51 protein-coding genes, 1 tRNA gene and 3 pseudogenes (1 of these 55 only partly in view) are annotated in these 49,002 nt (G+C 63.8%); 26 read left to right on the top strand and 29 right to left on the bottom strand.

What is annotated here, in order from left to right:
- The 3 genes and pseudogenes from FJ548_RS20995 to FJ548_RS30770 form a co-directional block, all read left to right on the top strand.
- A pseudogene (locus tag FJ548_RS20995) lies at nt 1-501 on the top strand (hypothetical protein); the annotation flags it as partial.
- Nucleotides 502-528: 27 nt separating this feature from the next.
- Nucleotides 529-822 carry a DUF1062 domain-containing protein gene (locus tag FJ548_RS30525; RefSeq protein ID WP_348640946.1) on the top strand — a complete coding sequence of 98 codons (294 nt, stop codon included), beginning with the start codon at nt 529-531 and terminating at the stop codon, nt 820-822.
- 3 nt (nt 823-825) lie between these two features.
- The gene (locus FJ548_RS30770; RefSeq protein ID WP_281407089.1) at nt 826-951 is read left to right on the top strand and encodes a hypothetical protein; all 126 of its coding nucleotides are present in this window, start codon (nt 826-828) and stop codon (nt 949-951) included.
- Between the two features lie 60 nt (nt 952-1,011).
- On the opposite strand, the gene typA is transcribed toward FJ548_RS30770, so the two are convergent.
- On the bottom strand, nt 1,012-2,841 hold the full coding sequence (typA, locus tag FJ548_RS20985; RefSeq protein ID WP_140745028.1) for a translational GTPase TypA: 1,830 nt from the start codon (nt 2,839-2,841) through the stop codon (nt 1,012-1,014).
- Between the two features lie 196 nt (nt 2,842-3,037).
- On the opposite strand from typA, the gene FJ548_RS20980 reads away from it, so the two are divergent.
- Nucleotides 3,038-3,316 (top strand): hypothetical protein, encoded by a 279-nt coding sequence (locus FJ548_RS20980; RefSeq protein ID WP_246678723.1) that lies wholly within the window; start codon nt 3,038-3,040, stop codon nt 3,314-3,316.
- Between the two features lie 30 nt (nt 3,317-3,346).
- Here FJ548_RS20980 and FJ548_RS20975 read toward each other — a convergent pair whose 3' ends face one another.
- Complete coding sequence (locus FJ548_RS20975; protein WP_140613282.1) at nt 3,347-4,921, bottom strand: alkaline phosphatase; 1,575 nt, start codon at nt 4,919-4,921, stop codon at nt 3,347-3,349.
- Nucleotides 4,922-5,182: 261 nt separating this feature from the next.
- Complete coding sequence (locus FJ548_RS20970; protein ID WP_181168862.1) at nt 5,183-6,466, bottom strand: MFS transporter; 1,284 nt, start codon at nt 6,464-6,466, stop codon at nt 5,183-5,185.
- A 74-nt stretch (nt 6,467-6,540) separates the two neighbouring features.
- Here FJ548_RS20970 and FJ548_RS20965 point away from each other — a divergent pair, with 74 nt between their 5' ends.
- Nucleotides 6,541-7,158: a TetR/AcrR family transcriptional regulator gene (locus FJ548_RS20965; protein WP_140778849.1), complete on the top strand. Its 618-nt coding sequence runs from the start codon at nt 6,541-6,543 to the stop codon at nt 7,156-7,158.
- Nucleotides 7,159-7,437: 279 nt separating this feature from the next.
- Here the strand turns inward: FJ548_RS20965 and ppa are convergent, their stop codons facing one another.
- The 5 genes from ppa to FJ548_RS20935 all read right to left on the bottom strand — a co-directional run bounded on the left by ppa (nt 7,438) and on the right by FJ548_RS20935 (nt 11,163).
- Nucleotides 7,438-7,971: an inorganic diphosphatase gene (gene ppa, locus FJ548_RS20955; RefSeq protein ID WP_140778848.1), complete on the bottom strand. Its 534-nt coding sequence runs from the start codon at nt 7,969-7,971 to the stop codon at nt 7,438-7,440.
- 199 nt (nt 7,972-8,170) lie between these two features.
- Entirely contained in the window at nt 8,171-8,677 is a 507-nt protein-coding gene (locus FJ548_RS20950) for a GNAT family N-acetyltransferase (protein ID WP_140613279.1), read from the bottom strand.
- Nucleotides 8,678-8,851: 174 nt separating this feature from the next.
- Nucleotides 8,852-9,490: a TPM domain-containing protein gene (locus tag FJ548_RS20945; protein ID WP_140613278.1), complete on the bottom strand. Its 639-nt coding sequence runs from the start codon at nt 9,488-9,490 to the stop codon at nt 8,852-8,854.
- 9 nt (nt 9,491-9,499) lie between these two features.
- The gene (locus FJ548_RS20940) at nt 9,500-10,351 is read right to left on the bottom strand and encodes a YgcG family protein (RefSeq protein ID WP_140613277.1); all 852 of its coding nucleotides are present in this window, start codon (nt 10,349-10,351) and stop codon (nt 9,500-9,502) included.
- 167 nt (nt 10,352-10,518) lie between these two features.
- Nucleotides 10,519-11,163 carry a LemA family protein gene (locus FJ548_RS20935; protein WP_140613276.1) on the bottom strand — a complete coding sequence of 215 codons (645 nt, stop codon included), beginning with the start codon at nt 11,161-11,163 and terminating at the stop codon, nt 10,519-10,521.
- A gap of 160 nt (nt 11,164-11,323) precedes the next feature.
- Here FJ548_RS20935 and FJ548_RS20930 point away from each other — a divergent pair, with 160 nt between their 5' ends.
- From FJ548_RS20930 to FJ548_RS20905, 6 genes are all read left to right on the top strand, one after another.
- Nucleotides 11,324-11,575 (top strand): hypothetical protein, encoded by a 252-nt coding sequence (locus FJ548_RS20930; RefSeq protein WP_140778847.1) that lies wholly within the window; start codon nt 11,324-11,326, stop codon nt 11,573-11,575.
- Nucleotides 11,576-11,589: 14 nt separating this feature from the next.
- Nucleotides 11,590-12,474, top strand: a complete 885-nt coding sequence (gene pdxY / locus FJ548_RS20925) for a pyridoxal kinase PdxY (protein WP_140613274.1) — start codon at nt 11,590-11,592, stop codon at nt 12,472-12,474.
- Nucleotides 12,471-13,241 (top strand): DUF429 domain-containing protein, encoded by a 771-nt coding sequence (locus FJ548_RS20920; protein WP_140778846.1) that lies wholly within the window; start codon nt 12,471-12,473, stop codon nt 13,239-13,241. The genes pdxY and FJ548_RS20920 overlap by 4 nt, the downstream gene beginning before the upstream one ends.
- 197 nt (nt 13,242-13,438) lie before the next feature.
- Nucleotides 13,439-14,083 (top strand): carbonic anhydrase, encoded by a 645-nt coding sequence (locus FJ548_RS20915; protein WP_140613272.1) that lies wholly within the window; start codon nt 13,439-13,441, stop codon nt 14,081-14,083.
- Nucleotides 14,080-14,514: a nuclear transport factor 2 family protein gene (locus tag FJ548_RS20910; RefSeq protein WP_140778845.1), complete on the top strand. Its 435-nt coding sequence runs from the start codon at nt 14,080-14,082 to the stop codon at nt 14,512-14,514. Before FJ548_RS20915 ends, FJ548_RS20910 begins: the two co-directional genes overlap by 4 nt.
- 89 nt (nt 14,515-14,603) lie before the next feature.
- Nucleotides 14,604-16,658 (top strand): M3 family metallopeptidase, encoded by a 2,055-nt coding sequence (locus tag FJ548_RS20905; RefSeq protein WP_140778844.1) that lies wholly within the window; start codon nt 14,604-14,606, stop codon nt 16,656-16,658.
- Between the two features lie 163 nt (nt 16,659-16,821).
- Here FJ548_RS20905 and FJ548_RS20900 read toward each other — a convergent pair whose 3' ends face one another.
- From FJ548_RS20900 to FJ548_RS20880, 4 genes are all read right to left on the bottom strand, one after another.
- Nucleotides 16,822-18,297 (bottom strand): M81 family metallopeptidase, encoded by a 1,476-nt coding sequence (locus FJ548_RS20900; RefSeq protein ID WP_140778843.1) that lies wholly within the window; start codon nt 18,295-18,297, stop codon nt 16,822-16,824.
- Between the two features lie 26 nt (nt 18,298-18,323).
- Nucleotides 18,324-19,148, bottom strand: coding sequence for a carbohydrate ABC transporter permease (locus FJ548_RS20895; protein WP_140745094.1), 825 nt, complete (start codon nt 19,146-19,148; stop codon nt 18,324-18,326).
- An 11-nt stretch (nt 19,149-19,159) separates the two neighbouring features.
- Entirely contained in the window at nt 19,160-20,029 is an 870-nt protein-coding gene (locus FJ548_RS20890; RefSeq protein ID WP_140778842.1) for a sugar ABC transporter permease, read from the bottom strand.
- 432 nt (nt 20,030-20,461) lie between these two features.
- A complete protein-coding gene (locus FJ548_RS20880) occupies nt 20,462-21,697 on the bottom strand; it encodes a sugar ABC transporter substrate-binding protein (RefSeq protein ID WP_140778841.1) in 1,236 nt (411 codons plus the stop codon).
- Nucleotides 21,698-21,880: 183 nt separating this feature from the next.
- Here FJ548_RS20880 and FJ548_RS20875 point away from each other — a divergent pair, with 183 nt between their 5' ends.
- From FJ548_RS20875 to FJ548_RS20865, 3 genes are read left to right on the top strand one after another with little or no spacing between them, the layout of a single operon-like run.
- Nucleotides 21,881-22,651, top strand: coding sequence for an SDR family oxidoreductase (locus FJ548_RS20875; RefSeq protein ID WP_140778840.1), 771 nt, complete (start codon nt 21,881-21,883; stop codon nt 22,649-22,651).
- A 2-nt stretch (nt 22,652-22,653) separates the two neighbouring features.
- On the top strand, nt 22,654-23,721 hold the full coding sequence (locus FJ548_RS20870) for an ABC transporter ATP-binding protein (protein WP_140778839.1): 1,068 nt from the start codon (nt 22,654-22,656) through the stop codon (nt 23,719-23,721).
- Between the two features lie 30 nt (nt 23,722-23,751).
- Entirely contained in the window at nt 23,752-24,633 is an 882-nt protein-coding gene (locus FJ548_RS20865) for a MurR/RpiR family transcriptional regulator (protein WP_140613443.1), read from the top strand.
- Between the two features lie 26 nt (nt 24,634-24,659).
- Here the strand turns inward: FJ548_RS20865 and FJ548_RS20860 are convergent, their stop codons facing one another.
- Nucleotides 24,660-24,971, bottom strand: a complete 312-nt coding sequence (locus FJ548_RS20860) for a DUF167 family protein (RefSeq protein WP_140778838.1) — start codon at nt 24,969-24,971, stop codon at nt 24,660-24,662.
- Between the two features lie 13 nt (nt 24,972-24,984).
- Nucleotides 24,985-25,275, bottom strand: a complete 291-nt coding sequence (locus FJ548_RS20855) for a YggT family protein (protein ID WP_140766589.1) — start codon at nt 25,273-25,275, stop codon at nt 24,985-24,987.
- Between the two features lie 146 nt (nt 25,276-25,421).
- Between FJ548_RS20855 and FJ548_RS20850 the strand changes: the two genes are divergently transcribed.
- The 6 genes from FJ548_RS20850 to FJ548_RS20815 all read left to right on the top strand — a co-directional run bounded on the left by FJ548_RS20850 (nt 25,422) and on the right by FJ548_RS20815 (nt 29,804).
- Nucleotides 25,422-25,497 (top strand) — tRNA-Ala (locus FJ548_RS20850).
- Nucleotides 25,498-25,808: 311 nt separating this feature from the next.
- A complete protein-coding gene (locus FJ548_RS20845) occupies nt 25,809-26,558 on the top strand; it encodes a helix-turn-helix transcriptional regulator (protein ID WP_140778837.1) in 750 nt (249 codons plus the stop codon).
- A gap of 421 nt (nt 26,559-26,979) precedes the next feature.
- Nucleotides 26,980-28,038, top strand: a complete 1,059-nt coding sequence (locus tag FJ548_RS20835) for a SagB/ThcOx family dehydrogenase (RefSeq protein WP_246678722.1) — start codon at nt 26,980-26,982, stop codon at nt 28,036-28,038.
- Nucleotides 28,039-28,104: 66 nt separating this feature from the next.
- Nucleotides 28,105-28,353, top strand: coding sequence for a hypothetical protein (locus tag FJ548_RS20830; protein WP_140778834.1), 249 nt, complete (start codon nt 28,105-28,107; stop codon nt 28,351-28,353).
- A gap of 261 nt (nt 28,354-28,614) precedes the next feature.
- Nucleotides 28,615-28,932: a hypothetical protein gene (locus tag FJ548_RS20820; RefSeq protein ID WP_140778833.1), complete on the top strand. Its 318-nt coding sequence runs from the start codon at nt 28,615-28,617 to the stop codon at nt 28,930-28,932.
- A 185-nt stretch (nt 28,933-29,117) separates the two neighbouring features.
- Nucleotides 29,118-29,804 (top strand): isochorismatase family cysteine hydrolase, encoded by a 687-nt coding sequence (locus tag FJ548_RS20815; protein WP_140778832.1) that lies wholly within the window; start codon nt 29,118-29,120, stop codon nt 29,802-29,804.
- A 142-nt stretch (nt 29,805-29,946) separates the two neighbouring features.
- On the opposite strand, the gene FJ548_RS20810 is transcribed toward FJ548_RS20815, so the two are convergent.
- A complete protein-coding gene (locus FJ548_RS20810; protein ID WP_140778831.1) occupies nt 29,947-30,102 on the bottom strand; it encodes a hypothetical protein in 156 nt (51 codons plus the stop codon).
- A gap of 284 nt (nt 30,103-30,386) precedes the next feature.
- Between FJ548_RS20810 and FJ548_RS20805 the strand changes: the two genes are divergently transcribed.
- Entirely contained in the window at nt 30,387-31,154 is a 768-nt protein-coding gene (locus tag FJ548_RS20805) for an SDR family oxidoreductase (protein ID WP_140778830.1), read from the top strand.
- 215 nt (nt 31,155-31,369) lie between these two features.
- Here FJ548_RS20805 and FJ548_RS20800 read toward each other — a convergent pair whose 3' ends face one another.
- From FJ548_RS20800 to FJ548_RS20765, 7 genes are all read right to left on the bottom strand, one after another.
- Nucleotides 31,370-32,314: an ABC transporter permease gene (locus FJ548_RS20800; RefSeq protein WP_140613452.1), complete on the bottom strand. Its 945-nt coding sequence runs from the start codon at nt 32,312-32,314 to the stop codon at nt 31,370-31,372.
- Entirely contained in the window at nt 32,314-33,366 is a 1,053-nt protein-coding gene (locus FJ548_RS20795; protein WP_140778829.1) for an ABC transporter permease, read from the bottom strand. The genes FJ548_RS20800 and FJ548_RS20795 overlap by 1 nt, the downstream gene beginning before the upstream one ends.
- Before the next feature lie 290 nt (nt 33,367-33,656).
- Nucleotides 33,657-35,168, bottom strand: coding sequence for an ABC transporter ATP-binding protein (locus FJ548_RS20785; RefSeq protein ID WP_140778828.1), 1,512 nt, complete (start codon nt 35,166-35,168; stop codon nt 33,657-33,659).
- Nucleotides 35,169-35,344: 176 nt separating this feature from the next.
- A complete protein-coding gene (locus tag FJ548_RS20780) occupies nt 35,345-36,376 on the bottom strand; it encodes a BMP family protein (RefSeq protein ID WP_140778827.1) in 1,032 nt (343 codons plus the stop codon).
- 154 nt (nt 36,377-36,530) lie between these two features.
- Entirely contained in the window at nt 36,531-37,736 is a 1,206-nt protein-coding gene (gene pcaF / locus FJ548_RS20775) for a 3-oxoadipyl-CoA thiolase (RefSeq protein WP_140778853.1), read from the bottom strand.
- A gap of 1 nt (nt 37,737) precedes the next feature.
- The gene (locus FJ548_RS20770) at nt 37,738-38,532 is read right to left on the bottom strand and encodes a CoA-transferase subunit beta (RefSeq protein ID WP_140778826.1); all 795 of its coding nucleotides are present in this window, start codon (nt 38,530-38,532) and stop codon (nt 37,738-37,740) included.
- Entirely contained in the window at nt 38,529-39,386 is an 858-nt protein-coding gene (locus FJ548_RS20765; protein ID WP_140767382.1) for a CoA transferase subunit A, read from the bottom strand. The genes FJ548_RS20770 and FJ548_RS20765 overlap by 4 nt, the downstream gene beginning before the upstream one ends.
- 121 nt (nt 39,387-39,507) lie before the next feature.
- Between FJ548_RS20765 and FJ548_RS20760 the strand changes: the two genes are divergently transcribed.
- Nucleotides 39,508-40,278, top strand: coding sequence for an IclR family transcriptional regulator C-terminal domain-containing protein (locus tag FJ548_RS20760; RefSeq protein WP_140697193.1), 771 nt, complete (start codon nt 39,508-39,510; stop codon nt 40,276-40,278).
- Between the two features lie 237 nt (nt 40,279-40,515).
- Here the strand turns inward: FJ548_RS20760 and FJ548_RS20750 are convergent, their stop codons facing one another.
- From FJ548_RS20750 to FJ548_RS30855, 3 genes and pseudogenes are all read right to left on the bottom strand, one after another.
- Complete coding sequence (locus tag FJ548_RS20750; RefSeq protein WP_181168861.1) at nt 40,516-41,814, bottom strand: FAD-binding oxidoreductase; 1,299 nt, start codon at nt 41,812-41,814, stop codon at nt 40,516-40,518.
- A 2-nt stretch (nt 41,815-41,816) separates the two neighbouring features.
- A complete protein-coding gene (locus tag FJ548_RS20745; protein ID WP_140612533.1) occupies nt 41,817-43,196 on the bottom strand; it encodes a glutamine synthetase family protein in 1,380 nt (459 codons plus the stop codon).
- 5 nt (nt 43,197-43,201) lie between these two features.
- Nucleotides 43,202-43,468: pseudogene (locus FJ548_RS30855) on the bottom strand (glycosyl transferase family 1); the annotation flags it as partial.
- On the opposite strand from FJ548_RS30855, the gene FJ548_RS29950 reads away from it, so the two are divergent.
- Nucleotides 43,428-43,604, top strand: a complete 177-nt coding sequence (locus FJ548_RS29950; protein ID WP_181168860.1) for a hypothetical protein — start codon at nt 43,428-43,430, stop codon at nt 43,602-43,604. The pseudogene FJ548_RS30855 and the gene FJ548_RS29950 sit on opposite strands and share 41 nt — an antisense overlap.
- Here the strand turns inward: FJ548_RS29950 and FJ548_RS20735 are convergent.
- On the bottom strand, nt 43,588-43,959 hold the full coding sequence (locus FJ548_RS20735) for a hypothetical protein (protein ID WP_246673451.1): 372 nt from the start codon (nt 43,957-43,959) through the stop codon (nt 43,588-43,590). The genes FJ548_RS29950 and FJ548_RS20735 overlap by 17 nt on opposite strands.
- An 83-nt stretch (nt 43,960-44,042) precedes the next feature.
- On the opposite strand from FJ548_RS20735, the pseudogene FJ548_RS30520 reads away from it, so the two are divergent.
- Both FJ548_RS30520 and FJ548_RS20725 read left to right on the top strand, forming a co-directional pair.
- Nucleotides 44,043-44,236, top strand: a pseudogene (locus FJ548_RS30520) (aldehyde dehydrogenase); the annotation flags it as partial.
- 109 nt (nt 44,237-44,345) lie between these two features.
- A complete protein-coding gene (locus tag FJ548_RS20725) occupies nt 44,346-44,789 on the top strand; it encodes a GFA family protein (protein WP_140697196.1) in 444 nt (147 codons plus the stop codon).
- A 101-nt stretch (nt 44,790-44,890) separates the two neighbouring features.
- Here FJ548_RS20725 and FJ548_RS20720 read toward each other — a convergent pair whose 3' ends face one another.
- Together FJ548_RS20720 and FJ548_RS30160 are read right to left on the bottom strand one after the other, a co-directional pair.
- Nucleotides 44,891-46,963 (bottom strand): 3-hydroxyacyl-CoA dehydrogenase NAD-binding domain-containing protein, encoded by a 2,073-nt coding sequence (locus tag FJ548_RS20720; RefSeq protein WP_140778825.1) that lies wholly within the window; start codon nt 46,961-46,963, stop codon nt 44,891-44,893.
- Nucleotides 46,964-47,063: 100 nt separating this feature from the next.
- A complete protein-coding gene (locus FJ548_RS30160) occupies nt 47,064-47,498 on the bottom strand; it encodes a hypothetical protein (protein ID WP_210242684.1) in 435 nt (144 codons plus the stop codon).
- 182 nt (nt 47,499-47,680) lie between these two features.
- Between FJ548_RS30160 and FJ548_RS20705 the strand changes: the two genes are divergently transcribed.
- Nucleotides 47,681-48,307 carry a TetR/AcrR family transcriptional regulator gene (locus FJ548_RS20705; RefSeq protein ID WP_140778824.1) on the top strand — a complete coding sequence of 209 codons (627 nt, stop codon included), beginning with the start codon at nt 47,681-47,683 and terminating at the stop codon, nt 48,305-48,307.
- Nucleotides 48,308-48,528: 221 nt separating this feature from the next.
- Here FJ548_RS20705 and FJ548_RS20695 read toward each other — a convergent pair whose 3' ends face one another.
- A protein-coding gene (locus FJ548_RS20695; protein ID WP_140697207.1) for an ABC transporter permease crosses the window boundary here: on the bottom strand, nt 48,529-49,002 show its end. 474 nt of this gene lie beyond the right edge of the window; the window shows 474 of its 948 coding nt (coding positions 475-948); its start codon lies off the right edge, out of view; it ends in the stop codon at nt 48,529-48,531.

Here is a 49,002-nt window from a genome sequence, read left to right as displayed (position 1 = left end):
TTCCATCTGACCATGCTGCCGATGGCCAACGCACCGGAGGCCGACAGACAGGCACAAGCCCAGGCCTTCGAGGCCTTCCGGCGCAGCTATAATGAGGAACGCCCGCACGAAGCATTGGCCATGGACACCCCGGCACAGCATTACCGCCCCTCGACCCGTCCCATGCCGAAGACGACCCCCGAGCCCAACTATCCGGCCGAGGCGGCGGTGCGCGGTGTGCGCCAGAATGGCGCCGTCAAATGGCGGGGCGCCGAAATCTATGTCTCGGCCACATTGGCCGGCGAACCGATCGCCATCGAGGAGACTGAGATGGGCGATGCGCTTCTACGCCCATCCGCTCGGGTTCATCGACGAGAAGGCCATGAAACTGGTTCGCCGCAGCGCAGCGCCAACCCGACCGCTTGGCGCTGCGGCGAACCCATCATGAGGGAGAAAACTGTTACCTATCTATCCGGTTCAAAGTGTTACCCATCTATCGGCTGGACACCGGCAGGCGGATGAGGGGCAGCGCCGGCGGTCGAAGAATGGATTGAGCCGAGCGCGCCCTCCCATCGAGCGCTCTTACGGGCGCTCGAAAGCAACGATCCGGGGCTGGCGCGGCGCCACGCCTTCGACATCGTCGCCCTGCGCGACAAGGTGGGACGTGTCGAGGAGTTTCCCGATGTCGCCGTGCCCAAGCAGGCGGTTGGAGAGACGACGGAAACCGCGACAGCGTTGGAACTCTGGCTTGGGTTCGAAATGCCGACATCGCTCCGGCTCGATCGTCTGCTCGCCAACGGACTCGGTATCTCGCGATCAAGGCTTCAGGCGCTGGAAGAGTGACGATTGCTGCTCGTCGATCCAGGCGGCGCAAAAGCCCTGCGCAAGCCGGCCCGCGAGGGAACGACATTGCGTACCGACCTGACCGGCGAACCTGATCGGCAGGTCATTATCGCGGCAGCCCTCGGATGAAAATGAAAAAGGGGCGGCGCACTGGTGTGCCCCACCCCTTTTCAAATGGAGGAACGGAAATTACGCCGCGCCGACTGCCTTGGCCGACTTCTCGAAGCGCTTGCGCTCGTTGGGGTCGAGATAGAGCTTGCGGAGGCGGATGGTCTTCGGCGTCACCTCGACCAGTTCGTCGTCCTGGATCCAGGCCAGCGCGCGTTCCAGCGTCATGCGGATCGGCGGCGTCAGCTTGACCGCCTCGTCCTTGCCGGCGGCGCGGATGTTGGTGAGCTTCTTGCCCTTCAGCACGTTTACTTCGAGGTCGTTGTCGCGGGAATGGATGCCGATGATCATGCCCTGATAGACCTTCACGCCCGGATCGATGACCATGGGGCCGCGGTCTTCCAGGTTCCACATGGCGTAGGCGACCGATTCGCCCTGCTCGTTGGAGATCAGCACGCCATTGGTACGGCCGGGCAACTCGCCCTTGTAGGGCTCATAGGCGTGGAACAGCCGGTTCATGACGGCGGTGCCGCGCGTGTCGGTCAAAAGTTCCGACTGGTAGCCGATCAGGCCACGCGTCGGCGCGTGGAAGACGATGCGCTGGCGGTTGCCGCCGGACGGGCGCAGCTCGACCATCTCGGCCTTGCGTTCCGACATCTTCTGCACGACGACGCCGGCATGCTCCTCGTCGACGTCGATGACGACTTCCTCGACCGGCTCAAGCAGTTCGCCGTTCTCGCCCTTCTGCATGACGACGCGCGGACGCGACACGGCGATCTCGAAGCCTTCGCGGCGCATCGTCTCGATCAGCACGGCGAGCTGCAGTTCGCCGCGGCCGGAGACGAAGAACGAATCCTTGTCGGGCGATTCCTCGATCTTGAGCGCGACATTGCCTTCGGCCTCGCGCAGCAGGCGGTCGCGGATGACGCGGCTGGTCACCTTGTCGCCTTCGGTGCCCGCCAATGGGCTGTCGTTGACGAGGAAGGACATGGTCACCGTCGGCGGATCGATCGGCTGCGCATGCAGCGCCTCGGTCACGCTCGGGTCGCAGAACGTGTCGGCGACGGTGCCCTTGGACAGACCGGCAATGGCGACGATGTCGCCCGCCTGGGCTTCCTCGATCGGCTGGCGCTCGAGGCCGCGGAAGGCGAGGATCTTGGAAATGCGGCCGGTTTCGATCTGGGTGCCGTCATGGTGCAGCACCTTGACCGGTTGGTTGGCCTTCAGCGTGCCGCTCTCAATGCGCCCGGTGATGATGCGGCCAAGGAAGGGATTGGCCTCCAGGATGGTACCGATCATCCGGAACGGGCCGGGATGAACGGTCGGCGCCGGCACATGCTTGATGACGAGGTCGAACAGCGGCGCGAGCTGCTGGTCCTTGGGGCCTTCCGGATTTTCCGACACCCAGCCGTCGCGGCCCGAACCGTAGAGGATCGGGAAGTCGAGCTGCTCGTCGGTGGCGTCGAGCGCGGCGAACAGGTCGAACACCTCGTTGACCACTTCGACATGGCGGGCGTCCGGCCGGTCGATCTTGTTGATGACGACGATCGGCTTCAGGCCGACCTTGAGCGCCTTGCCGACGACGAACTTGGTCTGCGGCATCGGGCCTTCGGCGGCATCGACCAGCACGATGGCTGAATCCACCATCGACAGGATGCGCTCGACCTCGCCGCCGAAATCGGCGTGTCCCGGGGTGTCGACGATGTTGATGCGGGTGTCCTTCCAGTCGACCGAGGTCGCCTTGGCGAGGATGGTGATGCCGCGTTCCTTTTCCAGGTCGTTGGAATCCATGGCGCGCTCGGCGACGCGCTGGTTGTCGCGGAAAGAGCCGGACTGCTTCAGAAGCTGGTCGACAAGGGTAGTCTTTCCATGGTCGACGTGCGCGATGATCGCGATATTACGGAGTTTCATGTTCTGGTCTCGGGAGCGTTGCAGGCAGCAGGCCAAAGGCGCTGCCTCTTTCGGTTGCGCGGCTCATACAAGGTTTTTCGCATTTGCGAAAGAGGACGCATGACACCAAATCCTCATCAAATCTTAAGCATCCTCGTGTGAAATGATTTTGTTAACCAAGGCGGGAACCTTTCATGGCCTGGGCAGTTCGAACGTGATGACCGAACTCAACCGTTTTTGGCCGCTCGTCGCATCTGCGGCTTTCGCCACGCTGCTGGCGGCCAACGCCGCGCAGTCGGCCGCGGCGCTGAAGGAAGCACGGCCTGTTCTTCCGACAGATCCTTCTTCGGCCCAACAGGTCTTCGCCGACGCGCCCGATGGCGTTGACCCCGTGGTGACCGGCCCGGTCAGCGCCGCTTTCAAGCAGCGCCAGGACGCCGCCAATTGCGACGGCGCCGTCTGGCCGAACATTCCGATGGTCTGCTACCCGGATTGACGGCTGCTTCAACGGCCGTCCCGGGTCGCCTCACGCAGAGCGCACAGGGTCGAGCGTGACCTTGTAAAGCTCGTTGTCGTCACGATCCATCAACCGCACCGTCAGCTGCTCGGTGGCGCCGGATATATCGACCAGGCCGAAGAACTGCAGCCCGGCTGACGGCGGCAGGTTCTGGCCCTGCTCCGCGCTCGGCGCCTTGATGAATTTCAGCTCGGGGCCGAAGGTCATGTCGAAATCGTTAGGACCGAAGGTGCCGGCATGGATCGGGCCGGAGACGAACTCCCAGAACGGGTTGAAATCCTGGAACTGTGCCTTGTCGGGATTGTAGTAGTGGGCTGCCGTGTAGTGGACGTCTGCAGTGAGCCAGACGGTGTTGGTGATGCCGGCGTTCTTGATGTAGCGCAACAGGTCGGCGAATTCGAGTTCGCGGCCTTTCGGCGCGCCATTGTCGCCATTGCTGACCGCTTCGGCGCCAACCTTTTTGGTGCCGTCGTCCCAGACCACGAGGCCGAGCGGCATGTCGGCGGCGATGATCTTCCAGGTCGCCTTCGAGTTCGTCAACTCGCGCTTCAGCCACTTCGTCTGCTGTTCGCCGAGCATGCGCGACTGCGGCGTCATGGTGTCCTCCATGTCGGGGCCGTTGGGGCCGCGATAGGAGCGCATATCGAGGAAGAACACGTCGAGCAGCGGTCCGTGAGCGATCTTGCGATAGACACGACCCGGCTCCGATGGCTCGTAGCGGATGGTTGTCATCTCGTGGAAGGCGCGCGCGGCGCGGGCCGCCAGCACGTGGATGGATTTCTCCTTGTAGCGATCGTCGGCGCTAAGGTTCTTCGAATCCGACCAGTTGTTCAGCACTTCATGGTCGTCCCACTGGTAGAAAGTCGGGCAGATGGCGCTGAGTTCCAGCACGTTCTTGTCCGTCATGTTGTACTTCCACTGGTCGCGATATTCGTCCAGCGTCTCGGCCACCTTGCGCTTGCCGTCGATGAGAACGACGTTCTTCCACTTGCCGCCGCCGGGCAGGTCGACTTCGTCCTTCATCGCGCCATCGGCATAAATGGTGTCGCCCGAATGCAGGAAGAAGTCCGGCGTATGCTTGGCGATGGTGGAGTAGGTCTTCATGCCGGTCTCGTCGATGCCCCAGCCCTGGCCGGCGGTATCGCCCGACCAGGCAAAGCGCACGTCGCGCTTCGAGGACGGCGCGGTGCGGAAACGACCGACGATCGGCTCGGAGATGGCATTGATGTCGGAAAGATCGGCCGCCGACATGCGGTAGAAGATGTCCTGGTCGGAGGCGAGGTCGGTGAGCAGCCGCTTGACCGTATAGTCGCTGGCCGGCGACGTATCGAGCGGCGCCAGCTTCGTCGCATTGGCGAAGCTTTCCGTGGTCGATACTTCGAACATGACGCGCGCGGGGCGGTCGGTACGGGTCCAGACCATGCCGCTGACGGCGTCGACATCGCCGGACTGGACGCCATGGGTGAAGGCCGGACGCTGGCTGGCGCGGGAATAATAGGGCAATGCGAGCCCCGAGGCGCCGAGCAGACCGGCCGCGCTGGCCGAAGTGACGAAGGCGCGGCGGGTCATCGATAACTTCTTCATGGCTGTCTCCTGGATGGCTTTGAACGATGCCACCAAGCTCTGGCCTGAATGTTTCAGGCACATTTCGGAACCATGAAGTTTTGACAACAGCTGCCAATCTCCCCCCTCGAGGGGGAGATGTCGCCAAGGGCGACAGAGGGGTCGCCTCGCGTGAAGTGCTAACCTTCATCTGCCGCGGAACGTCGGCGTCCAGTCGAACCGACCCCCTCTGGCCGCTTTTGCGGCCATCTCCCCCTCGAGGGGGGAGATGGGCGTCCCGCCTCAAGCCGCTTGCGGCTCGGGATCGAATGCCGGCCTGTCGGTGTTGATCAGCAGTGAGATACAGGCCGCCGCGATCGCCGTCATGCCGGCGATCAGGAAGGCCAGCTCGTAATTGCCCTGCAGCTCGCGCATCGTGCCGCCGAAGGCAGCGGCGGTGGCAGCCCCGACCTGATGGCCGGCGACGATCCAGCCGAACACGATCGGCCCACTGCGATCGCCGAAAGCCTCGTTGGCGAGCCGTAGCGTCGGCGGCACGGTGGCGATCCAGTCGAGGCCGTAGAGCACCGCGAAAATGATCAGGCTGGTCGCCGAGAAGCCGGAATAGGGCAGGTAGATCAACGACAGGCCACGGATGGCATAATAGACGCCGAGCAGCTTGCGCGGGTCGTAACGGTCGGTGAGCCATCCTGACAGCGTCGTGCCGATCAGGTCGAAAATGCCCATCATCGACAACAAGCCGGCGGCCTGCACCTCACCGATGCCCATATCGCCGCAGAAGGCGATCAGATGCGTGCCGACCAGCCCGTTGGTGGTGAAGCCGCAGACGAAGAAAGTGGCGAACAGATACCAGAACACCCTTGTGCCGGCGGCGCGGCGCAACGTGTTGAGCGTGTGCGCCAGGAAATTGCCCTGCGAAGCGGGCGAAACCGGTGGCACGTCGTCGGCTCCGGCACCATAGCGAACCATACCGATCGAGGCCGGACGCTCGGGCACCAGCAGCCAGACCAGGGGCAACAGGCAGGCGGTGGCGACCGCGACCGCGATTGCGACCGGCTTCCAGCCGCCCGATTGTGCCAGGGAAGCGATCAGCGGCAGGAAAATCAGCATGCCGGTGGCGCTGGAGGCCGACATTAGCCCCATGACCAGGCCGCGATTGGTCTTGAACCAGCGGTTGACGATGGTGGCGCCGAGCACGCTGGCGACGGCGCCGGAGCCGATGCCGGAGAAGACACCCCAGGTGATGAACAGGTGCCACGGCTTGGTCATCAGCAGACTGAGCGCGGTCGAGGCCGACATCACCATCAGGGCGGCAAGCAGCGTGCGGCGCAGCCCGATCCGCTCCATCAGCGCGGCCGCGAACGGACCGGTGAGGCCATAGAGCAGGATGCCGACGCCAGCCGCCAGCGAAATGACATCGCGCCGCCAGCCAAAACTGTTTTCGAGCGGCAGCATCATGACGGCGGGCGCGGAACGCAAGCCGGCCGCGATCAGCAGGCAGAGGAAGATGACGCCGACCACGACGAAAGCGTAGCGCTGGCCAAATGGACGGGATTGGGCTACCATGTTACTGACCGGTACGTTGCAAGATGGGAGCATGTATACGTACCGATCGGTAACATTGTCAATCGAGTCCCATGATGCCAACTGACAAAAATATTGAACTGACCATCAGCGACGGTCATGCACCGGCGCCGCCGAAGGCCGCCAAGAAGATCCTCGACGTGGCCTATGAGCTGTTCTACCGGCGTGGCATAAGAGCGATCGGTGTCGACGAGATCGTCAAGCGCGCCGGCGTCACAAAACCGAGTCTCTATCGCAGCTTCCCCTCCAAGGACGAACTGGCCGCGTCCTATCTCAGGCAATACGACCTTGAGTTCTGGGAGCGCTTCGACGAGGCCGTCGACGCCCATCCGGGCGATCCGCGCGCGCAGATCATTGCCTTCCTGACCCGCGTCGGCAAGCGCACGCAGAAACCGGACTATCGCGGCTGCGGCATGACCAATGCGGCCGTCGAATATCCCGAGCGTGGCCATCCAGCACGCGTGGTGAGCGAGGAGAACAAGCAGGAACTGCGTCGCAGGCTGCGTACCATGGCTGCGGCGATGGGCGCGCCAGACGCCGATATGCTGGGCGACGGGCTGCTGCTGCTCATCGAGGGCGCCTATATCAGCGGCCAGCTGTTCGGGCTCGGCGGGCCCGCGCAATCGGTCGCCCGCAACGCCGACCTGCTGATCGAAGCAAGCTTGAAGAAATAAGACTTTCAGGCGCTGGCGCAGCCCCTCACCTGCCTGCCGGCATCCTCTCCCCGTACAGACGGGGAGAGGGGGCGCTCTCATCATCGATTTCGCCAATCGACGGCGTTGCAAAGAGAGCGCCGAGGTAGCGAACGTCCCCTTCTCCCCGTCACTATACGGGGAGAAGGTGCCGGCAGGCGGATGAGGGGCAGCGCAGACGAGACGCGGAGCTTCGCCTAGGGCAAGGACAGACACACCGTCATCGGCGATGTGCCGCCCTTCGGCCGGTCGATAATTAGCCTACTTGCTCGCCTTGGCGCGGTCGACCGCGTCCATAATCATCTTCTTGGCATATTTGGAATCATGCCAGCCTTCGATCTTGACCCATTTGCCGGGCTCGAGATCCTTGTAGTGCTCGAAGAAGTGCTGCACCTGCTGGCGGGTGATGTCGGGCAGATGCGTGTATTCGGTGACATTCTCGTAGCGCAGCGTCAGCTTCGGCGACGGCACGGCGATGACCTTCTCGTCCTGGCCGGCATTGTCTTCCATGATCAACACGCCGATCGGCCGCACATTGATGACGCAGCCCGGCACCAGCGCGCGCGTGTTGCAGACCAGCACGTCGATCGGATCGCCGTCGCCCGACAGCGTGTGCGGCACGAAGCCGTAATTGCCGGGATAGCGCATCGAGGTGTGCAGGAAGCGGTCGACGAACAGCGTGCCGGCCTCCTTGTCCATTTCGTACTTGATCGGCTCGCCGCCGATCGGCACCTCGATGATGACGTTGACGTCTTCAGGCGGATTCTTTCCGGTGGCTATGGCTTCGATGCGCATGGTTTTGTCCCTCTCTCGGTTGGGAGACCGATAGCGGGCGGCGCAAAATGGCGCAATGCGGCGAATGGTGTTCACGCATGTCAGGCGAGACGCGATCGCGTTCGACGCGTTCAACAATCAGCACAAGATGTTTCAGCGTCGTGATTTTTGCGCGGGATACCTTCTGTAGTCTTCGCCTTCCGCGATTATCCCTCGGCAGTCACTCCCAGATGAAAGCGACCTTCTTCAGCGCTTTCTGCTCGAAGATCTCGACGCCTTCGGCAATGTCGCGGCCGCCGGCGCCGGCATAGAAAGCCAGCGCGTTCTGATTGTCTTCCAGCGCCCACACCACCATGCCTTTCAGGCCATGGTCGGCGAGACGTGCCCTGGCTGCCGAAAACAGCCGCCGGCCTAGACCGATGCCCTGATATTCCGGGCGCAGGTACAATTCGTAGATCTCGCCCTGCTGCTTGAGTTCCCGGGCGCGGTTCTTGCCGATCGTCGCATAGCCGGCGATCGTGCCGCCGATCTCGACCACCAGGACGGTCGCGGCGCGGCGAATCGCATTCGCCCACCAGTCGGCGCCGCGGCGGTTGATCATCGATGTCAGCGTGCGATGCGGAATGATGCCGCTGTAGGCGCCGCGCCAGGCCTCGAGATGCACTTCGGCGATGGCGCCGGCGTCGCGCGGTTCGGCTTTGCGGATGTCGATCGTCAGCGTATTCATGATTTGTTAACCATAAACCCGCATCGCCCGATTGCAAAGAGTCAGGGCGGCCCGCCGACCGCTTTCTCGCAATCGGTCCCGACACTGCTGACATTGGACAAAGCCATCTGAGAACGCGTTCAGCCGAGACGCATGACGTGGTTTTCGAGAACCGAAGCGCGGCGGGCGGGCTTTTCAGATTTCGACCAGATGGTCGTCGAGCTCGTTGGTATCGTCCGGCGTGACCGGGAAGTGCTCGGCCAGCACTGCCCCCACCTGCTCGATCGCCTTGACGAAACCGTCGGCAAGCCGGTCGTCGCCGGCATGCGCGGTGAGATCCCGCACGACGCCATCCCAGACCTGCTGGCCGACCTTGTCGTCGATACCCGAATCGGCGACCACCTCTGCATAGCGTTCGGCGATCGACACGAAGATCAGCACGCCGGTGCGCGCCGTGGTGCGATGGACGTTGCGGGCAAGGAACTGCTTGATCGCGTTGGCGTGTGCCGCCTGATAGCGCAGCCGCCGTGGCACCATATGGATGCGCAGGCCGGGCAGCGCCCACAACAGCGCCAGCACGCTGGCCAACGCCAGAAGCTCGGCGATGACGAAATGCGGCAGGCGAATGGCGAGCCACCATGCCTCCAGCCCATAGGCGACGGCGAGGCTGACGATCAGCATGCCGAGTGTCGCCATCAAGGCGGCGGGGGAGAAATAGCCGTCGCTGGCACGCGCCACGACGCAGTAGATCTCGCCATCGGTCCTGGCCTCCGCGGCGCGGATCGCGTCGGCGATGCGTTCATGATCCCGCGGGCTGATCGGTCGTGTCGCCATGCCGTTGCCTCACCAGCCTCCTGACGAACCGCCGCCGCCGGACGAACCGCCGCCGCCCGAAAAACCGCCGCCACCGCCACCCGAAGACCAGCCACCGCCGGAACTTCCGGAAGACCAGCCACCACCGGATGAGGAGCGCCGGCCAGGCTCGAAGGTCATGCCGAGCCAGCGATAACGGCCCGGCCCGAGTTTCTGGCCGAAGATCGGCGGCAGGACGGAAGCCGCGATGCCGCCGAAGAAAATGATCGCCCAGATGCCAATGAAGATGGCGAAGAACAGGTTGTCGGGATTCAACGGCGCCTGCTGGTTGCGCTTGCCTCGCGCTTCGAGTTCCTCCGGATTGCCTTCCAGCACCATGACCATGTCGTCGACGGCCTTGCTGATGCCACCGGAGAAGTCGCCGGCGCGGAAGGCCGGCACCATGTCGTTCTCGATGATCAGCTTGGTGTGCAGGTCGGTCAGCGTGCCTTCCAGCCCGTAGCCGACCTCGATGCGCATCTTGCGGTCATTCGGCGCGACCAGCAGCAGGACGCCGTTGTTCTCCTTGGCCTGGCCAAGCTTCCAGAAGCGGAACAGCCGGTTGGCGTAGGGCTCGATCTCCTCGCCGCCGAGGCTCGGGATGGTGGCGACGACGATCTGGTCGGAACCCTTTTTCTCGAAATCGGCGAGCTTCTGCGTCAACGCTGCTTTGGTGCCGGCATCGATGATGCCGGCGTAGTCGACGACACGCCCGGTGAGGGCGGGAAGATCGGCGGCGAAGACGGTGAGGGGCAGAAGGAGGAGGCAGAGAAGAAGGCCAAGAGTGTTTAGGCAAGCGTTCCTTCGCGCCCCCCTCTGTCCTGCCGGACATCTCCCCCTCAAGGGGGGAGATCGGCCGTAACCACGACCTTCGCCAATCGCCGACATTGCAAGCAGAGCGCCGCCTGCGAAATTGCCAATCTCGCCCCTTGAGGGGGAGATGTCCGGCAGGACAGAGGGGGGTATCAACACGCCAGCGGTCCGTCTTCGCAGAATCAGATGGTAGTCGTTCACCCGCCCTGCTTCGTGCTCGTGCCGAAATCGACCTTCGGCGGCTGCATCTTGTCTTCGGCGACGGTGAAATTGGCGAAGGGCTCGTTGCCGCGGAACCAGAGTGTCGCCCACAGCACCGACGGGAACGTCCTCAGGGTCAGGTTGTAGTCCCTGACCGCCTGGATGTAGTCGCGCCGCGCCACCGCGATGCGGTTCTCCGTGCCTTCGAGCTGTGCCTGCAGCGCCAGGAAGTTCTGGTTGGCCTTGAGGTCGGGATAGGCCTCGGACACGGCGATCAGCCGCGACAGCGCGCTGGTCAGCCCTGCCTGGGCATCCTGGAACTTCTTGAAGGCCTCCGGATCCTTCAGCGTTTCCGGCGTCACGGTGATCTGCGTTGCCTTGGCGCGCGCCTCGACAACCGCGTCGAGCGTGTCTTTTTCGTGCGCGGCGTAGCCTTTGACCGTCTCCACCAAATTGGGGATGAGATCGGCGCGCCGCTGGTACTGATTCAGCACCTCGCTCCAGGCCGCCTTGGCGTTTTCTTCCGCCGTCGGGATCGTGTTGTAGCCGCAGCCGGCGAGCAGCGGCAACACGATTGCCATCATCAGGAAGGCGGGCAGCGTACGGAATATCGATGGTCGGGCAAGGCGCTGGGCAGACATGATGGGTCCCTCGGTAGAAGTTGCATGCGAAGCATTATCACAATCGGCGCGCAAGAAAACGGCTTCGACGGGATGGCTGTCGGCACGGGTACCCTCGGCTGCAAGCCCCTGTGATTGCCCGCGCGAACACGATAAGGTTCGGTCGAAACGGGACATCATCATGGCGGAACGCCAAGACAGCGACACGGAATCGCGCCGTATTCTCGAGCGCGTCGCGCGCGAGACCGATCCGGCCGGCAACTCCTTCGTGGCGAGGACGACGAAAGGCATGCGCGACCATGTCGCGGCGGCCGACGCCGACCGCTCGGACCCAATCGAGGTCTGGGGCACCCGCCTTGGCAGGATACTCGGACTGCTTCTGGCGCTGGGCCTGATGGTCTGGCTCGTGCTTTTCCTCACCCGGGGCAGCTAGGAATCAAAAAGAGAATGAGCGCCGAAAAACCCGACGCACCGCGTGCGGTCATCGTCATTTCCAGCCATGTCGCCCGCGGGTCAGTCGGAAACCGCGCCGCAGTGTTCGCCCTGGAGACACTGGGCTTTCCGGTCTGGGCCGTTCCCACGATCATCCTGCCCTGGCACCCCGGCCATGGGCGGGCGACACGCATCGTGCCGCCGCTCGACCAGTTCAAGGCGCTGATGGCCGACCTCGAGCGGGCGCCATGGCTGGGCGAGGTCGGCGCGGTGCTGTCGGGCTATCTCGGTGAGGCCGGTCAAGCCGAAGCCGTCGCGTCACTGGTCGCCGCGGTGAAGGCAAGGACACCCGGCGCCGTCTATATCTGCGATCCGGTGATGGGCGATTCGGGCGGCCTCTATGTGCCCGAGCCCACCGCCGCCGCCATGCGCGACCGGCTGATGCCGATCGCCGATATCGCCACGCCCAACCGCTACGAACTGGAATGGATGGCCGGCGCGCCGCTGCCCGACCTGAAATCCGTGATCTCGGCCGCGCTCCATGCCGGCCCATCGACGATGCTGGTCACTTCGGCACAGTCGATGATGACTGGCGGAACCGGCAATCTGCTGCTCGACGGCAACCAGGCGCTGCTCGCCGAGCATCGCCTCATCGACAAGCCGCCGAACGGCCTTGGCGACCTCACGGCGGCCGTCTATCTGGCGCGCATCCTCTCCGGTCAGCCGCCGATCAAGGCGCTGCAGTCGACCACGGCGGCGGTCTACGAGATCCTGGCGCGCACCGCCAAGCGCGGCGGCGACGAATTGCAGCTCGAAACCGATTCGCAGAGTCTGTCGCACCCGATGGCGATGGTGCAGCTTCGCCACCTCACGCATCCCGGGCGGGACCGCCGGGCTTGACCACGGCCACCGTCGTGCTTGTCGGCGCCGACGGCTGCAAGGCCGGCTGGATCGCGGTGCGGCGCGATCCGGATGCGGCGCCTTCGGTGAAGGTCTTTGCCAGCTTCGCGGCGCTGCTTGCGGCAGTTCCCGACGACGCTATTGTCGCCGTCGACATGCCGATCGGCCTGCCCGAGTTTTCGAGCAAGGGCGGGCGCGGACCGGAGGCTCAGGTCAGGCCGTTGCTGGGGGCACGTCAGTCCAGCGTGTTTTCGATCCCGTCCCGCGCCGCGCTTTATGCGGACACCGCCGACTTCACCACGATCGATGCCTGGTACGCCGCGTATATCAGGGCAAGCGAGGTCGCCAAGGCTACCTCTGATCCGCCGCGCGGCGTTTCGATCCAGGCCTTTGGCATTTTTTCGAAGATCCGCGAGATCGACAGCTTGCTGATCGCGCGGCCCGATCTACGCGGCCGTGTCTTCGAATCGCATCCGGAAGTGGCGTTCTGCCGGTTGAATGGAGATCAGGCCATGAGTTTGCCGAAAAAGATCAAGGGCAGCATCAATCCGGCCGGCATGGCGGAACGCAAGGCGCTGCTCTGCCGCCACGGCTATGACATGGACTTCCTCGGCCAACCGCCGCCGCGCGGAGCGGCCGCCGATGATTTCCTCGATGCGGCGGTGATGATGCTGATCGCCGGCCGCATCGCCGGCGGCAAGGCCAGGCCGTTTCCGGACCCGCCGCTGGCCGACGGTTTTGGAATACCGGTCGCCATCTGGGCATGACAGTGTCGGCGGACGTCCGATTTTGGCGCATGGCATTTATGGCCAGCCCGCGCAATTCTGCATTGCTCGTTATAGGCTTTTGCCGCTAGAGCCTTTCTCGACCGCAACGCATCGGCCTGAAAACCGAATTCGGGTTTCGGAAAGCACGATGCGTAAAGCAGAATTTGAGCTGCCGCCTCCAACACGGAAAGCCGCCTATGCCTCATCTTCCCGACCACCTTCTCGCCGGTTATCGCAATTTCATGAACGGCCGCTACCTCACGGAGAGCGGCCGCTATCGCGAGCTCGCGCGCGAAGGGCAGGCGCCGGAGACGATGATCGTGGCCTGTTGCGATTCGCGCGCGGCGCCCGAGGCGATCTTCGACGCCGGACCCGGCGAACTCTTCGTGCTGCGCAATGTCGGCAACCTGGTGCCGCCCTACGCGCCGGACGGCGAGTTCCATTCGACCTCGGCCGCGCTCGAATTCGCGGTGCAGAGCCTCAAGGTCAAGAACATCGTCGTCATGGGCCATGGCCGCTGCGGCGGCATCCGTGCCGCGCTCGACACCACGTCCGCGCCGCTGTCTCCCGGCGATTTCATCGGCAAGTGGATGAGCCTGATCGCACCGGCCGCGGAGACCGTCGCCTCCAGCACATTGATGACGGCGACGGAGCGCCAGACGGCACTGGAGCGCATCTCGATCCGCTATTCCATCGCCAATCTCAGGACCTTTCCTTGCGTCTCGATCCTCGAGGGCAAGGGGCGGCTGTCATTGCACGGGGCCTGGTTCGACATTTCGACGGGCGAGCTCTGGGCGATGAACAAGGAGACCGGCGATTTCGAACGGCCGGTGCTCGAATGAACGGGACGGCGCGGCACCTGATCATCGTTCAGTCGGTCGTCTTCACGGCGGCCGCACTGCTGATGACGATCATGGCCGCCCACGCCGATGATGGCGCCCTCATCGGCCGCTGGTATTCGGCGCTGCTGGTCGCCGACCGCACCGAACTTTCCGAGCTGCTCGCCGACGACGTCCGCATCAAACTCGACGACCTCGGCATCGTCCAGAGCAAGCAGGAATTCATCGCCTCGATCGACGAATGGAAGAGCGCGGTCGCCGGGGCCGCGATCCGCCACCGCACCGAGGAGAGCGGGGGCGGCGTCACCACCGTGATCGCGTGCTACGACTTCCCCGACAATGACATGCTGATGCGGGAAACCTTCGCAGTGAAAGACAACCGCATCACCGCCAGCTCGCAGGCGGCAATCGCCGAAAACTGCGACGGCTACTGAGGCAGACCGGCCGACTGTCATATTGCGGGCTCGCGGGCCGCGCCCTACATCGGTGACACCCTCTCTTTGACGCCAGCGAAAGACCCTCCATGTCCTCCACAAAAGCCGTCGACCTTGCCTCCCATCCGGTGACCGCGTGGCAGGGGCCGCTCGGCCTGCCTGATTTCACCCATATCGGCGACGGCGACTTTTCCCCGGTCTTCGACGCGGCGCTGCAGGCGCATGAGGCGGAGATCGACGCGATCGCCTCCAATAAGGATGCACCGACGATCGAGAACACGCTTCAGGCGCTGGAACTCGGCGGCGAGGCGCTCGATCACGTCTCGTCAATCTTCTGGTGCCGCGCAGGCGCCTACACCAATGAGGACATCCAGGCGCTGGAGCGTGACATTTCGCCGAAGATGTCGAGGCATTTCTCGGCGATCTCGATGAACGAAAGGCTGTTTGCCCGCATCGACGATCTCTACCACCGCCGCGAGAGCCTGGGGCTCGATGCCGAGACGCTGCGCGTGTTGGAAAAGACCTGGAAAGGCTTCGTCCGTTCAGGCGCCAAGCTCGACGCCGAGGGCAAGAAACGGCTGGCCAGAATCAATGAAGAGCTGTCGTCGCTCGGCACGACTTTCGGCCAGAATGTGCTGGCCGACGAGCGCGACTGGGCGCTGTTCCTCGACGAGGCAGACCTTGCCGGCCTGCCGGACTTTTTGAAGAGCGCCATGGCCGAGGCCGCCGAAATGCGCGGCCAGAAGGGCCGTTACGCCGTCACCCTGTCGCGCTCTATCTACGAGCCGTTCACGACCTTCTCGGAACGCCGCGACCTGCGCGAAATCGCCTTCCGCGCCTTCACCATGCGCGGCCAGAATGGCGGCGCCACCGACAACACATCCGTGGTACGCGATATGCTGAAGCTGCGCGCCGAAAAGGCGAAACTGCTCGGCTATGCCTCCTTCGCCGCGTTGAAGCTCGACGACACGATGGCCAAGACGCCGGAGGCCGTGCATGCGCTGCTCGATCCGGTTTGGGAAAAGGCGCTGCAGAAGGCTGCCGCCGACCAGAAGGAACTGGAGCGGCTGGCCGCCGAGGCCGGCAGCAACGAAAAATTCGCCGCCTGGGACTGGCGTTTCTACCAGGAGAAGTTGCGCGCCGAGAAATTCGCTTTCGATGAGGCGGAACTGAAACCCTATCTGCAGCTCGACCGCGTCATCGACGCCTGCTTCGACGTGGCGATACGGTTGTTCGGCATCAGCTTCGAAGAGAAAAAGGGCATTGCCGCCTGGCATCCGGACGCGCGCGTGTTCGTGGTCAGGAATGCCGATGGCAGCGAGCGCGGCCTGTTCCTGGCCGACTATTTCGCGCGGCCCTCGAAGCGTTCCGGCGCCTGGATGAGTGCGCTGAAGTCCGGCTACAAGCTTGGCCACGGTTCGAAGCCGGTAATCTACAACATCATGAATTTCGCCAAGCCGCCTGTGGGCGAGCCCGCATTGCTGTCGGTCGACGAGGCGAAGACGCTGTTCCACGAATTCGGCCACGCGCTGCACGGCATGCTGACCGATGTCACCTGGCCTTCGGTCTCCGGTACCTCGGTCAGCCGCGATTTCGTCGAACTGCCCTCGCAGCTCTACGAGCACTGGCTGACGGTGCCGGCGGTGCTGGAGAAGCATGCGCTGCATGAGAAGACCGGCAAGCCGATGCCGAAGGCGCTGCTCGACAAGATGCTGGCCGCCCGCACTTTTGGCGCCGGCTTCGCCACGGTCGAATTCACCGCCTCGGCGCTGATGGACATGGCTTACCACGCCAGGCCGGACGCGCCTGAAGCACCGCTTCGATACGAGGCCGAAACGCTGGAAAAACTCGACATGCCTGACACAATAGCGATGCGTCACCGCACCCCGCATTTCGGCCATGTCTTTTCAGGCGACGGCTACTCGGCCGGCTACTATTCTTACATGTGGTCCGAAGTGCTCGACGCCGACGCCTTCGCTGCTTTCGAGGAAACCGGCGATCCCTTCGATCCCGCTCTGGCCGAGCGGCTGCGGAAGAACATCTACGCCGCCGGCGGCTCGAAGGATCCGGAGGAGCTCTACACCGCGTTTCGTGGCAAGATGCCTTCGCCCGATGCGATGATGATCAAGCGGGGGCTCGTATAGCGCCAGCTAATCTCCCCCCTCGAGGGGGAGATGGCCGCGAAGCGGCCAGAGGGGGGCGTTGCGCGTGGAGCGCTAGCCTTCCTTTTGCCGTTGCATGGCGTCGCGGCAGTTCGGGCAACCCCCTCTGTCGCCTTCGGCGACATCTCCCCCTCACGGGGGGAGATCAGCAGCCCCAAGGATCAGCCACCCTCGGCCACACCGGCCGCTTCAGCTTCTTGTAATCCGTCACCGCCGGGTTGCTGGGATAGGAACTCGGCGCCGTGACATAGATGATCTCGGCGGCTATCGGGGCGAAGCCGGCGTAGAAATGGTTAGTCGATTTGATCAGCAGCATGTCCTTGGCCAGCGGATCGACGCCGATGTTGGAAAAAATATCCGGCTCGAAGGTCTGGGTGCGATTGGTGTTGAGGATGACGTCGACCTCGGTACCTTCGATCCGAACCAGCGCGGTCGGCCCGAGGGTCACCCGGCTCGGCCCGAAACTCTGCCAGCCCTCCGGAACCGCCTTCAGCACCTTGACGCGCGCGTCGATCGGCTCGCCCCCCTGAGGTCCAGCCTTGCCGCCGAAGCGCAGGTCGATGACCGCGCCCTCGCCCGCCGCCAGGCAGAAGGTCACGGCGATCGGGTCCCAGATCGTCGCCACACCGACCTTGTCCAGGCCGCGCACCAGCATCTGGCGCAGCACGAATGTGCCGTCGCCGGGAACGCCGCCGCCGGGATTGTCCCAGATGTCGGCGATGACCACGGGCTTGCCGGGATTTTCGGCGCGAACGGCCAGCGCCCGATCGAGACCGTCGGCGGTGGAGAGCATCGTCATCGCCGTCTTTTCGCGCATCGCGTAGAGCTCGCGCCCCAGCCGCTCCGCCAGCGCATCGCCCCTGGCTTTGTCATTGTCGGTGATGACAAGAATGCGCGTGCCCATTTCCGGCACGTCGGCGGCCATGAAGCCATGGACGACCGACACCGACAGCACGCCGTCCTTGCCGTGCAGCGCCTTGATGCGGTCGACGAAGGACCGCATCGGCTCGCGGCTGGTCGGCAGCACCTGGATCATGCGGCAGTCGAAGGTCGAGATGACGGGCTTGATCTCGCCGCGCGCGGCGGCAAGGCCGAGCTCGACGACATGCTCGCCGCGCTCGTAGAAGTCGGTGTGCGGGAATTCGAGAAAATAGGCCATGATGTCGGACGCCGCCACGCGCTTCGGCGTCAGATGGCTGTGCGGATCGAACTCGGAGGCGATCACCACGTCAGGTCCCACGATCGCCCGCACGCGCTCGAGCAGGTCGCCCTCGCAGTCGTCATAGCCTTGCGCCACCATGGCGCCATGCAGGCCGAGAATGACCGCATCGACCGGCAGTGCCGCCTCGAGCTGCCCCAGGATCTCGTCGCGCAATGCCTCATAGGTCTGGCGCTGCACCAGGCCGCCGGGCTCCGCCCAGGTGGCGGTGCCTTCGATGACGGTCAGGCCTTCGGCGGCCGCGCGCCGCCGCAAGGCGATGATCGGCGAGGAGCACAGCGTCGGTGTCTCCGGGTGCTTGCCCGGTCCGGCGTAGAACGCCATTTCGAACGAGGCCCGGTCGGTCGGCACCGGCGAGAAAGTGTTGGTTTCCGTCGCCAGTGAGGCGGTAAAGATGCGCATGAAAGCTCCGTGGACAATTACTTACGCTATTTGACCGCCCCGAGCGCCAGTCCGCGCACCAGATAGCGCTGCAGCCAAATGAATAGGATCGCCACCGGCAATGTCGCCAGCAGCGTGGCCGCCATCACATGGTGCCACTCGATCGTGTAGCGCCCGGCAACCAGCGAGAACACCTGGATCGGCAGCGTGTAGCTTTCCTGGCTGCGCAGCATGGTCAGTGCCACGACGAACTCGTTCCAGGCATTGATGAAGGTGAAGATGGCGGTCACCGCGATCGCCGGCAGGCAGAGCGGCAGGAACACCTTGCGCAGGGTGAGCCAGCGCCCGGCGCCTTCCATCCAGGCCGCCTCCTCGAGGTCTCGCGGAATGGTGTCGAAATAGCTCTGCAGCATCCAGACGGTGAAGGCGACATTGAAGGCCATGTAGATGAAGCCGAGCGCGGTCGTCGATTCGACCAGCCCCCAGGCCGCCATAAGCCGGAACAGGCCAAGCACCAGCACGATCGGCGAGATCATCTGCGAGATCAAAAGGAACTGGCGGAAGACACCGTAGCCGGCAAAGCGAAAGCGCGACATGGCATAGGCGGCCGGAACGGAGATGAGGATGGCACCGACCGTGGCGATAACAGACACATAGAGCGAATTGGCCAGCGCCTGGCCGAAACCGGTCGCCACCCACATGTCGGAGAAGTTGGACCAGCGGAACTCGCTCGGCCACCATGTCGGCGATAGCACCTCGGTCCGCGGCTTGACCGCGGTCAGGAACATCACCGCGAAGGGAAAGATCGTCACCACGATCAGCGGCGCCAGCAGCAGCCAGGCGATGATGGTGCGCTTCAATTTGGCCGTCATGAACCCATTTGTCATCCGCGTTGCTCCCGCATCGCCAGCCGCACATAGATCATGGTGAAGATCAGCAATATGGCGAACATCACCAGCGACACCGCCGAGGCCTCGCCGAGTTTGCCGATGCGGAAGGCGAGCTTGTAGAGATGGGTGACCAGGATGTCGGTCGAGTTGGCCGGCCCGCCCTGCGTCATCACCCAGATGATCGGGAAGGAATTGAAGACATAGATGGTGTTGAGCACGATGGCGATGTTGATGAACGGCTTCAGGAGCGGAAAGGTGATCTCGCGGAACTGCTGCATTGGCGTTGCTCCTTCGAGCGCCGCCGCCTCATAGAGATCGTCCGGGATCGACGACAGGCCGCCAAGGAAGATCGTCGTGGTGAATGGCACCGTCACCAGTATGCCGATCAGCACCTGCATCGGAAACGCCGTTTCGGCGCTCGCAAGCCACTGGATGTTGTGGTCGATCAGGCCGAGCCCGATCAGCGCCGAATTGAGCATCCCGCTTTCGCCGCTCAACGCCCAGCGCCAGACCACCGCGGTCATGGTCAGCGACACCGCCCAGGGCAGCATGATGATGACGCGGGCCAGCCCGCGACCATGGAAATCGGTGTTGAGGATCATCGCCACCGGGATGGACAGCAGCAGCGCACCGCCGACCACCAGCACGGTCCACAGCCCGGTGCGCCACAGCGCGGCGACGAAGTCGGGATCGGCAAACAGCGCCGAGAAATTGGCAAGGCCGCTGAACTCGCGCAATTGCCCGAAGCGATTGACGTCATGGGTCGATATCTGGATCAGGTCCCAGACCGGCCAGAAGATGACGACCGCCGCCAGGAACAGGCTGGGCAAGGTCAGGAGATAGGGCAAGGTACGATTTCGCATCGGCTGACCTGTACCGCGTTGTGAGGCATCAGCAGTGCTGGCTTGCCAGCTGGACTAATTCTGATCTGTTCTTCGCTCAGTTTCGAACTCTTTCCCGGCGTCGGCGCTGCCCCTCACCTGCCTGCCGGCATCCTCTCCCCGTATAGTGACGGGGAGAGGGGCGCTCTCGCCGCCGCTTTGACCAATCACCAGCGTCTCAAAGAGGACGACAAGATCGCGGCCAGCCCTTTCTCCCCGTCCCTATACGGGGAGAAATGCCCGGCAGGGCAATGAGGGGCGGCGCGACATCGGCGATCTATTCCCTGTACGAAGTGGTTGTCCCGTCGGCGTTCGACGCTTTGCGCTTAAGCCCGAAAACTGTGGCGCGCCCCGCCTGAGTTTGGGGCGCGCCACGGGCGCAGGGAGATACGCCCTATTTCTTGAGCACGGCCCCTACTTCTTCAACACTGCGTTGGCTTTCGCCGCCGCCTCCTTCAGGCCTGTCTCGGGGTCGACGCTGCCGAGATAGATCTTCTGCATAGCGTCGGAGGTGATCTGGGCGATCTCTTCCCAGCCCGGAATGACCGGCGCGAAACGGGCGTCGGGCAGGAGCGCGGTGAAGGCGGCCAGATCGGCATTGTTGACATAATAATCCATCTTGGCCTCTTCCTTGTTCACCGGCAGGAAGCCTTCGCCTTGCGTGAACTTGGCGCGTTGCTCCTTCGTGAACAGGAAGTCCATCAGCTTCCAGGCATCGTCCTTGTTCTTGGAGTTCCTGAACATGATCATGGAATCCGTGACGCCATACGTGCCGCGCGCGCCGGTCGGCCCGGCCGGAATGGCCGCCACGCCGTATTTCAGGCTCGGCGCCTCTTCCTTGATCTGGTTGGACAGGAACGGTGCGGTGATCATCATGCCGACCTTGCCCTGCTTGAACAGGTTCTGCACGTCTTCACGGTTGTTGGAGGTGACGCCGGGCTCGGTTAACCCTTCATCGATCATCGACTTATAGAGCTTGGCTGCTGCAAGCGCGCCCGGCGTGCTCAGGCCGGACGTGCCGTCCTTGTTGAGGATCTCGGTGCCCTGCGACCACATCGCATAGTAGTAATAGACGTCGGTCTCGATCTCCTTGCCCTGCAAGCCGAAGCCGAAGCTGCCGGACCCCAGTGCCTTGATCTTGCGGGCATCGTCCTGCAATTCGGTCCAGGTCGCCGGCGGCTTGGCGATGCCGGCCTTCTCGAACAGTTCCTTGTTGTAGTACATGGCCCGAGCCGAGGCTGCGATCGGCAGGCCATAGGTCTTGCCATTCATGATCGAGGGCGACAGGAAGGTCTCGATGAAACGGCCCTTGAATTCGGGCGTGATGTAGCTGTCGAGCGGCTCGGCGACATCCTGCTGGACGAAGTCGATCAGCCAGCGCGTGCCGATGATCGAGAGATCCGCATTGGTGCCGGCGGTGATGTCGGTGGTCAGCTTCTGCAGCAGCACATCCCACGGCACGACTTCGAACTTGACAGTGATGCCGGGGTTCTTCGCCTCGAACTCCTTCCTCACCTCTTCGAAATAAGGCCCGGTCTTGGCGCTGTATTCGGCGACGGTGACGCGCACTTCACCCGCATTCGCCTGCGCCGCGAAGGCCAGCATGCTCATTCCGGCCACCAGGCCGACAGTCCATTTGGCAAGGCTCATCCGATCTCTCCCATTTGTTCCGCGCTTTTTGCGCTCCTTGCGCCGATGGCTGGCACAAGATTTATGTGACTTTCCTACATTATCGACGAATCCCCTGCATGCAAGCGGATTATCATGTTGCTTAATTACATTCCATTCCTTAGCCTGCCGGCATCTGCCTGATCTGCGGGAGGAACAAGCACCGTGGTTTCGAAAGCCGAATTCGAGGGCCGCACGGTCGTTGTCACGGGTGCCGGCGGCGGCCTTGGCTCGGCGATCGTCGCACTGCTGGCCGCAAGGGGCGCGCGCGTGGTCGGCTGCGACCAATCCGAGGAGGCGCTGGCAAGCCCGCACCTTGCCTCGCGCCATGTCTTCAACCTTCTTGACCGCGCGTCCGTAGAGAAGGCGATCACCGCCGTGCTCGACAGGGACGGCGTACCCGATATCCTGATCAACAACGCCGGCTGGACGCGCGCCGAGACGCTTGCCGCGCTGACGGCGGACAGGATCGAGCACGAGCTCGACCTCAATTTGACCGGGGTGATGACGTTCGCCGACCCTATCGTCAAGGCCATGGCCGACCGCGGTTCAGGGAGCGTCGTCTTCATCTCCTCCGTCAACGCCATCGCGCATTTCGGCAATCCCGCCTATGCCGCCGCCAAGGCCGGCATCAATGCCTATGCCAAGTCGATCGCCGTCGAGCTTGGCCGCAGCGGCGTGCGCGCCAATGTCGTCTGCCCGGGGTCGATCCGCACCGCCGCCTGGGACCATCGCCTGGCCAAGGATCCGGAAATCCTCGGCAAGCTCAAGCGGCTCTATCCGCTCGGCCGCATCGTCAACGCACAGGAAGTCGCCGAAGCGGTGGCTTTCCTTGCCTCCGACCGCGCCTCGGGCGTAACAGGCGTGGTGATGCCCGTCGATGCCGGGCTGACCGCCGGCTGCCTGCCGTTCATCGACGACATATTGGGAGCGTGACCATGACCGACGTCCTGTTTCGCAACTTGTCGAAATCCTTCGGCCAGCACAGGATCCTCGAGGACATCAACCTCGATATAAAAAGCGGCGAGTTCGTCGTGCTGGTCGGCCCGTCGGGCTGCGGCAAGTCCACCCTGCTGCGCATGCTAGCCGGCCTGGAGACGATCAGCTCGGGCGATCTGCTGATCGGCGGCACACGCGCCAACGACCTGCCGCCGCAGCAGCGCAACATCGCGATGGTGTTCCAGTCCTACGCGCTGTTCCCGCACCTGAAGGCCTCCGACAATATCGGCTTCGGCCCGAAGATCCGTGGCGAGAACCGCGCGGCGGTCGACGAAAAGGTCAAGAAGGCGTCCGGCGTCCTCAACCTGTTTTCCTATCTCGACCGCTACCCGCGCCAGCTCTCGGGCGGCCAGCGCCAGCGCGTGGCCATGGGCCGCGCCATCGTACGCGAACCCTCGGTGTTCCTGTTCGACGAGCCGCTCAGCAATCTCGACGCGCAGTTGCGCGTGCAAATGCGCACCGAGATCAAGGCGCTGCACCAGCGGCTGAAATCGACGATCGTCTATGTCACCCACGACCAGATCGAGGCCATGACCATGGCCGACCGCATCGTCGTGATGGACCGCGGCAGGATCCAGCAGGTCGGAGCACCGCTCGAACTCTATGACAGGCCGGCCAACAAGTTCGTTGCCGGCTTTCTCGGCTCACCGTCGATGAGCTTTGTCTCCGGGGCTCTCAAGACGACGCCTGAGAAGACCTGGTTCGAGTCGGTTGGCGGCGGCCGGCTTGCGCTTGCCGGTAAGCCGGTGCCTTCGGGAAGCGTGGTGGAGGCCGGCATCCGGCCCGAGCATTTCATCATCGGCGAAGCCGCCGACGCCATGGGACTCAAGGTGGATGTCGTCGAGCCGACCGGCTCCGAGATCCACGTCTATGGCGCCATCGGCACCGACACGGTGCGCGCTGTGTTCCGTGACAGGGTGCCGATCAGGCCGGGCGACCTGCTTCCGGTTTCGGTCGATCCCGGCAACATCCATCTGTTCGACAAGGCAACCGGCCTGCCGCTGTGAAAACACCGGGATGACGACGAAGGTACAAGAATGAAGACGCCGGCCGACATCATCACGCGGCTGCAGCTGATGTCGCAGGACGGCACCAAGTCGGACCGCCGCCTGGCCGGCCTCGTGCTCTCCGACCTCGATTTCGCCTCCAAGGCGGCGATCTCGGAGATCGCCTCACGCGTCGGCGTCAGCGAGCCGACGGTCACCCGCTTCTGCCGCAATCTCGGCTGCGAGGGCCTGCGCGATTTCAAGTTCTATCTGGCGCAGGCCATCGCCATCGGCGGCCAGTATCTGTCGCCGGAGCCACTGAGCCGCGATGCCCGCGAGCAGCGCATCGCCTCCGCCATCACCGAAGCGGCGATCTCGGCCATCCAGCGCGCCAGCGAGAATCTCGACATGACGACGCTGGTCGCGGTCGCCGAACGGTTGGCGATTTCGGGCAATGTTCTGTGCATCGGCTCCGGCGGCATCTCCTCGATGATGGCGACCGAGATGCAGAACCGGCTGTTCAGGCTCGGCTTGCCGGTGCTGGCGCAGATCGACGGCCAGTTGCAGCGCATGTATGCCGCCGTTGCCACGCCCGAGACCACTCTGGTCGCTTTTTCGGTGTCCGGCTATGCGCGCTCGGTCATCGAGGCCGTGCAGGTCGCGCAGCAATATGGCGCCATGACAGTGGCGGTCACCGCCCCCGACTCGGCGCTTGCCAAGGTCGCCGATACGGTCATCCATCTGCAGCCGCTCGAGGATGGCAACATCTACAAGCCGACATCGTCGCGCTACGCCCTGCTGGCGATCGTCGACATGATCGTGACATCGGTGGCCGAGACGCGCGGGCCGAAGGTGCTGGAGAACCTGCGCCGCATCAAGCAGAGCGTAAACACGCTGAAGGTCGACGATCCGCGTTTGCCGCTGGGCGATTGACTCCGAAGGTCGTGCGGCAAGGAGACCTATGCACCGAACACCTCGACGCTTCTTGCCAGTGTCACCGGTTCGCCGACAACGCGCAGCGTCTTGAGCCGTGCCGTGCCGCCGGCAACGACCGAAACGGCCGACCCTGGCACCCCCAGCGCCTTGGCGACCAGCTTCTCCAGCGCCTGATTGGCCGCACCGTTTTCCGGCATGGCGCGGACCCGCGCCTTAAAATGGCTGCGCCCGTCCGCCGATGTTTCGACGCCTTCCAACCTGTCCACCGAAGATTTCGGCGTTAGCCGGACAAACAGCTCGATGCCGTTTTCGCGGATACGGAATGGCGCGCTCATGCAACCGCCGGACTCACAGCAGCAGCGGCGCCACCGTGGTCAGAATGAACTGCCTGACGAAGAACAGGATCAGCAGCAGGATAATCGGCGAGATGTCGATGCCGCCAAGGTCGGGCATGAACCGGCGGATCGGCCGCAGCGCTGGCTCGGTCAGCCGGTAGAGCATGTTGCCGATGCTGCCGACGAACTGGTTGCGCGAGTTGACGACATTGAAGGCATAGAGCCAGGAAAAGATCGCCGAGGCGATGATGATCCACCAATAGAGGTCGAGCGCCATGACGATGGTTTGAATGAGGGCGAGCATGCCGGTCTCCAATTGTTGCCGACATGTAGCCATTGCGCACCAAACCGGCAAGAGCCGCCGGCCGGCGCGACAGACAGCAAGGATTTCGGCAAAACGCCGCCTTGACAGAAATCCGCCGCGCCCGATAAATGCGCCATCCGCTGGACGGGGCTGTAGCTCAGCTGGGAGAGCGCGTCGTTCGCAATGACGAGGTCAGGAGTTCGATCCTCCTCAGCTCCACCAGCGGAATAATCGGTGGTCCGCTTTTTTGCCGCAAGGCGCGGACGGCATCCGTTGCGACGCGCGGCGGCAATGCTCCCCCAAAAGGCCATATACGATTTCGCGGGACTTCCAGGGCAAGACAATTGTCAATTGGACTTATGGCGATGGTCGCCGTCGGATCGGCACTATTTTCTTTGGAAGTCGCCCCATTAGACTGGCGTTACCAGATCAGTTTTTTCTGTGTGTTGTGACTGGGCGTTTCGGCGGGGGCGACCGAAGGCGCTATATGGATTTCGAGTCGAAATGAAGAATTCGCCTGCGAAAGCAAAGACGTGTCCATTCGCGAGAATCTCGCTGCAAATCTCAGACGGCTCTGCAAGGACCATGCATCCATCAGCGCGGTATGCCGTGAGTTGGGGATCAATCGCACGCAGTTCGAACGCTATCTGCAGGGCCAGACCATTCCGAACAAGGCCACGGCCAAGCTGATCTGCGACTATTTCCGCATCCACGAAGCCGAACTGTATCAGGGCCCCGGCATGCCCGAGCCTGCGGTTGCCGGCCTGCCGCCGATCTCCGAAAGCCTGTTCAACCAGATGATTCGGCCTCCCGCCCCGTCGATCGCGGGAGGCACCTATTTCACCTATTTTTCGATCCCGGCCCGTCCCGATCTCCTGATGCGGTCGGTGACTTTCGTGCGTCGCGAGGCCGAGTTGGTCACATTCCGCAGGGTCACCGGATGGTCGGAGCGCCGGGGCTCGACATGGGCGCGGGCGCGCGGCAACCACTACGGCGTGGCGATCTCGCGCCTGAACTGGATCTATTTTAGCGGCGTCAACCGTCGCCAGACCGGCGAGCCATCGCTGATCTCCGTGCAATGGGCTCCAATCTCGGAACCGGTGCTCGTCGGCAAGGCCATGCTTCTGACCGAGGCCGGGCCGGCATTCGTATCGGTCATCATGCGGCAGGATATGTCTGGTATCCGAGCACGGCATGCGATCCGTATGGCGCATGTCGTCACGCTTGACGATCCCGCCATCGATCAGCTCGTCGTCAGCCTCACCCAGGACGGGCTGAGCTAGGAGCACCAGCGGCTGGTTACGCTAAATAAGAACAAGAATATCTCGAAAAAGCGTATGCCAGCGAGTACCTACTCCATATCTGAGTAAAATCGATTTTTTAGACTTTCTTGGAAAGAAAGATATTATAGGTAACGTTAGATTTACTGTAATTTTAACACACAATTAATTCTTTCGAACTTACCTTTCTTCTCGCGGGTCCCGCTGTGGGGGATCTTTTAACAGATCCCATTGGGGGTCGGGAAAGGGACGAAAATGGCCAAGAAAGTAAACAACGCCCCGAAGCTGACGGTTGCCGCAGGCACCCGGACCGTCTTCTTCTCGCAGGGCATGCACTACAACAAGCGCTGAAGTCGTTCGGCGCCGACGGGCTGTCCGCCCTGTCGGCGCCTTGCTTTCAAAAACGGCATCCAGCATCATGAAAATGCGCTCCTCAAAAACACTTGTGTTCTACCCCGGGACCAACAAGCTCACGGCGTGCAATTTCCTGACCCGAAGCGTCTTCGAATGCAGCCCCGCAGTGGTTGGTCTTCTCGCATCCTGGGACGAATGGGCCTCCACGGGAGAGGTCGCGCGCGCTCATGGATGGTCGAAATCCGACCTCAATGCCGTCGTTCCGCAATTGCTGGATTATTCCGCCCTGGTCACCGCCGGCTCGCCGCTGGCCGAACGGGAGACGCAGTTCTCCGGGCAGTGGAACTGGGGCATTCCGACCGCGCTGATGCATTTCTGCGTCCAGGACAGCGAATTCATGACCATCGAACAGGCCGAAGCACGGCAGATCGAACGCGCCGGTCATATCGCGCAGCCCGACCTTCTGCTGAAAAATGCCACGGATGCCATTCGGCTGCCGAACGCACTGGACGACAACGAACTTCTGGCCCTGATGGCGCGGCGTCGCACCAACCGCACCGCGGCCGCGCCCACCATCACCGCGCGGCAGCTCTCCGACTGTCTGTTCGCGGGCATGGGCATAACCGGCGAAACCAATAACTGCGTCGGCGCCCTGCCGCTGGGCATGACCCCCTCGGGCGGCGCGCGCAATCCCTATGAGGCCTATGTGGTTGCGCTTGGCGTCGAGGGTCTTGAGCCGGGTGTCTATCACTATTCCGCCGCCGATCACGACCTCGGCAGGATCTCGGCCAGCCATCTGCCGAGGATCTCGGAGCTGGTCGGCGGGCAGGAATGGGCCGATACCATGCCATGCCTGGTTCTGCTTTGCGCCAGGCTCGACCGGACCATGTGGAAATATGAGGATGCCAACGCCTACCGCGTCGTCCTGATCGAGGCTGGCCATATCGGCCAGAACATGATGCTGGCGGCGACCAGGCATGGTCTGTCGGCGTGTCCCACCGCAGCTCTCAGCCACTCGGCGATCAAGCGCATTCTTGGCCTCGACCGCCTCAACGACGCGCCCATCTATGCCTTGACCCTCTCGACCCCGGAACCAAGCCCGCATGCCGCCGGTCAATCCATCAATTAGCCGCCTCGGTATGTCCAGTGTAGCCAGTAACGCGTCCCTGAGTTCCATCCGATAAAGGAGCAGCACGTGGCAAATCAGTCCTTACGTCAGTCAGAGATCGATAATCTTCAATATATCGCATCAATGGCCAATGAGCTCGTGCAGATTGCCGACGCAAGCCGTTTTCCCATGATCTCCTATTTGCTTGGCATGGCCTATGCCGAAGCATTCGATATTCTGCGCGGCGCCCGGCCGGCAAGGCTTGCGCAACTCAGCGGCAACCCCATGCATCCCAAGCCGTATGCAAAGGACCACGCTCAGCCAAGGAGGGCATAGCGGATGCAGCCGTCAGTCCTGTGTGCGCCGGCGAGCTTACGGCCGAACCGGCGGGAGACACCTTGTGCGCTGCAAGGTCTGCTGCCGGAAAAAGCCGCCGCCGAGCCTGATCGCACCGATATGGTCTGGCGGTTCGAGCAGCCAATGCCGAGGCTGCCAACATCGGGGGCCGGCGATCGGATCCGGCAGTGATCGCCGCCTTGATCGCTGGCAGCCCGCAAAATGAACATTCATGCGCAGAGATTTGAGGGGAACCCGCAGATGAACATGCTTGCAACCGTCCGGACCGTCGACGCCAGGGAAAGCATCTTCGGCCGGCTCCATGCCCTGATCGCAGCCCGGGCGGCATCGCCGGACTCGGCGCGGGTCGAGGCCCGGCAGTTGATTTCCATGGCCATGGCCGACAGCTGGCAGGCCGACAGCCTCTGGGGCGCGGCAGACGCCTTTCATGCCCATTTCGATTTCATGATGCAAACCATCGAGATCAACGGCGCCGACGACCCGAACCTGAGAATCCTGCGCACGAAATGCCGCTTCTACCTCGAGCAGGTCGAAGCACTATGTCAGTCGCTGAGCTGAGCCGTCCTGGAGCGGTTCAGCGTTTGATGGAATCGTTGACCCGCTCTAACTCCTTGCTTTTAGCACTCCCGGACCTCGTCGTTCACACCGAGGACCGATCCGCGGCACGCCCGCCGGGCGCCCACATTGCGCCTCGTCGCCTTGACGCGGAATCGCTAGAGTGGCTCGACAGCAGGGAGCTCCGGATGATCAAGGCAAAGCCCTTCGACTACCCCTATGACGGCAGGCTGGTGCCGGAAAACACGGCTTTGGTTGTCATCGACCTGCAGCAGGATTTTCTATCGACGACGGGCTACTTCGCCAGAAAGGGCTATGACCCCTCGCCGCTGAGGGCGATCCTGCCCACCGTGAACCGGCTGATCGCCGCCGCGCGCAAAGCCGGTGTCGCGATCATCCACACAAGGCAGGGCTATCGTGCCGACATGGCCGACATGACGGCCTACGAGAAATGGCGCCGCAAACGCGCCGGCCTCGACGGCACCGACGTGCTGCTGCGCTCGGGCCAGGGTTTCCAGATCGTCCCCGAAATCGATGTCGACCCGCACGACATCATCGTCGACAAGACCTGCAACAGCGCCTTCACCTATACGGATTTCGAGCTTGTGCTGCGCGCGCAGGGTATCACGCATCTGATGTTTTCCGGCTGCACGACCGATGTCTGCGTCCACACCACGCTGCGCGAGGCCTGCGATCGCAATTTTCAGTGCCTGACGATTTCGGACGCCTGCGCCAGCGGCGACCAGAAGGCTCATGAGGCAGCGCTGCACATGGTGACGGTCGAGGATGGCGTCTTCGGCACCCTGGCCGATTCCGCTGCCGTCATTGATGGCCTGTCACGGCTTGGCGACAGGCGTGAGCCGACAGACGATTGACGCGATCGGCATTGCCATTTCCTCCATTTCTGGACTCACGGGATGCGGTGATCACCGGTCGCGCGAAGGCAGACCGGAATCCGGTTCATCGACTGCGAATGCATGGAAGCGCCGGGCCGCTAAACCCAGGTGATTAAAACGTTCAGGGAATGAAGCCCAGGACAACGGCCCCGGTGAACACGAACGCAAGGGCAAAGACGAAATAGGCAAAGGCACCGGCATAGGCCGGGCGGAAGGTCTGGGCATTGGCCAGCCTCTGGCCGCTGCTGTCGGTCTGAGCGTTCTGGATATAGGACATATCGACCTCCGTCTCGTCAATTAATCTATAAAACTTGTAGACTTTGTCGAGTGCTATTTTCGGGCACGCTGCAGAATAATTTTCTCACATTCGGCCGAAAATTGACGACGGTTTGCTTATTGGCGCTGTCTGGAGGGCCCGCGGCGTGGGTTGTGGGCGCCGCAACGCCAGCCTCTGGACCTGTCCCCTGTCCCTGCAGACCCAATTCGCGCATTGGCCGCTCCGCGCATCAGGGATAGCATCGAACAACAAGACGTCATCCAACGGGATATGGGAGTGGAAAAATGGGCGCGAGACTTGCCGGTAAGGTCGCCATCGTTTCAGGCGGCGCGACGGGAATGGGCGGAGCGGCTTCAGAGCTGTTCGCCGCCGAGGGCGCCAAGGTGGCGATCATCGACCGCAACGGCGAAGCGGCAGCGGCGACGGCGGCGGCGATCCGGGCGCGCGGTCATGTCGCCGAGCATTTTGTCGCCGACGTCTCTGACGAAGCGCAAGTCGAGACGGCGGTGAAAGGGGCGACGGAAAAACTCGGCCCGGTCACCGTGCTGTTCAACCATGCCGGCACCATCGTCATAAAGCCGTTCCTGGAGACGACGCTTCAGGAATGGGACTGGCTGCATGCCGTCAATGTGCGCTCGATGTTCCTGATGACGCGCGCCGTGCTGCCCGGCATGATCGCGGCGGGCGGCGGCTCGATCGTCTGCACCTCGTCGATCTCGGCGGTGGCGGCGACGCCGAACGAAGTGCTCTACGACACCACCAAGGGCGCCTGCCACATGTTCGCGCGCGCCATCGCCGTCGAGTTCCGCGACCGCAACATCCGCTGCAACGCGGTCTGCCCCGGTTTCATCCGCACGCCGCACGGCCTGCGCGAGGTCGCCGATCTTGGCAAGCTCGGTGTCGATGTCTCGGACGCAGCTCTTGCCGCGCAACAGGGGCGCATCGGCGAGCCGGAAGAGGTGGCGAAGGCAGCACTTTACCTAGCCAGCGACGAATCCAGCTTCGTCAACGGCGCGCATCTGTTCGTCGATAACGGCTTTACGGCGATGTGATGCTTTTCCTCGCCCCCACGGGAGTGGGGGGAGAAGTGGCTCGGGCGAAGCCCGAGACGGGGCGGGGGATGCCCTGCGTGAAGCCAGAACCGACTGAGAAGCTGGCGCAAGGCGCGGCCCTGAAAAAGCGACCATTCGACAGTCAGCGCAGCCCCTCTCCGACCGCTTCGCGGCCACCTCTCCCCGTTTTGTGGGGCGAGGAACCTAAGCCTGCGTTACCGCTCCTCTCGCCGAAAAGGCTTGAGCAACGCCGAGGGAGCGACAGCATTGCGCGACATGAAAGCCATGGCGACGATGGTGAAGATGAAGGGCAGCATCAGGAACGCTTCGTAGGGAATGTGCCCAAGGCCGCTCGCCTGCATGCGCAACTGCAAGGCATCGACAAAGGCGAACAACAGCGCCGCACCCGCCGAGCGCCATGGATCCCAGCGGCCGAACACGACCAGCGCGATCGCCACCCAGCCGCGCCCGGAGACGACGCCGAAAGTGAAGGCGTTGAACTGCGCCATCGACAGGAAGGCGCCGGCCAAACCCATCAAGGCGCCACCGAGGATCACCGCCTGGAAGCGCGTGGCGATCACGCTGACGCCGGCGGAATCGGCGGCACGCGGGTTCTCGCCGACCATGCGCACGGACAGGCCCCAAGGTGTGCGGTAGAGGATGAAGGCCGCCAGCGGGATGGCCAGGATGGCCATGTAGACCAGCGCGAACTGGTTGAACACCGCCGGCCCGAGCACCGGAATGTCGGACAGCACCGGGATCGGCAGAGTCTGAAAACCCATGATGCTCGGCGGGACCGATTGCTGCCCGAAGATCAGCCGGTAGAGAAAATAGGCGAGCCCCGAACTGAACAGGGTCACGCCGATGCCGCAGACATGCTGGCTGAGGCCGAGCGCCACGGTGAACAGCGCATGCAGCGCGCCCATCAGCATGCCGGTCAGCACTGCCACCAGGACACCCAGCCACAGGCTGCCGCTGAGGCTGGTGGCCGTGAAGCCGGTCATCGCGCAGAGCAGCATGATGCCTTCGATGCCGAGATTGAGCACGCCGGCCCGTTCGGAGAACATCTCGCCAAGCGTGGCAAAGGCCAGCGGCGTGGCGATGCGGATGATGGCCGCCAGGAAGCCGACCTGAAAAATCTGTTCCAGCACCACGCTCATCAGGCTGCTCCGACGCGGCGGATGCGGTAGGCGGTGAACAGCAGCGCCACCAGCATGGCGAGCAACGCTGTGCCCTGGATGACATCGCTGAGGAAGGCCGGAACACCGGTCGCCCGCGACATCGCCTCGGCCCCGGTCATCACGGCGGCCAGGAAGATCGCCGCCGGCACGACGCCGAGCGGGTTGAGCCGCGCCAGCATGGCGACGACGATGCCGGAGTAGCCGTAGCCCGGCGAGATGTCGCTCATCACCTGGAAATGCACGCCGCCGACCTCGCCGACGCCGGCGAGCCCCGCCAATGCGCCGGAGAGCAGCGCCGTCGAGAGCAGCACGCGCTGGACATTGATGCCTCCATAGCGTGCTGCCTCCGGGTTTTCGCCGGTGACCCTGATTCTGAACCCCAGCGTAGTGCGCACGATCAGGAACCAGATCAACGGCGCCGCGACCAGCGCCACGACAACGCCGAGATGCAGCCGCGTGCCTTCGATCAGCACCGGAAAATTTGCCGAATCCTCGATCGGCGGCGAGATCGGATAGCCGCTGAAGCTGTCCTTCCACGGCCCCTCGATCAGCGCCATCAGCGCGTAATAGATGACCGAGTTGAGCAGCAATGAGCTGACGACGTCATCGACCTTGAATTTGACCCGCAACGTCGCCGGGATGAGCGCGACGGCGGCGCCGGCCGCGGCGCCGGCGATCGCCATCAACAGCATGGCGAGCGGACCCGGCATCGGGATCGCGCCGACAAAGCAGCTGGCCACCGCGCCGGCGAGCAACTGCCCCTCGGCCCCGATGTTCCAGAATTTGGCCCGGAAGGCGACGGCCACCGCCAGACCGGTGAAGATCATCGGCGCGGCGCGCACCAGCGTTTCGGTGATGGCGTAGCTGTCGCCGAGCGAGGCCGTGAACATCACGCCGTAGGATTCGAGCACGCCAGCCCCGGCAAGCGCGATGAGGCCGCTGCACAGGATGAGCGTGGCGGCGATCGCCAACAGCGGCAGCGCCAGGTTGAACCAGGCGGGCGTCGAGGTGCGGACTTCGAGGCGGAACATCAAATATGGCCCTCCGCCCGCCAGGCACTGGCGCCGCCCCTCATCCGCCTGCCGGCACCTTCTCCCCGTAGAGGGACGGGGAGAAGGGAGTTGGCCGCATCCCGGGCACCTGTCCTGCAACGTTGGTGAGTGGCGAAAGCGGCGATGAAGGCGCCCCTCTCACCGTCACTATACGGGGAGAGGATGCCGGCAGGCAGGTGAGGGGCGGCGCTGACGTTGAGCCTCAAGCGATCACCTAGGACGAAGTCATTTGGGCAATCTGCGAAGGATTGACGAAGCAAACCCATGCGCTACGCCCTCCCCTCCGCGCCGGTCATCAAGAGACCGAGCCGGGCGATGCTCGCCTCCGCGCTGTCCAGCGTGCCGACGATGCGGCCCTCATACATCACCGCGATGCGGTCGCAGAGTACGAGCAATTCTTCCAGATCCTCGCCTATGACGACGATGCCGCAGCCCTTGGCCCGCATGTCCAGGAACTTTTCATGGATGAAGCGGGCAGCGCCGATGTCGAGGCCGCGTGTCGGCTGCGAGACAACAAGCACTTTCGGATCGAAGGCAAGCTCTCGCGCCAGCAGCGCCTTCTGGAGGTTGCCGCCGGACAGCGCTCCGGCGCGGGTCATCGGCCCGGGGCAGCGTATGTCATAGGCCTTGATCTGCGCTTCGGCGAAGGCGCGGATCGCGTCCGGCTTGAGCAGGCCCTTGCTGCTGAACGCTGATGTGCCGATGCGCGGCAGCACCATGGAATCGGCCAGCGGCAGGTTGGTGACCAGGCCGGTTGTCATGCGATCTTCCGGGATGCGGCCGAGACCGAGTGCCTGCACCTCGCGCGGGGTGAAGCGCGCCACTTGTTTGCCGGCTATGGTCATCCGCCCGGCCTCGGGCGAAATCATACCGGAGATCACCTCCGCCAGCGCCCGCTGGCCATTGCCGGAGACGCCGGCGATGCCGAGGATTTCGCCAGTGCGGACGGCAAGCGATACGCCGCGCAGCACCGTGCCCGAATGCTTCGAGGTGGAGATGCCGTCGAGGGTGAGCACCGGTTCGCCCGGCGTCCATGATCCCCTCGCCGGCGGCACGATCTCATGGCCGCACATCAATTGCGCGATTGCCGCGGACGTCGTGTTGGCCGGATCGTCGACGCGGCCGGCGACGCGGCCATGCCGCAGCACCGTGCAGCGATGCGTGAGCGCCCGCACCTCGTTGAGCTTGTGCGAGATGAAGATGATGCCGAGCCCCTGTGCCGCCATCGAGCGCAACGCTGAAAACAACCCGTCGACCTCGCTCGGCGCCAGCACGGCGGTTGGCTCGTCGAGAATCAGGAGCTTGGCGCCGCGAAACAGCGCCTTGACGATTTCCAGCCGCTGCTGCTCGCCAACCGACAGCGCCGAGACCGGCACGTCGGGATCGAGCGTCAGCCCATGCCGCCGGCCGATCTCGGCCAGCCGCGCCAGCCCGCCGGCGCGGTCGATCCGCCCCGACTTGCCGGGAATGCCGATGAGCAGGTTCTCCAGCACCGTCAGCCGTGGCGCAAGGTGAAAATGCTGGTGCACCATGCCGATGCCCGCGGCCAGCGCGTCCGCCGAACTGGTGATCCGCACCGGCTGGCCTTGGATCAGTATCTCGCCGGCATCGGGCGCATAGGCACCGAACAGCACATTCATCAGCGTCGTCTTGCCGGCGCCGTTCTCGCCCAGCAGCCCAAGGATCTCGCCCGGCGCGACGCTGAGGTCGACAGCCTCGTTCGCCTTCACCGCGCCGAAGCTCTTGGTGATGCCGCGCATTTCGATGAGTGGGGCAGGCAAGGGTTTCTTCCGTTGAAATGGCTTGGCGTGGCTCTTCACCCTCCCCCTTGTGGGGAGGGTCGGTTTGCGATCGCAGTGTAGCGAAGATCGCGAGACGGGGTGGGGTGCGCCCTACGAGACCCCCACCCCGATCCGCTTCGCGGATCGACCCTCCCCACAAGGGGGAGGGTGAAATATCAATCCGAAACCGGCGTGTTCTCGTCCACATCGACGCGAAAATTGCCTTCCAGGATCTCGGCCTTCTTCTTCTCGACCAGATCCTTGACGTCGGCGGGCAGCGTTTTGTCGAATTTGTGGAAAGGCGCCAGATACGAGCCGCCCTTGGCCATGCGCGAGAAATCGCCATAATCCTGCGCCGTATAGACTCCGGCCTTGACCAGTTTGATCGCCTGCTCGACCGTCGGGTACATGTCCCAGACCGGGCCGGTGATGACCGTATCGGGACCGAGGCTCGACTGGTCGGACATGTTGGAGATGGCGAATACCTTCTTCTCCACCGCCGCCTCAATGACGCCGAACCGTTCGGCATAGATGACATCGGCGCCGGCATCGATCTGTGCGACCGCCGCCTCCTTGGCTTTCGGCGGATCGAAGAAGGAGCCGATGAAGGCGACCTTCTTCTTGACGTTCGGATTGACCTCCTTGGCGCCGGCGAAGAAGGCGTTGACCAGCCGGTTCACCTCCGGAATGCCCATCGCCGCGACGGCGCCGACCGTACCCGACTTCGACATCTTGCCGGCGATCATGCCTGAGAGATAGGCCGGCTCATGGATCCAGTTGTCGAACACACCGAAATTGGGCTCGGCAGGGCCTGCGCCGGAGCCGAACAGGAAGGCCGTCTTTGGGAACTGCTTGGCGGTGCGGCGCGATTCGCGCTCGGCGGCGAAGGCATCGCCCAGCACCAGTTCGTATCCGCCTTGCGCATATTCGCGCATGACGCGGCTGAAATCGGCGGTCTGCACCTTCTCCGACCATTTGTATTCGATGCCCAGTTCCTTCTCGGCCTTCTGCAGGGCGACATGGATCTGGTTGTCCCATGGCTCCTCGATGGGCGTGGCGAAGATCGCCGCCACTTTCAACTTCTTGTCCTTGGCGAAGGCCGCGCCCGGCAGCATCGCCGCCGCCAGGCCAAGCGCGCCCAGTTCCAGCACGTTGCGCCGCGACAGCCCGTCGCGTGCCGATTGAGATTTATTCTTCCGGTTTTCCATTGCAGTCCCCTCTGTTCGACAGCCGTGTCGAGCCGACTGTTCTAAAAATCAGACGGGGAACTATGGAACGGGTCCGTACTTTTGTCCACATGGTCAAATTTGACGGACCCGATCCAGGCACTCTGCTGCTGGCCGGGCCGGGAAATGTGGCCGATCAGACCCGTTCGAGCGCGATGGCGATGCCCTGGCCGACGCCGATGCACATGGTGGCGAGTGCATAGCGCCCGCCACGCTCGCGAAGCTCCAGCGCCGCGGTGCCGGATATGCGGGCGCCCGACATCCCAAGCGGATGGCCGAGCGCGATGGCGCCGCCATTCGGGTTGACGTGCCCGGCGTCCTCGGCGATGCCGAGTTGGCGCAGCACGGCGATGCCTTGCGAGGCAAAGGCTTCGTTGAGTTCGATGACATCGAACTGTTGTGGCGTCAGGCCGAGCCGCGCGCAGAGTTTCTGCGTCGCCGGCGCCGGACCGATGCCCATGATGCGCGGCGCGACGCCGGCGGCGGCGCCGCCGAGGATGCGGGCGATCGGCGTCAGGCCGTATTTCTTCGCCGCCGCTTCCGAGGCAACGATCAATGCCGCGGCCCCGTCATTGACACCCGACGCGTTGCCGGCCGTCACCGTGCCGCCTTGCCGGAACGGTGTCGGCAATTTCGCCAGCGCCTCGATTGTTGTTCCGGCTCGGGGATGCTCGTCTTTCGAGACGACAATCGCATCGCCCTTGCGCTGCGGGATTGTCACGGGCGTGATTTCCCTGGCCAGCCGGCCATTGGCCTGCGCGGCGACGGCCTTGTCCTGGCTGCGCACAGCGAAGGCATCCTGATCGGCGCGCGAGACGGCAAAATCCTCGGCGACGTTCTCGCCCGTCTCGGGCATCGAATCGACGCCATACTGCTTCTTCATCAGCGGATTGACGAAGCGCCAGCCGATGGTGGTGTCGTAAATCTCGGCATTGCGCGAGAACGCCGCGTCGGCCTTGGGCATGACGAAGGGCGCGCGGCTCATGGATTCGACGCCGCCGGCGATCATCAATTCCGCCTCGCCGGCCTTGATGGCGCGCGCCGCGATGGTCAGCGCATCCATGCCGGAACCGCACAGGCGATTGACGGTCGAACCCGGGATTTCCTTGGGCAGCCCAGCCAAAAGCAGCGCCATGCGCGCCACGTTGCGGTTGTCCTCGCCAGCCTGATTGGCGCAGCCATAGACGACGTCGTCGACCGCTTGCCAGTCAATGCCCGGATAGCGCTCGAGCAAAGCCTTCAGCGGTATCGCGCCGAGATCGTCGGCACGCACCGATGACAGCGAGCCGCCGAAACGGCCGATCGGCGTGCGGATATAGTCGCAGATATAGGCCTCGGCCATGTCATGCAGCCTTTGCTTTTCCGGTTCCCTCATGCGCCGCCTTGGTGCGGGCCTGCAGGTCGCGCAACGTGTTGAGTTCGAGATCGCTTGGCGCCGGCGTCTCGTCAAGCGCCTCGGCGAACCTGACGACCCAGCCACAGGTCTCCTGCACCTGCTGGCGTGTGACGCCGGGATGCAGCGACACGACCGTGAATTCCTTGGTCACCGGGTCTGGTTTCCAGATCGCAAGGTCGGTGATCAGCAAAGTGGGCCCGGCCGTCTCGATGCCGAGCCGCTGGCGATGATCACCGCCCTCGCCGTGGCCGAAGGAGGTGAAGAAGTCGATCTTTTCGACCATTCCACGCCTTGTCTGCGCCATGGTGATGTAGATCTCCTTCGACGAGGTCGCGATCTCCGGCGCGCCGCCGCCGCCGGGAAGCCGGGTCTTGGGGTGGAAATAGTCGCCGATGACCGTGGTGTTGATGTTGCCGAACTTGTCGAGTTGGGCAGCCCCGAGGAAACCGATCGAGATGCGGCCACCCTGGAGCCAGTAGCGGAACATTTCCGGCACCGCGACGGTGGTGACCGCGGTTTCGGACAGTTCGCCGTCGCCGATCGACAGCGGCAGCACGTCAGGCGCGGTGCCGATCGTGCCGCTTTCATAGATCAGCGTGATGTCGGGTGCATGCGTCAGCCTCGCCACGTTGCAAGCGGCGGAGGGCGCACCGATGCCGACGAAACAGACATCGTCGTTCTTCAACGCGCGGCTGGCTGCGATCGTCATCATCTCGTTGGGAGTGAAACCCCGTTCGCTCATGCCGCTTTCCTCAAATGTTCGACGCGGGCCGCGAAATCACCGGCGCTCTTGCCGATGACGTTCGCCTGCATCCACGCCTGGAACTTGCCACGGTCAGCGGCGATCTCGTCCCATTCGAGATAGGCGGCATTGTCGCGCGCATAATAGCCATGCGCGTAGGAGGGGTGCGATCCACCGGGTACGACCGAGATCGCCGCGATCGTCCAGCGCGGCAGCACAGTCAGATTGGGGTGCAGATCGTCGAAATTGTCGACCACTTCCTCCACCGTCACCACCGCGCGCCTGGCCGCCAGCACAGCCTCCTTCTGGATGCCGATGATGCCTTCAACCAGAACATTGCCTTTGCGGTCGGCCTTCTGCGCATGGATGAAGGTGACGTCGGGCCGGATCGACGGCACCGCTGCCAGCACCTCGCCAGTGAACGGACAGGTGACTGACTTGATGTTCGGATTGACATTGGCCAGTCCGGCGCCGCGATAGCCGCGGAACACCGCGCAGGGCAGGCCGGCCGCCCCTGCCTCATAGGCGTTGGCCATGCCGGCATGGCTGTGCTCCTCGATCTCGATCGACCTGGGGAAGCCGTTCTCGATCGAATCGCGGGCACGCCGCAGCAGGCCGACGCCGGGGTTGCCGATATAGGAGAAGATGATTTTCTTCGCCATGCCCATGCCGATCATCTGGTCGTAGATCAGGTCCGGCGTCATGCGGATCAGGGTCAGGTCGCGAAACCCCTGGCGGATCGCCTCATGCGCCGCCGCCGTCGGGATCAGATGGGTGAAGCCTTCGAAGGCGACGGAATCACCATTATTGAGGTTCTCGGCCACCGCCTTTTTGAGCGGCAGGAACTTGACCATCGCCAGGGCTCCAATCCCGAAAGTTCGCATTGAGAACATATGTATTGTATGTGATACTTTCTAGGCTGACCGGAGCCCCGAGTCAATCCGGGCGGACGGCAGCCTTTGGTATGGAGGTCAGATGGACGAAGGGGCTGCTTCGCGTGATCACGTCGGCTCGCTTGAACGCGGCCTCGCCGTCATGGAGATCCTCGCCCGCCACCCTTCGGGCATGACGCTGACCGAAATGGCGGAGGAAGCCGGCCTGACCCGGGCTGGCGCCAGGCGATTCCTGCTGACCTTGGTCGCGACCGGCTATGCCACACAGGCTGGCCGCGTGTTTTCGCTGTCGCCACGTCTGCTGACGGTTGCGCGCACCTGGCTCGGCGGCGCCTCGCTGTGGAGCTTCGCGGCCCCCATCATGCGCGCGGTGGCGGCGCAGCTGAACGAAGCCTGTTCGGCGGCGATCCTCTCGGGCGAGGATGTCGTCTACGTCGCCCGTATTCCTGGCCGCCGCATCCTCAGCGTCTCGCTGGATGTCGGCACCAGGCTGCCGGCCTATTGCACCTCGATGGGGCGCATGCTGCTCGCCGGGCTGACATCTGAAGAATTGGACACCTTTCTCAGCCGCGCGGCGATCGAGAGAAGAACGGCCAAGACGATCATCGACAGGCCCCTGCTGGCGAAGGCCATCGCCAAAGCGAGGAAGGACGGCTTCGCCATCGTCGACGAGGAGTTGGAACTCGGCCTGCGCTCCATCGCCGTGCCGATCCGCGACCGCTCGGGAAACACGGTCGCGGCCATCAATGTGTCGACACAGTCGGCGCGGTTCTCGGTTGCCGAGATGGAACGGGAAATCCTGCCCGCGCTGCTTGGGGCCAGGCAGCGCATCGAGGATTTCTTTGTGGTTTAGGAAAGTCTTGTTGACCTTCCCAACATCGGCGGGACAGCGCCCCCCACTGCCCTGCCGGGCATCTCCCCCACTTGGGGGGAGATCGGACGTCAAGCCGGCTTTCGCCAATCTCCAACGTCGCAGGAGAAGGCGAATCGATGAAACTGCCAATCTCCCTCCTTGTGGGGGAGATGTCCGGCAGGACAGCGGGGGGGCTGTCCCGCCGACCTCTCCTCAAAATGGCGACGCTAAGCGACCTCAGTGCTTGATCCTATCCCGCATCGCGTACCACAACATCCCGAGCACATAGAGCGGGCCGCGCAGCGCCGTACCACCCGGGAACGGCATCGGCGTGAGCGTCGAGAACAGGTCAAGCCGCGAGGCGTCGCCGGTGATCGCTTCGGCGAGCAGCTTGCCCGACAGCGTCGACAGGATGACGCCCTTCCCGGAATAGCCATGCGCGAAATAGACCTCGCCATAGTGCCCGACATGCGGCAGGCGCGATGTCGTCACCGACACCAGCCCGCCCCAGGCATGATCGATGCGGCAGCCCTTGAGCTGCGGGAAGGTGCCTTCCATGTGCGGCCGCACGAAGCCGGCAATGTCGGCCGGCGGCGACGGCGTGTAGCGCTCGCCGCCGCCGAACAGCAGACGGCCATCCGCCGACATGCGGTGATAGTTGACGACGAAGCGCGTGTCGGACACCGCGACGTTGGCCGGGATGACGTTGCGCTTGCCTTCCAGCGGCTCGGTGGCGACGATGTAGTTTCCGACCGGCATGATGCGGCTGTTGACGCGCGGCTCCAGCCCGTGAAGCAAGGCGTCGCCCGCCAGCACGACATGTTTTGCGCGTACCGATCCCTTTGCTGTCGAGACCCGTATGGAAGGCTCGCGCTCCAGCCGCGTGGCCACCGAATTCTCGTGGATGGTGACACCGGCTGCGACCGCCGCGCGGGCGAGGCCCAACGTGTAATTCAAGGGATGCATGTGGCCGCCAAGCGGCTCGTACATCGCGCCATGATAGGGCGTGTCGACCTTGGCCCGGGCTTCCGCCGCCGACAATATCTCGACGTCGCGGAATTTCATCACGCTTTCGAGGCAGCTGGCCTCCTCCTCCAGATCCCTGAGGTCGGAGCCGTTGACCGCGCCGACCAGATGACCGGTCAGCCTGAGGTCGCAATCGATGGCGTTGCGCTCGATGATGTCGAGCACCAGCCCACGCGCCTCGAAAGCGAGGTCGAACAGCACCTTCGCCCGCTCGGGCCCGTAGAGTTTGACCAGGCCCTTGGCGCCCTTGCGCAGGCCGGGGATCATCTGGCCGCCATTGCGCCCCGACGCCCCCCAGCCGATCTTGCCGCCTTCGAGCAGCATCACTTTCAGGCCGCGCTCGGCGGCGTGAAGGGCGGCGGACAGGCCGGTGCAGCCGCCGCCGACGACGACCAGGTCGGCGTCGACATCGCCCACGAGCGCTGCATGATCCGGCGCCGGATTGGCGGTGGCGACATAGTAGGATTTGCCGATATCGAGACCGGAATTGAAACCCGTCGAAGATGCCATGATCACACCTTCAACAGCAGGTGGTCGCGTTCCCAGCTCGTCACCACGCTCTGGAACAGGTCGAGCTCGACGCTCTTGACGCGCAGATAGGTCTGGAAGAAATCCTCGCCGAGCAGCGTCCGCACCGGCTCGCAAGCCGTGAAGCGGTCGAGCGCCTCCTCCATGGTCTTCGGCAGCGTGCTCTTGATCTTGTAGGCATTGCCCGACGCCTCGGCCGAGCGCGCCAGTTTCTGTTCGACGCCGAGATAGCCGGCGAGCAGCGAACCGGCGATCGCCAGATAGGGATTGCAATCCGCGCCCGGCAGGCGGTTCTCGACTCGCCGCGCGGCACGGCCACCGGCGGGCACGCGCAAGCCGCAGGAGCGGTTGTCATGCGACCACTCGATGTTGGCTGGCGCGCTGTGGTTCGGCCGGATGCGGCGATACGAATTCACGTTCGGCGCGAACAGCGGCATGATTTCGGGGACATATTTCTGCAGCCCGCCGATGAAGTGTCCGAACATCTCGGTGTCGGCGTCATCGGTGCCGGCAAACAGCGCGTTGCCAACCTCGTCGACGATCGACATGTGCAGGTGCATCGAGCTTCCTGCCTGCGCGGCGATCGGCTTGGCCATGAAGGTGGCGTGCATGCCGCATTGCTGCGCGGCCTGGCGCGTCAGCCGCTTGAACAGCAGCACCTGGTCGGCCAGCGGCAGCGCGTCGCCATGCAGCAGGTTGATCTCCAGCTGCGCCGTGCCCGATTCGTGGATCAGCGTGTCGAGCGGCAGCCCGGCGGCCGCGGCATAGTCATAGACGCGCCTGATCACCGGCTCGAACTCCTCGAGTGCCGCCATGTCATAGGGGTGCTGCACGCCCTCGGCGCGGCCATTGGCGCCGACCGGGGCGGTCAGCGGTTTGTCCGGATCGGGATTGGGCGCGGTGAGGTAGAATTCAAGCTCCGGCGCCACGACGGCCCGCCAGCCACGCTGCCGGTAGAGGTCGAGCACGGCCCGCAGCACATGGCGCGGCGAGGCCATCCATGGCCTCCCATCCATGTGGAAGGCGTCGGCGAAGACATAGGCCTTGCCAGGCCCGGCGCCGGGCGCCAGGCACAGCGTCGAGACATCGGGCACCATGCGCATGTCCGGGTCCGAATAGGCGAAACCCTCGTCGATCGAGCCGGAATAGCGGCCGTCGATGCTGACCAGGAAGGCGCTGCTCGGCAGATAGAGCGCGCGGTCCTCCAGCGCCTTCAGGAATTTCGCCGTCGGCAGCGCCTTGCCGCGCAGCACGCCGTTCATGTCGGGCACCAGGCATTCGACTTCATTGATGCCATGCTGCGCCAGCCAGGCCTTGGGATCGTTGCCGCCGGAGAGCGAGGTGTTGGTGTTCTTGTCAAGCATTTCGTTCAATTCCGTATCAGAGAGAGTATGGCTTGCGCGGCCAAATCCGTTCCGGGTTCCAGCGCCATCCGGGCTGCATTGTCCCTCAGGGGCGCGCATGGCGTCGTCGGCCAGCAGGCCGACAATGGCTCTCTCCATACTCCTTCTGTCCAGCCGTCACGGCCGATATGGTCGCCGACGCCGGTCTCTCCGGCGCGCCACGCATTGTCATGGCCGTCCCTGCAATAGAGCATGATCAGCGACGGCATGCCGAAGCGTAGCGCCTCGCAAAAGCGCGCGCCCCGCGCACGCAACGACCGCGCAATGCCGACGCAATTCAACGCCGCGCCGAAACTGGCTTCGGGAAACAGCGCGATGGTCGGACTGGCTTTGCGCGTCAATTATTTCCTCTTCAATCGGGCCGGCTGATCATGCCGAACAGCGCGGGGGCGCCGCGGCTGGCCGCTTGCGATCGCTGGCTGCGGGAGAGCCGCAGGTGGATACGAAGCAGATCGGCAGCCACCTCATACTGCCGGTTTTCGAGATGGTCGAGTATGTTCAGGTGTTCGCGCAAAGATTGCTTCAGGCGGAACACATTGACCCCGGCATAATGCCCGGCAGCCGGCGCAACCTTAGATGATCCGACAGCGCATCGGTGAGGAAACGATTGGCACAGCCCTCGGCGATCATGCCGTGAAAATCGATGTCCAGCCGCTGGAATTCGCGCATCGAACGCGGCGTCCGGCAGCGCGGCCTGCGCCTCCACGCCCTGGCGCAACGCCACGGCCCGCATCCCGTCCAGCCGGAAGCCGGGCGTCAGGATTACCCCGGCGCCCGGTCGAGCAGATCCTCCTCCGTCGGTCTGTTAATCCCCTGATCGACAATTGCGCGCTACCCTTCGGCGGCTGGAAAGCATCCGGACTCGGCCATGAACTCGGCCGCCAGGGCTGGATGCCTTCCGCCGCTCGAAGATGGTGATCGAGCACAAGCCGGCGATCCAGGAATGGTGGTATCCCTATCCCGACAGCTGGCTCCGCGCGACCGGCGGCCGCAAGCACGTCCAGGCCACACCGGCTTTCCTTTCGAAGGCAAGCAACAGGAACCTCGGCCAGCGAGGATGGTTGTTCCCTTGAATGGTCGGCGCGGCAGGCGGTCTTCGGGAGCGACGAGATGGACGGCAGGATTGAAACGGGCGCCTGTTTTTGCGGGGCAATTGCCGCCGAGATGCAAGGCGAGCCGTTCTGGGTCTGCTCCGACCATGACGACGATTGCCGCCGGGCAATCGGCAGCCCATTGACCGTATGGGTTGGCTACCGTCCGCATCAGGTGCGGCTCACTCGTGGCCGGCCGAAGGAATTCTCCAAGACCAAGGGCATTGTGCGAACATTCTGCGGAGATTGCGGCACGTCGATCGCTTATCGCGACGAAGGGCTGAGCGACGAACTCTACGTCACGATAGGCTTTTTCGACCATCCGGAGCGGTTCAGTCCGCAAGCGCACGCCTATTGGCGCCTGAGACTGCCTTGGGTGGAATTCTCGGACGACCTGCCGCGTATCGATACCTATTCGCGGCCACGCGATCCCGCGTTCGGAAATCCTGCCGACCGTAAATAAGTGTCCTTCTACGCCTGGATCGCTTCGGTCAAAGCGCGCGAGACGGAAGCAATAGGCCGTCGCGGAGAGCGAGGCGGCGATGCAAATCGTTGGAAACGAGCTCAGCCCGCCGCGCCACCGTCCCAAGAGCCGGTTTCGGCCATTCGTTTCAGCAGCGGCGCAGGCTTGAAAACTGGCCTGCCGGTCCGCTGGTGCCAGTACTCAAGCCTTTCGACGATCCGCGCCGACCCTTCAAGCCCGGCCCAGAACATCGGGCCGCCCTTGCCGACAGGAAAGCCGTAGCCGTTGACCCAGACGACATCGATATCGGAGGCGCGTGCCGCGATCCCTTCGTCCAGAATTTTCGCTCCCTCGTTGACCAGGGGATAGAGCGTGCGCTCGATGATTTCTTCGGCGCTTATCGCACGCGGCGCGATGCCTTGCTCGGCCGCCTTGCCGCGGATCAACGCCTCCACTTCGGGGTCGGCAGCGCCCGCCCGCGCGCCCGCCTCGTAGAGGTAGAAGCCACGGCCGGTCTTCTGGCCGAAACGGCCCTGTTCGCACAGCGTGTCGGCGATTACGGCCGTCTGGCCGCGTGCCTTGCGGTTGCGCCAGCCAATGTCGAGGCCGGCGAGATCGCCCATCTGGAACGGCCCCATCGGCCAGCCGAAATCGGTGAAGGCCTTGTCGATCTGGCTGGGTGTCGCGCCCTCCAGCAGAAGCGCTTCGGATTCCGAGCCACGCGCCGCCAGCATGCGGTTGCCGACGAAACCATGGCAGACGCCGACGACGACAGCGACCTTGCCGATCCGCCGTGCCAGATCGACGGATGTCGCCAGCGCGTCGGGCGCGGTCTTTTCCGCCCGCACGATTTCCAAGAGCTTCATCACATTGGCCGGCGAGAAGAAATGCAGGCCGAGCACATCCTGCGGGCGAGAGGTCGACGCGGCGATATCGTTGATGTCGAGATACGAGGTGTTGGTGGCGAGAATCGCGCCCGCCTTGGCCACCGCGTCGAGCTTGCCGAAGATTTCCTTCTTGACCGCCATGTCTTCGAACGCCGCCTCGATGATCAGGTCGCAATCGGCGAGATCGGCGTAGTCGGTGGTGCCTTTGAACTGGGCGAGCCGCTGCCGCTTGGCCTCTTCACTCAGCGAACCACGCGAGACGGAGACGGTGTAGTTTTTCTCGATCGTGCCCAGCCCGCGCTGCAAGGCTTCATGACTGGCTTCCAGCAAGGTGACGGGAAAACCGCCATTGGCGAAGGCCATGGCGATGCCGCCGCCCATCGTGCCGGCGCCGATGACACCGACGCGGGCAATCCTGCGCTTGACGATGTCCTTGCCCGGAAGCTTTGCCGCCTCGCGTTCGGCGAAGAACAGATGGCGCTGCGCCCGCGACTGGTCGCTGGCGACCAGTTTCACGAAAAGCGCGCGCTCCGCCGCAAGCGCTTCGTCGAAGGGCAGCGTGACGGCATTGCGCACCGCCTCCGCGCAGGCGATCGGCGCTTCCAGGCCGCGGGCTTTCCGGGCGAGATCTGCTGCCTCGGCATCGAAGGCAGCAAGGTCGGTTTCCCTAAGCAGATCATTGCGATCGCGCACCGGTGTGAACGGCCCGCCCTTGCGGGCGATTTCCCGGGCGAAATTCACTGCATGCGTGGTCAGATCGCCTTCGAAGACGGCATCAACCAGCCCCGCGGCGTGCGCTTCATCGGCCCCGATCGGCGTGCCTGAAACGATCATCTTCAAGGCCTTCAATGCCCCGACCAGCCGTGGCAGCCGCACCGTGCCGCCGCCGCCCGGCAAGATGCCGAGCTTCACTTCGGGAAGGCCAAGCCTGGCGCCGGTGTCGGCGACGCGGAAATGACAGCCGAGCCCCAGCTCCAGCCCTCCGCCGAGCGCTGTGCCGTGAATGGCGGCGATCGTCGGCTTGGCGATGGTCTCGAGCAGAGCCAAAATGGCGCGCAGGTCAGGCTGCTCCACCGGCTTGCCGAACTCGGTAATGTCGGCCCCGGCTACAAAGGTCCGCCCGGCGCAGGCGAGCACGATCGCGGCAACCGAAGCGTCGTTGCGCAAGGCAACCAACGCCTGCATCAGCGGCTCGCGGACATGAAAACTCAGCGCGTTGACCGGCGGGTTGTCGATGGTGACGATGGCGACATCGCCGTCGCGGCTGACCTTCAGGGAATCGGACACGCAAAAACCTCCCAGCAACGGTGAGCGGCTGGCCGCCGCTTGAACGGGATTTATAGCGCCATGACGCGGATGGGAACCGGCCTCCAGTCTGGCACAACGATTAGTGCCGGCCGGCGGCCTCCGTTGCCATCATCTCCGGCATGGCGTCGCTGGCGGTGCGTCCGCCGCGCCAAGAGGCAAAAGCCGCGACCAGATAGAGGATCGCCGAGAAGGTGAAGGCGAAGACCAGCCCGTGCTTAAATGGTCCCGACATCAGCTCGGGGAAGAAGGCGTGGCCGGTCAGCGTGTCGATGCTCTGCTTCCGGCCGAAGGCGACAACGAGCACCGCCGTGGCGATCATGTAGCCGATGATCGCCCACAGGAGGTAATTGATGTTGCCGGGGTCGAGCGCCTTGAGGCCGATGCCGCGAAACACCGCCGGCAGGCTGATCAGCAGGATCGACCCGTTGATGGCGGCGGCGAGCATGCCGAGCGTGGTGTTGCTCAGAACCATCCATTTGTGGCTCTGCGGGCGGCTGTCAACGGCGGTATTCATGGTGGTAATAACTCTCGACGGTGCTGGCGCGGTTGCCGACAGCACTATATATGAGGATAGTCTCAGGTTTGGAAATATGAGGATGGCCTCGGAAAAAGCAAGAGCCTTATGCATGTCGCCCAAAAGTGAGCTCGGTTTTGGGATAACGACATGCATCAAAACAAAGACCGGAAGCGCGTTGCATGAATTCGGGTAGACGCGACGCGCTTTCGGTCGCGAATCCGCGTGCACCGCAGCAAAAAAGAGGGCGCGAACGGGTCGCGGCACTGATGGCGAGTGCGGCAGCGCTGTTCGTCGAGAAGGGTTTCGATGCCACGACGATGACCGAGATTGCCGCACGCGCGGGCGCGGCCATCGGCACGCTCTATCTGTTCTTCCCGACCAAGGAGGCCCTGGCACAAGCCATTCTGGCCGAGAACGCGGAAAGCCTGTCCACGCGGCTTGACGCCTTGCAGGAACGCGCCATGGGCCTGGCGCCGACAGCGATCGCCGATGCGCTGTTCGAATTGCTTGGCGATTTTCTCGCCACGCACCCGGCCTATTCCGCGCTGCTCGATCTTCCCGGCGACGAAGGCTGGCGGCGCAAGATGCGGGCCCGTCGGCGTGAGCAGATCGCCGCCCTGTTCGCGCAGGCCGAACCGCCGCTCCCCTTGGGCCAGGCCGAGCGGCTCGCCGTCATCGTACCGCAGCTAATGCGCATCCCGCTGGCACTGGTCGGCGAAAAAAGACTGCGTGACGGCGTGCTGGAGGAATTGCGGCTAATGCTGGCGCGGCATTTGGAAGTGGGGGGACGAGGTGTGACGCAGTAGCCAAAACGAAGCCGTTGCGATCCTTCCCACCCCCCTCTGTCTTGCCAGACATCTCCCCCGCAAGGGGGAGATTGGCAGTGTCAACGCTTCGCACTTTCTCACGACCTTGGAGATTGGCGGAAACGGAAGCAACGTCTGATCTCCCCCCTTGCGGGGGAGATGTCCGGCAGGACAGAGGGGGGTGCTGTCCCGCCAGCGTCACCGTTCTGCAATCGTCAGAACTATCGCAGCGCCTTCTCCCCACCTGCCACCGTGATGACGCCGACGATAATCAGCCCGGTCAGCAGCAGCCGCACGCCGGCACTCACGCCGAACGTGTTGAGCATTGTGAGCAGCAGCACCAGGAACAGTGCGGCGCCCCAGACCCCGGGCACGTTGGCCTTGCCACCCGCCACCGACGTGCCGCCGATGACGACGACGGCGATCGAGGCGAGCAGGTACTCATTGCCGATATCGACATTGGCGCCGCGGAAATAGCCGGCGAGCAGCGCGCCATCGATGCCGCCGAGCGCGCCCGACAGAGTGTAGGTGAGGAAGCGGATGCGGCCGACATTGATGCCGGCCAGCCAGGCGGCGCGGATATTCTGCCCGATCGCCAGCACGGAGCGACCATAGATCATGCGCTGCAAAGCTATGCCGGCGCCGATGGTGAACAGCACGGTCAGCATTGCCAGCACCGGAATGCCGAGAATTTG

Source organism: Mesorhizobium sp. B2-4-17 (assembly GCF_006441275.1).
Lineage (GTDB): Bacteria > Pseudomonadota > Alphaproteobacteria > Rhizobiales > Rhizobiaceae > Mesorhizobium.
The sequence above is the reverse complement of the archived record's forward strand: the minus strand, read 5'-3'. Positions and strand labels throughout refer to the sequence as shown.

Bases quoted from the DNA above. Each gene is read 5' to 3' on its own strand.
- FJ548_RS20900 (WP_140778843.1), bottom strand. From the start codon at position 18,297: ATGCGCATCTTTACCGCCTCACTGGCGACGGAAACCAACACTTTCTCG.
- FJ548_RS20770 (WP_140778826.1), bottom strand. From the start codon at position 38,532: ATGAGCGAACGGGGTTTCACTCCCAACGAGATGATGACGATCGCAGCC.
- pcaF (WP_140778853.1), bottom strand. From the start codon at position 37,736: ATGGCCGAGGCCTATATCTGCGACTATATCCGCACGCCGATCGGCCGT.
- FJ548_RS20910 (WP_140778845.1), top strand. From the start codon at position 14,080: ATGAACGGGACGGCGCGGCACCTGATCATCGTTCAGTCGGTCGTCTTC.
- FJ548_RS20930 (WP_140778847.1), top strand. From the start codon at position 11,324: ATGGCGGAACGCCAAGACAGCGACACGGAATCGCGCCGTATTCTCGAG.
- FJ548_RS20805 (WP_140778830.1), top strand. From the start codon at position 30,387: ATGGGCGCGAGACTTGCCGGTAAGGTCGCCATCGTTTCAGGCGGCGCG.
- pdxY (WP_140613274.1), top strand. From the start codon at position 11,590: ATGAGCGCCGAAAAACCCGACGCACCGCGTGCGGTCATCGTCATTTCC.
- FJ548_RS20750 (WP_181168861.1), bottom strand. From the start codon at position 41,814: ATGGCATCTTCGACGGGTTTCAATTCCGGTCTCGATATCGGCAAATCC.
- ppa (WP_140778848.1), bottom strand. From the start codon at position 7,971: ATGCGCATCGAAGCCATAGCCACCGGAAAGAATCCGCCTGAAGACGTC.
- FJ548_RS20915 (WP_140613272.1), top strand. From the start codon at position 13,439: ATGCCTCATCTTCCCGACCACCTTCTCGCCGGTTATCGCAATTTCATG.
- FJ548_RS20815 (WP_140778832.1), top strand. From the start codon at position 29,118: ATGATCAAGGCAAAGCCCTTCGACTACCCCTATGACGGCAGGCTGGTG.
- FJ548_RS20890 (WP_140778842.1), bottom strand. From the start codon at position 20,029: ATGCGAAATCGTACCTTGCCCTATCTCCTGACCTTGCCCAGCCTGTTC.
- FJ548_RS30160 (WP_210242684.1), bottom strand. From the start codon at position 47,498: ATGAATACCGCCGTTGACAGCCGCCCGCAGAGCCACAAATGGATGGTT.
- FJ548_RS20800 (WP_140613452.1), bottom strand. From the start codon at position 32,314: ATGAGCGTGGTGCTGGAACAGATTTTTCAGGTCGGCTTCCTGGCGGCC.
- FJ548_RS29950 (WP_181168860.1), top strand. From the start codon at position 43,428: ATGATCAGCGACGGCATGCCGAAGCGTAGCGCCTCGCAAAAGCGCGCG.
- FJ548_RS20970 (WP_181168862.1), bottom strand. From the start codon at position 6,466: ATGGTAGCCCAATCCCGTCCATTTGGCCAGCGCTACGCTTTCGTCGTG.
- FJ548_RS20895 (WP_140745094.1), bottom strand. From the start codon at position 19,148: ATGACGGCCAAATTGAAGCGCACCATCATCGCCTGGCTGCTGCTGGCG.
- FJ548_RS20950 (WP_140613279.1), bottom strand. From the start codon at position 8,677: ATGAATACGCTGACGATCGACATCCGCAAAGCCGAACCGCGCGACGCC.
- FJ548_RS20965 (WP_140778849.1), top strand. From the start codon at position 6,541: ATGCCAACTGACAAAAATATTGAACTGACCATCAGCGACGGTCATGCA.
- FJ548_RS20855 (WP_140766589.1), bottom strand. From the start codon at position 25,275: ATGCTCGCCCTCATTCAAACCATCGTCATGGCGCTCGACCTCTATTGG.
- FJ548_RS20705 (WP_140778824.1), top strand. From the start codon at position 47,681: ATGAATTCGGGTAGACGCGACGCGCTTTCGGTCGCGAATCCGCGTGCA.
- FJ548_RS20835 (WP_246678722.1), top strand. From the start codon at position 26,980: ATGCGCTCCTCAAAAACACTTGTGTTCTACCCCGGGACCAACAAGCTC.
- FJ548_RS20725 (WP_140697196.1), top strand. From the start codon at position 44,346: ATGGACGGCAGGATTGAAACGGGCGCCTGTTTTTGCGGGGCAATTGCC.
- FJ548_RS20865 (WP_140613443.1), top strand. From the start codon at position 23,752: ATGAAGACGCCGGCCGACATCATCACGCGGCTGCAGCTGATGTCGCAG.
- FJ548_RS20880 (WP_140778841.1), bottom strand. From the start codon at position 21,697: ATGAGCCTTGCCAAATGGACTGTCGGCCTGGTGGCCGGAATGAGCATG.
- FJ548_RS20905 (WP_140778844.1), top strand. From the start codon at position 14,604: ATGTCCTCCACAAAAGCCGTCGACCTTGCCTCCCATCCGGTGACCGCG.
- FJ548_RS20780 (WP_140778827.1), bottom strand. From the start codon at position 36,376: ATGGAAAACCGGAAGAATAAATCTCAATCGGCACGCGACGGGCTGTCG.
- FJ548_RS20945 (WP_140613278.1), bottom strand. From the start codon at position 9,490: ATGGCGACACGACCGATCAGCCCGCGGGATCATGAACGCATCGCCGAC.
- FJ548_RS20870 (WP_140778839.1), top strand. From the start codon at position 22,654: ATGACCGACGTCCTGTTTCGCAACTTGTCGAAATCCTTCGGCCAGCAC.
- FJ548_RS20975 (WP_140613282.1), bottom strand. From the start codon at position 4,921: ATGAAGAAGTTATCGATGACCCGCCGCGCCTTCGTCACTTCGGCCAGC.
- FJ548_RS20980 (WP_246678723.1), top strand. From the start codon at position 3,038: ATGACCGAACTCAACCGTTTTTGGCCGCTCGTCGCATCTGCGGCTTTC.
- FJ548_RS20765 (WP_140767382.1), bottom strand. From the start codon at position 39,386: ATGGTCAAGTTCCTGCCGCTCAAAAAGGCGGTGGCCGAGAACCTCAAT.
- FJ548_RS20935 (WP_140613276.1), bottom strand. From the start codon at position 11,163: ATGTCTGCCCAGCGCCTTGCCCGACCATCGATATTCCGTACGCTGCCC.
- FJ548_RS20760 (WP_140697193.1), top strand. From the start codon at position 39,508: ATGGACGAAGGGGCTGCTTCGCGTGATCACGTCGGCTCGCTTGAACGC.
- typA (WP_140745028.1), bottom strand. From the start codon at position 2,841: ATGAAACTCCGTAATATCGCGATCATCGCGCACGTCGACCATGGAAAG.
- FJ548_RS20810 (WP_140778831.1), bottom strand. From the start codon at position 30,102: ATGTCCTATATCCAGAACGCTCAGACCGACAGCAGCGGCCAGAGGCTG.
- FJ548_RS20795 (WP_140778829.1), bottom strand. From the start codon at position 33,366: ATGTTCCGCCTCGAAGTCCGCACCTCGACGCCCGCCTGGTTCAACCTG.
- FJ548_RS20745 (WP_140612533.1), bottom strand. From the start codon at position 43,196: ATGCTTGACAAGAACACCAACACCTCGCTCTCCGGCGGCAACGATCCC.
- FJ548_RS20820 (WP_140778833.1), top strand. From the start codon at position 28,615: ATGAACATGCTTGCAACCGTCCGGACCGTCGACGCCAGGGAAAGCATC.
- FJ548_RS20860 (WP_140778838.1), bottom strand. From the start codon at position 24,971: ATGAGCGCGCCATTCCGTATCCGCGAAAACGGCATCGAGCTGTTTGTC.